Raw genomic sequence first — 56,911 nt, forward strand, 5'->3', positions numbered from 1 at the left:
TTTACGGGCCGTAAGTAACGAAGTTTGATGCAAATGTCAGATCGTATGCGCCTGTTAGGGCGCGGCTGGTAAGAAAGCCTTACAGGCGCATCAGAAAAACCTCCGGCTATGCCGGAGGATATTTATTCTGTTTTTTCCTGCATTTTGTTATCCATCTCTAAAAAATACTCTCTGTTGGATATATATCGCTGGTTAATCGTATGACATCACATTATTCGTCTGCAATATAGGGATAATGCGACCAGTTGACATAACTGGAGATATAACATGGAGTTTTTCAGGAAAACGGCATTAGCTGCTCTGGTAATGGGTTTCAGCGGCGCAGCGTTCGCTTTACCGAATATCACCATCTTAGCGACCGGCGGAACGATCGCTGGTGGCGGTGATTCAGCAACAAAATCAAATTATACGGCAGGTAAAGTTGGCGTCGAAAATCTGGTGGATGCCGTTCCTCAATTGAAGGACATTGCGGTAGTGAAAGGCGAGCAGGTCGTTAACATTGGCTCGCAGGATATGAACGATGAAGTCTGGCTCACGCTGGCGAAAAAAATCAATACCGAGTGCGACAGCACCGACGGTTTCGTGATCACCCACGGTACTGATACGATGGAAGAAACCGCTTATTTCCTCGATCTGACCGTGAAATGCAATAAACCGGTGGTACTGGTCGGCGCGATGCGTCCTTCCACGTCAATGAGCGCAGATGGCCCGTTCAATCTCTATAATGCGGTAGTAACAGCGGCTGATAAACAGTCTGCCAATCGCGGCGTGCTGGTGGTAATGAATGATACCGTCATGGACGGACGCGACGTCACTAAGACCAATACGACTGACGTGGCGACGTTTAAAGCGGTTAACTACGGCCCGCTGGGTTATATCCACAACGGTAAAATTGACTACCAGCGTACGCCAGAGCGTAAACATACCACCTCCACCCCGTTCGACGTGTCGAAGCTGACCGCGTTGCCGAAAGTCGGTATCGTTTATAACTATGCGAATGCGTCCGATCTGCCGGCAAAAGCGCTGGTAGACGCGGGTTATGACGGGATCGTGAGCGCAGGCGTGGGTAACGGCAACTTGTATAAAACGGTCTTTGATACCCTGGCGACCGCCGCGCACAACGGTACGGTAGTGGTGCGTTCTTCACGTGTGCCGACTGGCGCAACCACGCAGGATGCGGAAGTTGACGATGCAAAATACGGCTTTGTCGCTTCCGGCACGCTGAACCCGCAAAAAGCGCGTGTCTTACTGCAACTGGCGTTAACCCAGACTAAAGATCCAAAACAGATCCAGACGATGTTCAATCAGTATTAAAGCTAATGCCCCGGTCGGAAGGCCGGGGCCATCTTTGGAAGACCTCTCGCACAACCAACACTATTATCTTGCTAATTATCATCCTGGTTATGATAATCGTGGGTGTCATGTCTCTGGACGGGAGGTCCACAAGTGGTTCGACAATGGATTGCTGGCGCAGCGCTGTTTGCCCTGATTTCAGGCTATAGCTGGGCAGAGGTTGCTCAACCCTCCGATAACATCTTAAAAGAACAGTTTAGTAAGCAGTACCACGGCATACTTAAACTGGATTCCATTACCTTAAAAAATCTTGATTCGACGGGCAATCAGGCCACCTGGTCTGCCGAAGGGGATATTTCTTCCCGTGAAGATATGTATACCGGCGTTGGTATGGCGGCGGATTATTATTTTGTTGAAAAAACCTGGACCAAAGATCGTCCCGTTAAATTTTCTGCCATGTTAACCAGCAAAGGGACGCCAGCCTCTGGCTGGACGGTGAGCTATTACTCATTACAAATGGCAGCCAGCGATCAGGGCCGGGCTATTGACGACATTAAAACGAATGATAAATACCTGATCGTCAACAGTGATGACTTTAACTATCGGTTTGGCAACATTGAAGCCTCCTAGCGTGCGCAGAAAGCGTCGATCCCCGGTCTTGAAGAACAACTCTCTGCCCTGGATAAGAAAATAGCGGTAGCTAAAAAAGAAGCGGACGCGTATTGGGGAAAAGGCGCTGATGGGAAACCGTTGACCCGCGCCGAGGCGTTTAAAAAGACGTTAAAAGAGCGCGATGATTATGTAAAAGCCAACGATAGCAGCGTATATGCCGAGAAATACGAAAAAGAGGTCTATCAACCGGCATTAGACGCGTGTCGTAAGCAGAGTGAGCCGTGCAATGAAGCGGCTATTCAGCAGAAAAGAGATTTAGACATACACGAGCAACGGCGGCAGGTATTTTTGAAATCAGAAGAGCTGCGTCGAAAAGCGCAGAATGACTGGATAACGTTAGAGAAAGGACAATATCCGCTGAATATAGCGGTACAGAAACTTCAGATGCAACAGAGTGATATCCGTGTGAAAATTATGGATATTAATGACGGTTACGAGCGCTGGAAAAAAGATACCGACGATTTGCGTCGTAAAGGGGTTATTAAATAATGCGCTTGCCGGCGGCGCATTAACCGCCACAGGTCGGTAAGCGTCGCGCCATCAGGTATTTTACCCGCTGGCGCGACAGGCTTATTCCTTGTTATTCCGCGAGAAATAACTCAAGAAGAGAGTTTAAAAACAGTTTACCGTGCCGGGTAATCTGCCAGTATTGCTCGCATTCGGTCAGGTAGCCCTGGGCAATAGCCTCGTCGATTGGCTGACGAATAACCGCTTCCGTAAGCCCGGTATAGGCGACAAATTCGGCGCGAGGCGCGCGCTCCAGCAACCGAAAACGGTTCATAAAGAACTCAAAGGGTTTATCGTCATCACTCACGTCACGCTGGCTTTCCAGGTAACGTCCCTGCATATAACCGCGTGGGTGACGGGTTTTGGTGGTGCGCAGGATCCTGCCGCCCGGGAAGGTGACTTTACCGTGGGCGCCGCAGCCAATCCCCAGATAGTCGCCAAAGCGCCAGTAGTTCAGATTATGCTGGCACTGATAACCGGGTTTGGCATAGGCCGAAGTTTCGTATTGCTGATAGCCCGCGGCGGTTAATAACTGGTGGCCCTGCTCAAAGATATCCCACAGTGCGTCATCGTCCGGTAAAACCGGCGGACGCGAACCGAACAGAGTGTTGGGTTCAATCGTCAATTGATACCATGAGAGATGCGGCGGATTAAGCGCAATCGCCTGTCGCAAATCATTCAGCGCCTCTTCCAGCGTTTGATCCGGCAATCCATGCATCAAGTCGAGGTTAAAGCTGCGTAGTCCAAGCCCATTTGCCAGTCTTGCTGCCCGCATCGCCTCTTGTGGACCGTGAATACGGCCAAGACGTTTCAGCTTAGGCTCACTAAAGCTCTGCACGCCAATGGAGATCCGGTTTACGCCGGCGCGCTGATAGTCGATGAAGCGGTCGGCTTCGACCGTGCCGGGGTTCGCTTCCATAGTAATTTCCGCATCCGCCGCCAGGTTCAGGCGCGTGCGCACGCCGTCCAGCAGCGTTTGCATCGCCGGCCCGGAAAGCAGGCTTGGCGTACCGCCGCCAATAAAAATGGTCTTTACTTCACGCCCTTGCGCCCAGGCGACGTCGGCATCCAGATCGTTTAACAGATGCTGGACGTAGTCGTCATGCGGCACCTCGCCCTTCAACGCATGGGAATTGAAGTCACAATATGGACATTTTTGTACACACCAGGGAATATGAATATAAAGACTGAGCGGCGGTAGTTTAGCCATTGCGTAACGCATCCAGCAGCAGCTTGAGCGCTTGTCCACGGTGGGAAATCGCGCTTTTTTCTTCACGGGTCAGTTCTGCGGCGGTTTTGCCTTCAGACGGTACGAAGAAAATGGGATCATAGCCAAATCCGCCATTTCCGGCCGCCTGGCGAGTAATGACGCCAGGCCAGCTACCGTGACAGACTATCGGTGTGGGATCTTCGGCATGACGCAAATAAACCAGTACACAATGGAATCGCGCCTGGCGTTTGTCGTCCGGAACATCTCGTAGAGTATGCAGCAGTTTTTCCAGATTTTGCTGATCTGTCGCGTTTTCGCCAGAATAGCGCGCGGAATAGATACCCGGCGCGCCGCCTAAAACGTCAACGGCCAGACCGGAGTCATCGGCAATGGCGGGCAGGTCGGTCATTTTGGCGGCATGGCGCGCTTTGAGAATCGCGTTTTCAATAAACGTCAGGCCGGTTTCTTCCGCGGAATCGACGCCCAGTTCCGTTTGCGCTACCACATCAAGCCCAAAATCGCTTAACAGCGACGCGAGCTCGCGCACTTTACCGGCATTGCCGGTTGCGAGAACAACTTTTTGCATGGAATACCTACTCAGTTAACGCCGCAATTTCCGGCGGGATCTGTTGCGGGTGAATAATTTTTACCTGTTTGTGACGGCCCAGCTCGCCTTTTTCGATGACGATCTGACTTTTCGCCACGCGAAACTGTTTACCAAGAAACTTGGTCAGATGGCTGTTTGCCTGACCATCAACCGGCGGGGCGGTAATGGCGACTTTCACCTCGTCGCCATGTAAGCCCACAATACTGTCGCGGCTGGCTTTCGGCTGAATATAAAGCCGTAACACCAGACCGTCTTCGCAGCGAGTCACAGCACTCATAACGCCATCCACAGCCCCGGCAGCAACATGTTGCCTGTCGCTTGTAAGACTTCAGCGATCCCCATATTAACGACATACAGCAGCAGTACCAGAACCATCGGCGAGAAGTCGATGCCGCCCATCGCAGGCAGTATACGGCGAATCGGGCTGAGCAGCGGCTCTGCAAGCTGAATCAATACATATTCAATCGGGCTACGACCCTGGCTCACCCAGCTCATGATAGCCATGACCAGCAGCACCCAGAAGATCAGCAGGCCGATTGTTTTAAGCAAGATAAGCACTGCGGCAATCCAGATAATCGCCTGAAACGTAATGACCTTAAACAGCACTATCGCCTTAATAACGCTAAGAATAAACGCCACCAGCAGGGAAGCGCTGTCAATCGGCCCCATTGGCGGGATAATACGACGCAGCGGTCCGATGATGGGCTGCGTAATTTTCACCACGAACTGGGAGAAAGGGTTGTAAAAGTCACAGCGGGCCCACTGCATCCACACGCGCAATAATAGCACCATGGTATACAGCTCAATTACCGTTGAGAGCAGGAAGGTCAACGTATTCATGGCGTTCCTCAGTTTTCCTTAATTTTTTGTGTAATCACGAGCACCAAAGATAGCGGTGCCGATGCGCACCATTGTGCTACCTGCCGCAATCGCGGCTTCCATATCGTCGCTCATACCCAGAGATAAGGTATCAACGTCAGGGTAGCGCGCTTTCAGCCCGGCAAATGCTACAGCCATTTGACGTGCGACTTCAAACTGCCTTACATAATCTGACTCTGGCGCCGGGATCGCCATCAGTCCGCGAAGCCGCAGACGCGGCAGTGTAGCCACCGCAGCGGCCAGCTCATCCAGTTCCGCCAGCGGAATGCCTGATTTGCTGTTTTCATCGCTGATATTAATTTGGATCAGAACATTTAGCGCCGGCAGATTATCCGGACGCTGTTCGCTCAGCCGCGAGGCGATACGCAAGCGATCGATGGTATGACACCAGTCAAAATGCTCGGCCACCAGCCGACTTTTGTTGGACTGTAAAGGGCCAATAAAGTGCCAGTGCAGGCCTTCCACTTTCGCTTCCTGAAAGTGGCGGATTTTTTCCACCCCCTCTTGTACATAATTTTCACCAAATGCCCGCTGTCCGGCGGCAATGGCTTCTGCGATGTCGCTCGCAGGTTTGGTTTTACTCACTGCAAGCAACGTAACTTCTTCTGAAGAGCGGCCGCAACGCGTCGCCGCGGCGGAGATTTTGTCCCGGATGTGTGCCAGGTTATGCGCGATATCGTTCATTTTCCGAGGATGTTTATATGAATATGGAAGAAATTGTGACGCTTAGTGTAAAGCATAACGTCTCGGATCTACACCTGTGTAACGCCTGGCCTGCGCGATGGCGCAAACAAGGACGCATGGAGACAGCGCCTTTTACCGCGCCAGATGTCGACAGGCTTCTGCTTGATTGGCTTAATGATGCGCAACAATATCAGTGGCGAACGCACGGCCAGCTTGATTTCGCCGTCTCGCTGTCTGGCACGCGGCGCCTGCGCGCCAGTGCGTTCACACATCAACAGGGAACGTCGCTGGCGCTACGGCTATTGCCCGAGCGTTGTCCTGATCTGGCGGAAATCCAGACGCCGCCGATAGTACCCGCACTGCTTGCCAGCGAGAACGGACTGATTCTGGTCACTGGCGCTACTGGCTGCGGGAAATCCACTACGCTGGCGGCGATGGTGGGACATCTTAATCAACATGCCGATAAACACATCCTGACGCTGGAAGATCCTATTGAGTACCGTTACACCAGCAAGCGTTGCCTGATACAGCAGCGGGAAATCGGCCAGCATTGCGCCACTTTTGCCGCCGGGCTGCGCGCGGCGTTACGTGAAGATCCCGATGTCATTTTACTGGGAGAGCTGCGTGACAGCGAGACCATTCGCCTGGCGCTGACGGCGGCGGAAACGGGGCATCTGGTACTGGCAACCCTGCATACTCGCGGTGCGGCGCAGGCGGTGGAAAGATTAGTGGATAGTTTTCCGGCGCAGGAAAAAGAACCGGTACGCAGCCAACTGGCGGGTAGTCTGCGCGCCGTACTATCACAAAAACTGGAGGTCGACAGACAGGATGGGCGCGTGGCGTTGTTTGAATTACTGATTAATACGCCAGCCACAGGGAATTTGATCCGTGAAGGCAAACTCCATCAGTTGGCCCACGTGATACAAACCGGGCAGCAGCAGGGGATGATGACATTCGCCCAGAGCGCGCAATGGCGTCAGGTGCAGGGACGGCTGTAGCGAAGATGGCGGCGTAGGGGGGGGGAGGAAAGTGTTGACTGGCGCGGTGGATTGAACGGCATGCAGGCTTGTATCCTGGCGAACCGGCGTTAAAATCGCAGCTTTGTTAAAACCACAGCGAAGCCATTTAACGATGTCATCACAACCGAATCAAAGCCTGATAGATGGCATTCGCTGTCTGCAATATCTGGTTTCCAGCGACCGTGCTATCGGATGTCGCGAGCTTGCCCGGCTGATGGATATTAATACCACGCGCGTTAATCGCCTGTTAATGACGATGGCCTCTATTGGACTCACGATGCAGGATGAGCACCGACGCTATTTACCCGGGCCAGGCATTCATGCTTTGGCGGCGCAGGCGATTCGTGGTTCAGCGCTGTTCTCCCATGCGTTGCCTATCCTTGAACGCCATGCGCCCAAAGACATCGTGGTGGCATTAGGCGTGCTATGGGAAGACCAGATTATCTATATTTATCACTCTACGCCGGGTTCGCAGGGAAGTCAGGCGCTGGCGGGGTTTCGCATGTGCCCGGCCTGGCAGTCGGTAACAGGAGTGGCGTTACTGGCGGCAGAAAGCGATGAGGCGCTAATGCAGCGTTTTACTCCGGAGCAGTGGCGTAATCTGGCGCCGCATGTGGCGCAGCAGCGCCAGCGGGGATACGTGCTGTGGCATCACGCTGATGGTGAAGTTTCTATGGCGCAACCGCTAGACAAGCACGCCGCAGCGCTGGCCTTTGCGGGAATGTGGCGGATTGATGAGGCGGAGGCGGCTGCGCGTTTACAGGCGTTGAAGGCATTAAACCAGCTTATTGCCCAGTAAGCCTGGCAACCGTGACCGCGTTATCCGCCTGCTGACAAAAACGGCTTTAATACCCCTGTTCAAAATAGCTTTCGAGGATAATCACGGCGGAGGCCGAGTCCACTTTGCCTTTGTTCAGTGCGCGATACCCACCTCGTTCAAACAGACCGGAGCGTGCTTCAACGGTGCTGAGTCGTTCATCGTGCAGCGTGACAGTTACCCCGAAACGCCCATGAATACGGTTGGCGAATTTACGGGCGCGCGCCGTCAGCGGTTGTTCAGTGCCATCCATATTGAGCGGTAGCCCGACAATAATTTCGTCCGGCTGCCACTCTTTCAGCAAACGTTCAATGAGCATCCAGTCGGGCGTGCCGTCCTGTGCTTTGATTGCCGGAAGCGGACGGGCGGTGCCGGTAATGCGTTGTCCTATTGCAACGCCAATGCTTTTTGTGCCGAAGTCAAAGGCCAGTAAGGTGTCGCTCATCAGGCGTGCCCCGCAACGCCGGGCATGGTCAGAATATCAATGCCAATAAGTTTTGCCGCTTCGCGCCAGCGCTCGGCAATGGGCGTTTTGAACAAAATATTGAGATCGGCGGGCGCGGTAAGCCAGGCGTTATCAAGCAACTCTTGTTCAAGCTGGCCTTTATCCCAGGAGGCGTAGCCCAGCGCGACCAGCACATCGGAAGGCTGTTGTTGGGTACCTAACGTTTCCAGCACATCGCGGGAGGTGGTAATCACGGTATTGTCTGAGATACGAATGCTGGAGGCGAAACGTGACGGCGGAGTATGGAGAATAAATCCGCGATCTTCCGCCAGCGGGCCGCCGAGCATCACGGCTTTATCAAGACGAATTGCCGAATCGCGCGGTTCCGGCGTAATTTTTAGTTTTTCCAGAATCCCTTCAATTTGCAGATTTTCCAAAGGCTTATTAATAATAATCCCCATAGCGCCGTCCTGGTTGTGCTCGCAAATATACACTACGGAACGGCGGAAAATCGGGTCCTGGAGCGCAGGCATGGCAATAAGAAAGTGATGCTGTAAATTCATTGTCAGAGGTTCTGTTTCCTGGTTCAAAAAAACGACAGCGTTCAGTATGTGGGGAAAGCGGACGGTTGTCACTCATATAAGCCGTCTTTTGCCAAAGGACGGCTGCCTTATCGGGCAATAGACTGCCGGATGGCGATGCTGATGCGCCGCCTTATCCGACCGGGGCGGCGTGATTGCTCAGGCCCGGTAAGCGCACGCCACCGGGCAATAAACGTTTACTTCGCCAGACGCGCTTCGATGGCGTCCATCAACATCCCGGTGATAGAGATCGGGTATTCCGCTTCAATTTCACGCACGCAGGTTGGGCTGGTCACGTTAATTTCCGTTAAGCGGTCGCCGATAATATCCAGACCGACGAAAATAAGCCCTTTGGCTTTAAGCGTCGGCCCAACGCGGCGGGCGATTTCCCAGTCGCTTTCGCTCAACGGACGGGGTTCGCCGCGACCACCAGCCGCCAGGTTGCCGCGGGTTTCGCCGCCCTGCGGAATACGCGCCAGGCAGTAAGGCACCGGCTCGCCGTCGACGACCAGTACGCGCTTATCGCCATCTTTGATCGCGGGCAGATAGTTCTGCGCCATGCAGTAGCGGTTGCCCAGCTCGGTCAGCGTTTCGGCAATAACGCCTATGTTAGGATCGCCTTCCTTAACGCGGAAAATGGACGCGCCGCCCATACCGTCCAGCGGTTTCATAATGATATCGCCGTGCTTTTCCCAAAACGCTTTGAGCTGCGCTTTATTGCGCGTTACCAGCGTTTCCGGCGTCAGGTCGGCAAACCAGGCAGTATACAGTTTTTCATTACAGTCGCGCAGGCTTTGCGGTTTGTTGACGATCAGCGTCCCTTCCTCTTCAGCGCGTTCCAGAATATAGGTTGCATAAATAAACTCGGTATCAAACGGCGGATCTTTACGCATCAGGATAACGTCGAGGTCGGCGAGTTTAATCTCCTGCTCGCTGCCGAACTCGTACCATTTATCGTAATTTTGCTCCACGCTCAACGTTCGCGTGCGGGCGCGGGCTTCGCCGTTAATCAGATAAAGGTCGGCCATCTCCATATAATGAAGTTCATAACCACGACGTTGGGCTTCCAGCAGCATAGCGAAACTGGTGTCTTTCTTGATGTTGATGTGTGCGATGGGGTCCATCACGATGCCGAGCTTGATCATTATTTTCTCCGTTAACGCTTCATCCTAAGTCGCCAAAACGCACCTGTAGCGCGGTAATGGCGGTGAGCGCGGTTGTCTCAGTACGCAGAACGCGAGGTCCTAACAGAATATCAGTAAACTGATAGCGCGCGGTCATCGCGATTTCGTCCGCCGACAGCCCGCCTTCCGGGCCGATTAGCAGTCGGACGCGTTCAACCGGCAGCGGCAGAGTGTTAATGCTGGCATGGGCGCGCGGATGAAGATTGAGCTTCAGCCCGGAATCTTGCTCGGCGCACCAGGCTGCCAGCGCCATCGGCGGGCGAATTTCCGGCACCCGGTTACGCCCGCATTGTTCGCAGGCGGCGATGGCGATCTTTTGCCACTGCTGGCGCTTTTTGTTCAGACGTTCATTATCCAGTTTAACGCCGCAGCGCTCAGAGAACAGTGGCGTAATGAGGCTTACACCTAGTTCGATCGATTTCTGGATAGTAAATTCCATTTTTTCACCGCGCGACATCACCTGGCCCAGATGGATATGTAGCGGCGATTCACGATCGTCGATTTCGCCTTTCATCACTTGCACTTCAACGCTTTTCTTACTGGCGCTAATGATTTCAGCATCGAATACCTGATTACTGCCGTCAAACAGCTGTAACGCTTGTCCCGCTCCCATGCGCAGTACACGACCAATATGGTTGGCCGCATCTTCGCATAACGAAATCTGCGTACCGGACGTCAACAATTCAGGGTGATAAATGCGGGGAATACGCATAATAAAAAAATCCGCGTCATGGCCCCGGCGTTTGGCTATCCAGGGCATGGGTTAACAAGAATCCCGCTAGTGTAGGTTAGCTCTTTCGCGCCTGGCAAGCGCGTTGCACATAGGGATTATGATTACCCTGGACCTTCGCGATACGCGCATCGCGCTCGCACTCCCAGGCGGTAACGGGGTACTGCTTATCCCAGACGTTAAAAAGCTGCGTTTGTTGGCGGGAAAGTTTCAGTTGGTATTGGTCGCGCATATAAAAATAAGTGCGGGCGATTGCGCCACGGGCGCGGGCGGGCGGCTCGGCGAGCTTCGCTTTGAAATCCACTTTCATGGCGCACTGCCCGTACTGACCTTCGCCGCCGTTCCACTGGCTATACATAAAGTTGCCGCGATCGCCATTCACTTCGCCAATCGCGGGTTGCAGGTTATGCATATCGCTTTCCATTTTGCGGTAGACCGGGTCTTTAGCGCAGTTTTTTCGCCCGCCGTCCTGCCAGCACTGGCGCTGATGACCGAATTGCCAGGCGGGGACAACGTGCTCCCACTCAATGCGTCTGGCGCGATTCTCGTTTTTACGCACCTTATAGCCGCAGGACTCCAGGTCTACGACGCCTTTTTTACCCTGCCAGCGGATTTGGCACCCGCAGTAAAAGCTGCCGGGCGCGTCGGCATTGACTTTGACGCTCGCCGCTTTGGCCTGAGAAAAATTGTTAATGCCATCGGCCAGGGCCTGGCCTGAAAACGCTGCGGCCAGCAACACAGCGGCAAAAGAGAAATTACGGTACATTGCACACTCCATAGCAAAACGAGCCCGCAACGTAACGAAAGTTGTGTCTGTATGCAATCAGTCCGCTCAGGAAAGTTCCCGGACGTTTCGGGAAACTACCCGGCGACCAGTGGTTCGCCGCAGTGAACGCAACGATAAACCGCTTCGCCGCGTACTACGCGGTTATGACGGCGGACGGTGAGTTGATGTTGCTGGCATTGGCAATGGTAGGGAAAGGTATTGCGCCGTACGGATTGCAGCGCAAATTGATGAGTACGTCTGGCCGGAACGCCCAGCACGCTTTCCATCATCCACTTCCATTCCTTGCCATGCGGAGCCTTGCGTCCGAAGTGCTTCCACACCAACAGATGCGCCAGTTCATGCGGCACGACCTCTGCTATAAAGGTGTCGATGTTTTCCAGCAGTAACACCGGGTTGAGGCGGATTTCGTAGCTCTCCAGCCAGGCGGTGCCCGCCGAGGTGCCGCGTTGCGTATACACCAGTTTCGGCTCCGGATAATGTCTATCGAGCTTGAGGTTCGCCTGGGCGAGATTTTCCCGCAGACGGCGCATCACGGCCTGCTGGATAGCGATAGGGAGACGAGGGGTTTTCATAGCGGCAGAGAATAGTGCGACGGAAGAGGGGCTGCAAGAAAAACGCTTCCTCCTGTGGCAGGAGGAAGCGAGGAGGGATTAGTCGTGGGCGCCGATTTCGCGCAGTTTACGACCTTTCATCAGGTTACGTTCAATGTGTTCCAGCGAAACGTGTTTGGTTTCCGGCACCAGCCACAGGGTCAGCAGGATAAACAGTACGTTCAGGCCAGCGTAGACCCAGAAAGTGTTGGCGTTACCCAGATTGTTCAGCATGGTCAGGAACGTTGCGCCGACGATCATATTGGCGATCCAGTTGGTCGCGGTGGAGCAGGTGATGCCGAAATCGCGGCCTTTCAGCGGCTGGATTTCGGAGCACAGTACCCAAATCAGCGGACCAGCGCTCATCGCAAATCCAATGATGAACATCAGCAGCATAGCGATAGCGAAGTATTGCGCAGACGGCGAATGGATGCCGATGTGCATCATCGTACCCAGAATCCCCATACCAATCGCCATGACCAGGAAGCCCAGCGTCAGGGTCGGCTTGCGGCCCCAGCGGTCAACCAGGCCGATAGCGATGAAGGTTGCCAGCACGTTAGTCAGACCAACAATAACGGTGCCCCACATCTGCTCCGTGGTATTCGTGTACCCCGCCAGTTCGAAGATTTTCGGCGCGTAATACATAATGACGTTCATCCCGGTAAATTGCTGCATGACCTGCAACAAAATGCCAAGAAACACGGCGCGGCGGAAGTTGCTGTTCTCTTTGAACAGCGCCCAACCGCTCTGTTTAACCTGCAAACTTTCGCGAATTTCATCGAGCTCACGTTTTGCTTCCGCACTGGTGTCACGCAGGCGCAACAGGACGCGTTCAGCATCATGGAAGCGGCGTTTTGCCGCAAACCAGCGCGGGCTGTCCGGCAGGAAGAAGACGCCGATCAGCAGCAGAATGGCCGGGATGATGATCACGCCGAGCATCCAGCGCCATGCGCCGCTGTAGCTGAACGCGGTATCGGACAGATAAGCGCCCAGAATCCCGATGGTGATCATGAGTTGGTACATTGAGATCATACTGCCGCGAATTTTTTCCGGCGCGATCTCGGACAGGTACAACGGTGCAGTGTAGGAAGCGACGCCGACGGCCAGACCCAGCAGCACGCGAGAAATAATCAGGACTTCAACGTTAGGCGCCGCAGCGGAGAACAGCGAACCGGCGACGAACAGGATAGCGCCGATCATCAGGCTTTTTTTACGGCCCAGCTTAAAGGAGAGCCAGCCGCTGCCGACAGCGCCGACGGCCGCGCCAAACATCATGGAGCTGACCACCCATTCCTGAGTGTGTGCGGTAATCTGAAACTCGTCGGTAATGAAGGGTAAAGCACCGGCGATAACGCCGATATCCAGGCCAAAAAGTAATCCTGCCAGGGCTGCAAGAAAGCAGACAAAAAATGTCATGGCCTTGTTGGAACGCCCTTGTTTTTTATTGTCAGGCATTATGCCCTCCGGTTGGGTTAGCAATTTTATCGATGTTAAGAGTAGGTGAGTACGCCGTAAAAAGATGTGAGGCTAATCACAATGGTGTAATCGTTTACACTACTATTTATCTCGGTGATTATTTAATTATCTGAAAAATAATAGTTTTAATAATCTTATAACCATATCAATTGCCTGGTATTCAGACAAAGTTGAAAAATTATGTAATATTTTCATCGCAGAATTAGCATACCGATAGTGAGGCGGTCAGTTCTTAATGAAAATGAATGTAACCGCTTTCATGATGACTGAAACTGAATGATAAAAAGTGTAGTCGAAGAAACGAAAGGGGAGAGTGGATTGTGCTGCGCATCACAAAAAGGTCAGTATAAATTCACGCTGGAATATCTGATAACGTTGCGTGTATCAGCAATGATAAAGGCCAGCAGGGCGCTGGCCTTGATAAGTACGGTATGGTTTACCTGACTGAAAAACAGCGTCAGGCGCGGGCGATTATTTCAGACCGGCAGCATCGCGCAGCAGTTGCGCTTTGTCGGTTTTTTCCCATGGGAAGTTTTCGCGACCGAAGTGGCCGTAAGCCGCAGTTTCTTTGTAGATCGGGTGCAGCAGATCCAGCATCTGAATCAAGCCGTACGGGCGCAGGTCGAAGAATTCGCGCACCAGCAGAATCAACTGTTCAGCAGGCACTTTTTCAGTACCGAACGTTTCCACCATGATGGACGTCGGCTCCGCTACGCCGATAGCGTAGGAGACCTGGATTTCACAGCGATCCGCCAGACCTGCCGCCACGATGTTTTTCGCGACATAACGCGCAGCGTAAGCTGCAGAACGGTCAACTTTAGACGGATCTTTACCGGAGAAGGCGCCGCCGCCGTGACGCGCCATACCGCCGTAGGTATCAACAATGATCTTACGACCGGTCAGACCACAATCGCCCATCGGGCCGCCGATAACAAAACGACCGGTTGGGTTGATAAAAAACTTAGTGGACGTATTTAACCATTCAGACGGCAGAATGGGTTTGATGATCTCTTCCATCACCGCTTCTTGCAGCGATTTTTGGTCGATATCTTCTGCGTGCTGCGTAGAGAGAACCACGGCGTCGATACCGACGATTTTGCCGTCGTCATACTGGAAAGTGACCTGGCTTTTTGCATCCGGACGCAACCATGGCAGGGTGCCATTTTTACGCACTTCAGCCTGACGCTGTACCAGACGGTGCGCGTAGGTGATTGGCGCAGGCATCAGTACGTCGGTTTCATTTGTCGCGTAGCCAAACATCAGGCCCTGGTCGCCCGCGCCTTGTTCCAGCGGGTCTGCGCGGTCAACGCCCTGGTTGATATCCGGAGACTGTTTGCCAATTGCGCTCAGTACCGCGCAAGAGTTGGCGTCAAAGCCCATGTCGGAATGCACATAGCCAATTTCGCGCACCGTATTACGGGTAATCTCTTCGATATCGACCCAGGCGCTGGTGGTGATCTCACCGCCAACTAAAACCATGCCGGTTTTAACGTAGGTTTCACAGGCGACGCGTGCTTTCGGATCCTGTTGCAGGATAGCGTCCAACACGGCATCAGAGATTTGGTCTGCGATTTTGTCAGGATGCCCTTCTGATACGGACTCAGACGTAAAAAGGTGTTTTGCCATATTTAATTTCACCTAAGGAGAATTTAGTTAGCTCAAACTGTTGTGCGGAATAGTCATGACAGAAGATTCTACCATGAGTCTGAAGGTCGCTGACACTGGCAGTCTGAGTGTTAATCAGTATGGATGGATTAACATCTGGACGGCTATTTTAGGTCACTTCTTCGCCCAATTTCCAGCTTTTTTTGAAGGCCGTCGCAATGTCGGTCAAAATCAGGCGATAAACGTTTCTGATAATGCTGACATTATGCGCATTTATGCTTTGCTTTTTTTCTGCGTTCTGGGTATAAAACGCGACGCGCGGCTCATACAAAAGCACACGACGTTTTCTTCGTGTCGCCACTTCCAGCCGGGTTAAAACGTTGCTTTGGCTTGTGGGTTCGTCTTACGAGGCGGCCGTGGAGGTGATACGAGATAATGAACCGTTGTATTCTGCTGAATCTGTCGCATCGTTCTGGTGCGCGCATGTCCCCCGCAATCTGCATCTCTGCTTTGCATACCTGCCGATGTTATACCCATCTCGGCGCTTCTCAGGATTCCAGAGCCGGCAATGGCGCTGAAGACTGAACAAGGGCGCTCTTGTTAACGCAAGAGTTTTCTCGTGGTTTCGCCGAACCGTTATCTGTGAGTTCGGTTACGTGTTTACAATGATATGAAAAAGAAACCGGTCGCGCAGGCGGAGCATCAGCGCTATCTGCTGGAAAATCCGCTTGTCTATGGGTTGTTATCGCGTCTTCGGATTGCGATAGTAGTCAACTGTTTTACACTTGCTAATAAAAATTGAGGTTCGCTATGTCTGACGACATGTCTATGGGTTCGCCTTCGTCAGCAGGCGAACAGGGTGTACTACGCTCCATGCAGGAGGTTGCAATGAGCTCCCAGGAAGCCAGCAAGATGCTGCGCACTTACAATATTGCCTGGTGGGGCAATAACTACTACGACGTCAACGAGCTGGGCCATATTAGCGTATGCCCCGATCCCGACGTACCGGAAGCGCGTGTCGATCTTGCCAAACTGGTGAAAGCGCGCGAAGCGCAAGGCCAGCGTCTGCCGGCGCTGTTCTGCTTCCCGCAGATCCTGCAACACCGTTTGCGTTCAATTAACGCGGCGTTTAAGCGTGCGCGTGAATCTTACGGTTATAACGGCGACTACTTCCTCGTTTACCCTATTAAGGTCAATCAGCATCGCCGCGTGATCGAGTCCCTTATCCATTCCGGTGAACCGTTGGGGCTGGAAGCGGGGTCGAAAGCGGAATTGATGGCGGTGCTGGCGCATGCCGGCATGACCCGTAGCGTGATCGTCTGTAATGGTTATAAAGACCGTGAATACATTCGGCTGGCGTTGATTGGCGAGAAGATGGGCCATAAGGTTTATCTGGTCATCGAAAAGATGTCTGAAATCGCGATTGTGCTGGAAGAAGCTGAGCGCCTGAACGTGGTTCCTCGTCTGGGCGTGCGTGCGCGTCTGGCCTCTCAGGGGTCCGGTAAGTGGCAATCCTCCGGCGGCGAAAAATCAAAATTCGGCCTGGCGGCGACCCAGGTGCTGCAACTGGTGGAGACCCTGCGTGACGCCGGGCGTCTGGACAGCCTGCAACTGTTGCACTTCCACCTGGGATCGCAGATGGCGAACATTCGCGATATCGCGACCGGCGTGCGCGAATCCGCGCGTTTCTATGTTGAGCTGCATAAGCTGGGCGTTAATATCCAGTGCTTCGACGTGGGCGGCGGTCTGGGCGTGGATTATGAAGGTACCCGTTCGCAGTCCGACTGTTCGGTGAACTATGGCCTGAACGAATATGCCAATAACATCATCTGGGCGATTGGCGATGCCTGCGAAGAGCATGGTTTACCGCATCCGACGGTGATTACCGAGTCTGGCCGCGCCGTCACTGCGCACCATACGGTACTGGTCTCTAACATTATCGGCGTGGAGCGTAACGAATACACGGATCCGACTGCCCCTGCTGAAGATGCGCCGCGCGCGCTGCAAAATCTGTGGGAAACCTGGCAGGAGATGCATAAGCCCGGCACTCGCCGCTCGCTGCGTGAATGGCTGCATGATAGCCAAATGGATCTGCACGATATTCATATCGGCTACTCTTCCGGCGCGTTTAGTTTGCAGGAGCGCGCCTGGGCGGAACAACTTTATCTCAGCATGTGCCATGAAGTGCAGAAGCAACTGGACCCACAAAACCGTGCGCATCGCCCGATTATCGACGAACTGCAAGAGCGGATGGCGGACAAAATGTACGTCAACTTCTCGCTGTTCCAGTCGATGCCGGACGCGTGGGGAATCGATCAGCTCTTTCCGGTGCTGCCGCTGGAAGGGTTAGATCAGGTACCGGAACGTCGTGCCGTGCTGCTGGATATAACCTGTGATTCCGATGGCGCTATTGACCACTATATCGATGGCGACGGTATCGCCACGACGATGCCGATGCCGGAATACGATCCAGAGAATCCACCGATGCTCGGCTTCTTTATGGTCGGCGCCTATCAGGAGATCCTCGGTAACATGCACAACCTGTTTGGCGATACTGAAGCGGTTGACGTGTTTGTCTTCCCGGATGGTAGCGTCGAGGTTGAGCTGTCGGACGAAGGCGATACCGTTGCGGATATGCTGCAATATGTACAACTGGACCCGAAAACGCTGTTAACGCATTTCCGCGACCAGGTAAAACAGACGGATCTGGACGATGCGTTGCAGCAGCAGTTCCTTGAGGAATTTGAAGCGGGACTGTACGGTTATACTTATCTTGAAGATGAGTAATTAAGAGTATTCCGCTTGTGGGTCGATTTAATTATTTAAATCGACCCTTTTATATTTTATAAATTCTTAATTATCAGCGGTGCCGCTTCTCTATGTAATTTTATGGGCCTACAATCCCCCTAATAATTAAAAAGGGGGTTAAGTATGAGCAAATTTAAATTTAATGCCGTCATTGTTGGCTTGTTTTTGCTGTTAGGCGGTTGTTCCAGCGGAATGCAATCTAATAATGGCTCTTCATCCGACGTCGGCACCGCCTGGGGCGGCGACGTGCATTCATCGGTACAAAGCGTTTCGGTAGAACGTGCCGATCGAGAACCTGCCGAAATGGTGATAATAAATTACTCCACTCAATATCCGTCAGGTTACGATAAAGTTTATAGTATACGTATCAGCGATCTTGAATATGCTGTGCGCGACGCTAATTTTAATTCGATTCCAATTACTCGTCGCTACAACGCATCAATGGGACAATGGCAATATAGTATTCCTGCAAGATCAGGGATGAACTATCAGTTATATATTCGTAATTACAGTCATGATACCAATTACGAAATCGTCGCAACGGTTGATGGCCTGGACGTGTTGAACGGAAAAGCAGGCTCGCTGAATCATCATGGCTATATTGTTAACGCCGGCGATTCACTGGCGATTAAAGGGTTTCGCAAAGATAAACACACTGAGGCGGCATTCCAGTTCGCCGACGTAGCTGACGCTTATGCGGCCCACTCCGCGCAGGGCGACGTACGCAACATCGGCGTCATTGGCTTTGCCGCTTTTGCATTGCAGGGTAAAGCAACAAATACGCTACCGCCTTGTTCCTCGCAGGCTTTCCCGGCGGACAACAACGGGTATGCGCCGCCGCCCTGCCGCAAATAAACCCGGCATCAAACGTCAAATATGCGTTATGGGAATCAGCGCCTTTCCTGCCGAGTCTGGTGGGGAAGGACTGTGTGACGCGCATAGCCGTAGGTTGCGGGAAAGAAACGACCACTCTCTGGCAGGGAAATTGTTTACCATAAACATTAGGATTTGTTTACACTACCCTCAAGTGGAGCAATTGCTGTCTACATAGGTATGTGCATGGAACAAATTTTAACCAAGCGGCGCTATTTTGATATAGGGCTGCAAATAGAAGAACTACTCTATTCAGGGGTATTTAAAGCTGGCGAGCGACTTCCGGCGGAGAGAGAACTCAGCGAGCGTTTTCAAACCAGCCGCACGACGATTCGTGAGGCGATTATTATGCTTGAGCTGAAGGGAGTGGTAGAGGTTAAGCAAGGCGCAGGCACTTACTTTATTGATAGTCTGGAGAAAATCAATCAAAAAGCGCTCTTGCCTTACTCAGACATTGGCCCCTTTGAATTGCTACAGGCCCGGCAGGTCATCGAAAGCAACATCACCGGTTTTGCCGCTACGCAAATAAGATTTAATGAACTTAAGCAGCTTAAACGTATTATTGAGCAGCAGGAAAAGCAGATTGGCGGCGACAGCGACAAATTTGAAGAACTGGATCGCCAGTTCCACAATATCATCGCGGAATCCACGCAAAATCGTGTATTAATGAAACAATCTGCCGAGCTGTGGCGGGCTGTCAGGACCGAAAATCCGCGCTGGAAGCAGTTAAACTATAAGTATTTACATAAGAAAGAGTTAAGAATGAAATGGGTGGAAGATCACCGTAGTATCTTCCTTGCATTGCAAAAACGCGATGCTGAGCAGGCCAGACAGGCCTCGTGGACCCATCTTGAAAACAGTAAAAATGAGCTGGTAAAAATCTTCCAACAGGATGATTCGCTGGAAGATTTTGATGATTTTTTCTTCGCCACCTGACGGCTATTTTCAGGCGGATGACATTTTTGTCAGCGATTAACCGGGCCTGCCGCCAAAAACAAGCCCGGAGAGAGGGAATCAGGCTTCGTAAACGCTCAGCTTATCCCAGTCAAACTCTACGCCAATGCTGTAGGTGTCTGGTGCCACGGCGCGATAATTGTCGACCACCAGCGGATGTTTGGTATATTGATCGATCGGGAAACTGTGAACCTCCAGTCAGCCAGTCTCGAATGCGGAAACCAGTCTGACGTGTAATTCCTGCATACCGAGCGAGCATACCAAACGACCGCTATTCGTCGACAGACGCGCCGCCTTCAACCAGCCATTTTCCACAGCGGCAGTTTTTCACGTTTGCCTTTCAAATCCCAAAGGGCGATATCCACTGCAGACATCGCAAACGACGCGATGCCTCCGCAACCCATATAGTGGATATGCTATTCCATAAAGTCATAGATATCGTCAATCGCAGCGCCTCTTTCCCTGACAGTACCGGGGCAAGATCGTGGTCGATCATCGCTTTAATTGCATACCCTCCCTTTCCGCCGGTATAGGTATATCCGGTGCCAGTTGAACCGTCTTCCAGCGTAATCGTCGTGGTTACCAGTTCGAAATGGCTATTATGCCATGTTTCGCGTCAACTAAGACCTCGGTCAGAGGGGCTTTGAAAGCTTTGTTTCAACGTACCTAATCTGCGTCTTCATCAATTTTTTCCTTTTTTCAATCAATGGATTAATTTGCCAATTATGTCTAAAGGTGGCTCACTCCTCATCTCTTTAGCAGCGACCCGGATGATCAAAACCGTAACTGATGTTCTTAGGTTAACGTTGATGCTGATAATAAATTGAGCTCATTAATTCACTAGACAAATTATCAGGTTTGGTTTGCTGTATTTCGGGTGATTATTGAACCAATCATGCGTGACATATATGCTCGCAGCGGGCGTGTTATTCAATAAGATATTGTTTTTCATGGTGTTTAATGATTACTGGTTGTATGGGTGGTATGCCAATTCGTGGCCGATTTTTCTAATCAAAATCACGCTTTTGTGAATCGTAAAATTTATCCTGACAAGTGCATTTTATAACCAATTGATAAATAAATTATTTTTATTCATTGGCTATTAGTCAGCATACCAGGGTGAAGAATCCGGTGCCGTGAGTGTGATCATATTCACGGATTTTGGTATGCTGTTTAAGCAGAATTGGTAAACAAAACAGGAGTGGGAAAAATTCATGGACACCATAGCTCGCCAGTTAGACGCCGCAAGGCACCAATTCAAAACGACTTATTCACGTCAGGGAATGGAAGCCAACATCGTACATATTGGATTTGGCGCCTTTCACCGTGGTCACCAGGCTGTTTATAACGATCTCACGAATGAGATAACCGGCAACCGCTGGGGGATTTTTGAACTGAATCTGTTCGGCGATGCGGAGCTGGTGGATGCGCTAAATGCGCAAGAGGGGCTGTTTTCAGTGGTGGAAACGTCAGCCAGCGCCATCAATAGTCGCCTGGTTCGTACCGTCACCGGCGCGTTGCATACGCCGAAGTCAGGTATTCAGGCGGCGATCGAGAAGCTGACTGAGCCGCAGGTAAAAATTGTTTCGTTGACGATAACGGAAAAAGGTTACTGCACCGATCCGCGGTCCAGAACGCTCGATCTCAGCCATCCGCTCATCAAACACGATCTTGCCGATCCTGAACATCCCCGGTCAGCACTCGGACTAATCGTCGAAGCGCTACGGATACGCCGCCAGCAAGGGCTTCCCCCGTTTAGTGTACTGTCGTGCGATAACATTCCGGAAAACGGTCATTTGACCAAAACGGCGATCGTTACGTTTGCCGATAATCTCGATCCGCAACTGGCGGCCTGGATAGCGAAGCATGTCACCTTTCCTGGCACCATGGTCGATCGCATCGTGCCGGCAATGACGCCAGAGCAATTTGACATGATTAAAGACCAGATCGGTTTTGCCGATCCCTGCGGCATCGTATGCGAGGATTTCCGTCAGTGGGTTATCGAAGATAATTTCGTTGCCGGTCGTCCTGACTGGGATAAAGCAGGGGCGATGTTCGTCTCGGACGTGCTTCCCTATGAAGAAATGAAACTTCGTATGCTGAATGGCAGCCATTCGTTTCTCGCCTATAACGGCAGCCTGGCCGGATATGAGTTTATCTATCAGTGCATGGAAGACGACGCTTTTAAAACCGCCGTACATCATTTAATGACGGAAGAGCAGGCAAAATCGCTGCGCCCGAATTTGGCGGTAGATGTACATCAATATGCGCAGTTGCTCATTGATCGATTCAGCAACCCGAATATTAAACATAAGACCGGACAGATTGCGATGGACGGTTCTCAGAAGCTGCCTCAACGGGCCGTCGATCCTTATCTGACGCTCCAGGCGCGCGGCGTTAAGGGCAGGGCGTTGGCGACGCTGATTGCGGGCTGGCTCCATTACGTCATTAATACGCTCTCTCAGGGGCAGAGTGTGGCCGACCCGCTCAATGATACCTTCAATGCGGCTATTAAAAATAAAAACACGCGATGGGAACAAGCGCTGTCTTTGCTGCAGATAAATAGCATCTTTGGAACGCTGGCCGGCGACAACGCAGATTTTTTAAACGACATTCAGCAGGCCTTTAACCATATTGAATTACATGGCGTCACGGCCACCATTCACCGTTTATCTTCAAAGGGTTAAGTATGAAAACGCTTATCTGTAATAATCCGGGAAATATCGAATACATTGAAAGAGATATTCCTCATTTAAAAGACGATGAAGTACTGTTAAAAATTAAAGCGGTTGGTATTTGCGGCACCGATATCCATGCGTTTGCTGGCCGCCAGCCCTTTTTTGCCTATCCGCGCGTGCTGGGTCATGAAATTTGCGGCGTGGCGGAAATGTTGGGTAAATCGTGCAGCACGGCGAAGGTCGGCCAACGCTATAGCGTTATTCCCTGTATTCCTTGCGGCGCTTGCGCAGCCTGCCGGGAAGGAAAAACCAACTGCTGTGAGAACGTCTCGCTGTATGGCGTTCACTAGGACGGCGGCTTTAGCGAATATCTGGCCGTTCGTGAACAAAATCTGGTTGAACTGTCGGATAACCTCACCGACAGCGCGGGCGCGCTGGTTGAGTGTTTCGCCATCAGCGCCCACGCAGTACGCCGCGCTGACGTGAAGCCGCAGCAAAACATTGTGGTGGTCGGCGCCGGGCCGATTGGGCTGGCCGCCGCCGCGATAGCAAAAGCCAAAGGCTCTCGCGTCGCGGTAGCTGATATTGACGCCGAACGCCGTCGTCTGGTAGCCGAAAAGGTAGGCGTTGCAACGCTCGATCCGTCGTCAGACGACTATATTGATGCGCTGAAAGCCTGTTTCTCCGGTGAATTAGCCGGCACTGTGCTTGATGCCACCGGCAATAAATCCTCCATGAGCCGCGCTGTCGATCTGATTCGCCACGGCGGAAAAATCGTCTTCATCGGGCTGTATATCGGCGAGCTCGTCATTGACGATCCGACCTTCCATAAAAAAGAGACCACGCTATTGAGCAGCCGTAACGCGACGCGGGAAGACTTCGAATGTGTCATTGAGCTAATGGCTCAGGGCGCTATTAGCGAAACAATGATGAAAAACCAGGAATTCGATTTCTATACGTTCGGCAACCAGTACCAGAAGAACGTGGTAGAAAACAAAAAATTGGTTAAAGGCGTTATCAAATTTTAATAGCGGGATAGTTATGTCAACAATATTAGTCAAAGAAAATGAATTGAAAGCGCTGGCGTTTAATAAACTCACCCAGGCGGGTCTTGACGCGCAAACGGCGCAGCAGGTAGCCGACGTTTTGGTTCATGCCGATATCACCGGCGTTCACTCCCACGGCGTTATTCGCGTAGAGCACTATTGTACCCGCCTGAACGCAGGCGGGCTCAATCCAAAAGCAACATTCAGCATCGAACAGATTTCGCCTTCTGTCGCTATTCTGGACTCTGATGATGGAATGGGGCACTGCGCGCTGATAAAGGCGACAGACCACGCTATTAGTCTGGCGAGAGAGACGGGGCTGGGCTTCGTCAGCGTCAAAAATACGTCCCATTGCGGCGCGCTCTCGTGGTTCATTGAGCAGGCGACAAGCCAGGGAATGGTGGCTATCGCCATGACGCAAACGGATACCTGCGTTGCGCCGTATGGCGGCGCGGAGCGCTTTCTGGGGACTAACCCAATCGCCTTCGGCTTCCCCGTTAAAGACAGCCATCCGATGATCGTCGATATGGCGACCAGCGCCATTGCGTTTGGTAAAATTCTGCACGCCAAAGAAACCGGGAAACCAATAGGTCATGGTCTGGCGCTGGATAAAGAGGGACATATCACTACCGATCCGCATAAAATTGAAAATCTGCTGCCCTTTGGCGGACACAAAGGTTCTGGTATTGCCCTGGCGATTGATGCGCTCACGGGCGTCCTGATGGGGGCAAACTTTAGCAACCATATTGTTCGGATGTATGGCGACTATGACAAGATGCGCAAGTTAGCGAGTCTGGTTATCGTTATTGATCCGCAGATGTTGGGCAATCCGCTGTTTTCCTCAATAATGAGCACAATAGTCAATGAGCTAAGGGCTGTAAAACCGATGCCCGGTGTTGATAAAGTGCTGGCGCCAAACGATCCGCAAATCGCCTATAAAGAAAAATGTTTAAAAGAAGGTATTCCTGTGGCTGAAGGTATTTACCAGTACCTGATTGGCTGATAATTATAATCACGACCATTATTTAGGATAACTATAGTATGCTATATGGAAATATAGAGCAGCTTACTTTATTACCTTACGTTAACCACATTATTAAAAAACTTATCATCGAAGCGGTGAAGATAGCTGAAGATCAGCCTGCTGGTAGATATGAACTTTCTTTCCCGGAGTCATTTCTTATGATAAGCGAAGGAGAAACACACTCTTCGTTAAACCGCAAAGCTGAACTTCATAAAAAATATATCGATGTTCAGATTTTACTAAGCGGTTATGAGGAGATTGGCTATTCCAACAAAATTGATACCAGGATAAAGGAGCTTGAGCATCTTCCTGATGACATCATCTTTCCTGAATGTGTCGCTAATGAGCAGTTCGTTACATTAAATCCTGGCGATTTCGCGCTTTTTTATCCCAACCAGGTCCACCGTCCGCTTTGTACGCGTGGTAAACCTGCGCCGGTTAAAAAAGCGATTGTGAAAATTCCGGCCACGGCATTTAGCGAGTCAAGCTAGTCTTGTCAGGCGAAGGAATAAAGAAAGCGCTAAATGCAATTCAGGAAGAGACCTTCAAGTCATCCTGAATTACAGCCAGAATGAATAAGGTGGCACTTTTCTGACTTCAGAGCCTTTTCGCGTTGAGGCTAATCGCGGAAAGGCTTTTTACGTTCTGTAAAAAGAGGATGCGGGGTCTCCCCGGTAAATAAGTGAAAATGATACAAATCGATTTTGATGTTATTTTTGTTCAATCTGAATAATATGGTCTTTTACACGGAAAGTGATTGGCGAGGTGTTATGAATCATATTTTTAAATTAGCATTTATTTTTATTATCAATATTATATTTTTAATAAATGCTTCAGCAACAACGATGGACAAAGATAAATTTGTGGAAGCGAATGGTATCAAAATTCATTACGTTGAAGAGGGCGAGGGGCCTCCGCTGCTGTTGATTCACGGTGGTGGTCTGACGGCGAAAAGTTGGCAGGGATTAGCGAAAGAGGCATCTCGATATTTTCGCGTCATCATGCCGGACAGTCGTGGACATGGATTGACGAATAACCCGCAAGGAACGTTTAGCTATGATCTGATGGCGGAAGATATGGCGGCTTTTGTTAAAGCGCTGAAGCTGGAAAAACCGCTGGTGATGGGTTACAGCGATGGAGGCATGGTCGTTCTGAAGTTAACCAGCTGATACCCGGATCTAGCGCGCGCTGCTATCGTCGGCGGCGCAACGCATCGCTTTGCTACGACCCATTACATGCAGGGGATGGAAATTTTTTATGGTAAAGGAATGCCTCAGGGGCAATTGACGGATCGCGATCTGGATAAAATGGCTTCGGATGCGCCCGGGATGGTTAAATTTTATCAGAACATGCATCATCCAGAGCAAAAAGACTACTGGCGCACGTTCCTCAAAGGTGTCTGGCCAATGTGGACAACGCCCACATCGCTGGCGGAAGAAGAGGTGAAAAAAATCCACATTCCTGTGCTATTACTGGACGGCGACCGGGATGAATTTTTCACCGTTGAAGAAGTTACCGAGCTGTACCGGCTGCTGCCTCAGGCGGAGATGACCCTCATTCCCGGTAGCGGTCACGCCATTTTCCAGACGCCAGGAAAAACACCGCTGTTTTACGCATTAGTGCTTGAGTTTTTACAGCGGCAAATCCCTAAGGCCTCTTAACTGGCCGCGATGACGTATGAGCCTACTGATTTGCGCTGGATATATATTTTTTTCGGGCGTTGTCTACTGTACCTGGCTAAACTGACTTCAATAATGCGGTCTGTCAGAGTAAACTTTGAGCCGTAAACAAATTCAAACCCTTCCTCGTCGGGCCTAACGACGCGGGAGGGTTTTTTTATATTGACTAAGAAGAGGTTTTTGCCATGAGCACCTTAGGTCATCAGTACGATAACTCACTGGTTTCTAATGCGTTTGGTTTTTTACGTCTGCCAATGAACTTCCAGCCGTATGACAGCGATGCCGACTGGGTGATCACTGGCGTACCGTTTGATATGGCAACGTCCGGTCGCGCTGGCGGCCGTCATGGCCCGGCGGCGATCCGTCAGGTGTCGACCAACCTCGCCTGGGAACATCACCGTTTCCCGTGGAATTTTGACATGCGCGAGCGCCTGAACGTCGTGGACTGCGGCGATTTGGTGTATGCGTTTGGCGATGCCCGTGAGATGAGTGAAAAATTACAGGCGCACGCTGAAAAACTGCTGTCTGCAGGCAAGCGTATGCTCTCTTTCGGCGGCGACCACTTCGTCACGCTGCCGCTGCTGCGCGCCCACGCGAAACATTTTGGCAAAATGGCGCTGGTACATTTTGATGCGCATACCGATACCTACGCTAACGGCTGCGAATTCGATCACGGCACGATGTTTTACACCGCGCCGAAAGAAGGCCTGATCGATCCGCATCATTCGGTACAGATCGGTATTCGTACTGAGTTTGACAAAGACAATGGCTTTACCGTGCTGGATGCCTGCCAGGTCAACGATCGCGGCGTGGATGATATCCTCGCTCAGGTGAAACAGATCGTCGGCGATATGCCGGTCTATCTGACCTTTGATATCGACTGTCTGGACCCGGCGTTTGCGCCTGGCACCGGTACGCCGGTGATCGGCGGTTTGACCTCCGATCGCGCCATTAAACTGGTACGCGGTCTGAAAGATCTGAACATTGTCGGTATGGATGTAGTGGAAGTCGCGCCGGCTTACGATCAGTCGGAGATCACCGCTCTGGCGGCCGCGACGCTGGCATTAGAAATGCTCTATATCCAGGCGGCGAAGAAGGGCGAGTAAATTGTTTTGCCGGATGGCGCTGCGCTTATCCGGCCTACAGCTGATTGATGCTTGTAGGCCGGATAAGCGCTCACGCCGCCATCCGGCACTGTTCGGGGGTTATTTGATTCCGTCCGCGCTCATACGATCGCGCACATGCTGTGCGCGTGCGGCGGACGCCGGGTGATCGTCGAACATCGAGCTTTGACGACCCGCTTCCAGTTTTGCCAGTTTCTCAAAGCTGGTGGCGAGTCCTGCCGGACTGATACCGCGTTTGCGCAACAGATCGTAAGAATAATCATCCGCTTCGGACTCCTGACGCTGAGAGAACTGCGAGTTCACCAGTTTTTCGCCAAGATCGCCAAGCTGTGATTGCGACAGGCTGCCGACTACGCCTCCTGCCGATGCCGCCGCAACACGAACGGCGTTAGTGCCCAGCGCGACCTGCATCCCTTTCTTTACATGACCCAGCGCGACATGGCCCATTTCATGGCCGATCACGGCTTCAACTTCGTTGTCGGTCATCATATCCATCAGTCCGCTGTAGACGCGAATACAACCGTTCGCCATGGCAAACGCGTTGACGTCTTTCGTCTCGTAAACCTTATAGTTCACCGGCTGGCCGTTAATGTTATCCCCCAGCGCGGCGGCAATTTTTGTCAGTCGTTTAGTGTATTCGCTGCTCGCCGGCGCGATTTTCGCTTTGCTGTCGAGCTCTTGACAGGATTGATCGCTCAACGCTTTTACCTGCGCATCGCTTAACGTATAGGCCTGAAAAGCTTCAGCGCCCGAAGAAAGCAGTCCATTAGAGTCCATATTCTGGCAACCGGTCAGCACCGTCGCCATGCCCAAAGCAAGCAGTAAAGCGCGAATTTTCATTTTTCTCTTCCATACGAATTAATATTATTTTGAAATGCGCCCGTTGCAGATGAATTAGCGCCTGGGTTAAGTATAAAGAAAAGCGTGGCAGGCAAGTTAGCTAATTGCGCAACATGCGAGCACGATCCGGAGATTTCTGAAGCGGTAAAAGGATGTTCCATGTACATGACGCGCGGCTTGGGGTAAATTGTTGGCAAATTTTCCGGCGTAGCCCAAAACGCGCTGTCGTCAAGTCGTTACGGGCATGGCCTTTCAACATCCGATCTGGAGTCAAAATGTCCTCACGTAAAGAGCTTGCCAATGCTATTCGTGCGCTGAGCATGGACGCAGTACAGAAAGCCAAATCCGGTCACCCGGGTGCCCCGATGGGTATGGCTGACATTGCCGAAGTCCTGTGGCGTGATTTCCTGAACCACAACCCGACCAACCCGTCCTGGGCCGACCGCGACCGCTTTGTGCTGTCCAATGGCCACGGCTCAATGCTGATTTACAGCCTGCTGCACCTCACCGGCTATGACCTGCCGATGTCCGAACTGCAGAATTTCCGTCAGCTACATTCAAAAACCCCGGGTCACCCGGAAGTGGGCTACACCGCTGGCGTTGAAACCACTACTGGCCCGCTGGGGCAGGGTATTGCCAACGCCGTCGGGATGGCGATTGCCGAGAAAACTCTGGCGGCGCAGTTTAACCGTCCTGGCCACGACATCGTTGACCACTTCACCTACGTCTTTATGGGCGACGGCTGCATGATGGAAGGCATTTCTCACGAAGTGTGCTCTCTGGCTGGTACTCTGAAACTGGGCAAACTGATCGCGTTCTATGATGACAACGGTATCTCTATCGATGGTCACGTTGAAGGCTGGTTCACCGATGACACCGCGAAACGTTTTGAAGCCTACGGCTGGCACGTTATCCGTGGCATTGACGGTCACGATGCCGACGCCATTAAACGCGCCACGGAAGAAGCTCGCGCCGTGACTGACAAACCGTCCCTGCTGATGTGCAAAACCATCATCGGTTTCGGTTCGCCGAACAAACAGGGTACCCACGATTCCCACGGCGCGCCGCTGGGCGACGCGGAAATCGCGCTGACCCGCGAACAGTTGGGCTGGAAATACGCGCCGTTCGAAATCCCGTCTGAAATCTACGCCCAGTGGGATGCGAAAGAAGCCGGCCAGGCGAAAGAGTCTGCATGGAATGAGAAATTCGCGGCTTATGAGAAAGCCTTCCCGCAGGAAGCTGCTGAATTCACTCGTCGTATGAAAGGCGACATGCCGGCTGACTTCGATGCGAAAGCGAATGAGTTCATCGCTAAACTGCAGGCGAATCCATCCAAAATCGCCAGCCGTAAAGCGTCCCAGAATGCCATCGAAGCCTTCGGTCCGCTGTTGCCGGAATTCCTCGGCGGCTCCGCTGACCTGGCACCGTCTAACCTGACCCTGTGGTCCGGTTCTAAGGCTATCAACGAAGATGCGGCGGGTAACTATATTCACTACGGTGTGCGCGAATTCGGTATGACCGCTATCGCCAACGGTATCGCCCTGCACGGCGGTTTCCTGCCGTACACCTCCACCTTCCTGATGTTCGTCGAATATGCCCGTAACGCAGTGCGTATGGCAGCGTTGATGAAACAGCGTCAGGTGATGGTCTATACCCACGACTCCATCGGTCTGGGCGAAGATGGCCCGACGCACCAGCCGGTCGAGCAGGTGGCAAGCCTGCGCGTAACGCCGAACATGTCCACATGGCGTCCGTGCGACCAGGTGGAATCCGCGGTGGCGTGGAAATACGGCGTTGAGCGTCAGGATGGCCCAACCGCGCTGATTCTGTCCCGTCAGAACCTGGCGCAGCAGGAACGTACTGAAGAGCAACTGGCGAATATCGCCCGCGGTGGTTACGTACTGAAAGATTGTGCAGGCCAGCCGCAGATTATCTTCATTGCGACCGGTTCTGAGGTTGAGCTGGCGGTTGCCGCTTACGAAAAACTGACTGCCGAAGGCGTGAAGGCGCGCGTGGTTTCCATGCCGTCCACCGACGCGTTCGACAAGCAGGATGCGGCCTACCGTGAAGCTGTCCTGCCGAAAGCGGTCTCTGCGCGTGTGGCGATTGAAGCGGGTATCGCTGACTACTGGTTCAAATACGTCGGCCTGAACGGCGCTATTGTCGGGATGACCACCTTCGGTGAATCCGCCCCGGCAGAGCTGCTGTTTGAAGAGTTTGGCTTCACGGTAGACAACGTGATCGCCAAAGCGAAAGCGCTGCTGTAATCCTTAATACGGCATAAAACGGGTCGCTTCGGCGACCCGTTTTTATTTTTAGATACATTTATTTTTTAGTTAACAAGGTTTTATTTGTGATTTTTATCACAATTTTGATATTTTGTTATTTATTGAATTTGTAATACATATCACAAAATGAAACTTGCTTTTTATTTTTATAACTATAACAGGTTGTTTTATAGATAAATTATAATCATGTCATTTTAAGCGCTCGCTTTTTCGCCTGGATTGATTTCATTTTGCCGCCCGCGTATTTTATTTTTAACGACAGGTTGTACCCTAAAAATAAAATAAGGATAGTTTATGCGGTTAATAGATTATTTTCCTGAAGCATCTATTACAATAAGACCATTGGCACAAAATTGGCAGGAAGCTGTTGATTTTTCCATGTCATCCCTTTTGGCTAATCGTTATATAAATGAAAATTATATTCAGGCTATCAAAGATTCAACAATCAGTAATGGTCCTTACTATATTCTGGCACCTGGTGTCGCGATGCCTCATGCTCGCCCCGAATGCGGCGCGTTAAAAACCGGGATGTCATTAACATTGCTCAGGCAGGATGTGCAGTTTACCGACGAGGATGACGGCATAAAATTATTAATCGGCCTGTCAGCAGCAGATTCAGATTCACATATTGGCGCTATCCAGGCGTTAAGCGAACTATTATGTGAAGAGGATGTTTTAGCGGCGTTATTAGCTGCGAAATCAGAAAAAGAGCTGGCGGATATTATAGCTCGCGCATAATTATTCTCTCCTTTACAGGATATTAATATGGAACACAAGTCTGCTCGTGCAAAGGTCCAGGCCTTTGGGGGCTTTTTGACCGCGATGGTCATTCCCAATATCGGCGCTTTTATTGCCTGGGGTTTTATCACTGCATTATTTATTCCAACCGGGTGGATGCCAAATGAGCATTTCGCCAAAATTGTCGGCCCAATGATTACTTATTTACTGCCGGTAATGATTGGTTCTACCGGTGGACATCTGGTCGGTGGAAAGCGTGGTGCCGTGATGGGGGGAATTGGCACCATTGGCGTTATCATCGGCGCTGATATCCCCATGTTTCTTGGCTCAATGATTATGGGGCCTCTCGGCGGTCTGGTCATTAAATATATTGATCGATTGCTGGAAAAGCGGATTCCCGCCGGTTTTGAGATGGTGATTAATAACTTCTCGCTGGGTATCGCCGGGATGATTTTGTGCCTGCTGGGTTTTGAAGTGATTGGTCCGGCGGTACTTATTGCCAATAACTTTGTGAAGGAGTGTATTGAATCATTGGTACATGCGGGCTATCTGCCGCTGTTGTCTTTAATCAATGAACCGGCAAAAATCCTCTTTTTGAACAATGCCATCGATCAGGGCGTTTATTATCCGTTGGGAATGCAACAGGCGTCGGAAACCGGAAAGTCCATTTTCTTTATGGTGGCCTCTAACCCGGGGCCTGGCTTAGGTTTGCTGCTTGCCTTTACGCTATTCGGCAAAGGAATGGCAAAGAAATCTGCGCCTGGCGCCATGATTATCCATTTCCTCGGTGGGATTCATGAGCTCTATTTCCCCTATGTGCTGATGAAGCCATTAACACTCATCGCCATGATTGCCGGCGGGATGAGCGGAACATGGGTGTTTAACCTGCTGGATGGCGGCCTGGTTGCAGGGCCAAGCCCGGGTTCAATTTTCGCTTACCTGGCGCTGACGCCGAAAGGTTCTTTCCTTGCTACGATTGCTGGCGTAACGGCGGGAACGGCAGTGACCTTTATTATTACCGCTTTCATTTTGAAAATGGAAAAAAGTAGCGAAGCCGACAGCGAAGATACTTTTAGCGATTCCGCTAAAGCGGTGAAAGCCATGAAGCAAGAAGGCAAATTTTCATATCGCGACGTGAAACGCATCGCCTTTGTCTGCGATGCGGGGATGGGCTCCAGCGCAATGGGCGCCACAACGTTCCGCCGACGTCTGGAAAAGGCGGGCCTGACTATCGACGTTAAACATTATGCTATCGAAAATGTACCGGATGATGCCGATATTATCGTTACCCACGCCAGCCTTGAAGGACGGGTTAAGCGAGTCAGCGATAAACCCTTAATACTTATTAAAAACTATATTGGCGATCCGTGCCTTGATGATTTATTTAACCATTTGACATCGAATTAATATTTCAGGTTTCTGGAGTAAATATGAAAACGAAAGTAGCTGCTATATATGGCAAGCGGGATGTCCGTATCCGTGAGTTTGAATTACCCGACATTACGGAGAATGAACTGCTCGTAAGCGTAATTTCCGACAGCGTATGTCTCTCTACCTGGAAAGCCGCTTTATTAGGCAGTGAACATAAACGAGTGCCAGATGACCTGGAAAATCATCCAGTCATTACGGGTCATGAATGTGCTGGAATTATCGTCGAAGTAGGAAAAAATCTGACTGATAAATATAAAAAAGGACAGCGTTTTGTTTTACAACCGGCGATGGGCCTGCCGAGCGGTTATTCTGCTGGCTACAGTTACGAATATTTTGGCGGTAACGCCACGTACATGATAATCCCGGAAGTAGCGATTAATCTGGGCTGTGTTTTACCGTATCACGGCTCATATTTTGCCGCGGCATCGCTGGCGGAACCGATGTGCTGCATTATTGGCGCTTATAACGCCAATTACCATACAACACCTTATGTTTATGAACATCGGATGGGAGTCAAACCCGGCGGTAATATCGCGCTTTTGGCCTGTGCCGGACCGATGGGCATTGGCGCGATTGATTATGCCATTAACGGCGGGATCCAGCCGGCGCGAGTTGTGGTGGTAGATATCGATGAAGCCCGCCTGGCGCAGGCGAAAAAACTGCTGCCGGTCAAACAGGCCGCCGAGAAAGGCATTGAGCTTATCTATGTGAATACCGCGGGCATGGCTGATCCTGCTGCGCAACTTCGGACATTAACCGATGGCGCAGGATTTGATGATGTCTTTGTTTATGCCGCCGTTCCGTCCGTCGTTGAAATGGCTGACGATCTTCTCGCCGAAGACGGTTGTCTGAATTTCTTTGCCGGGCCGACAGATAGCCAGTTCAAGGTACCGTTTAATTTTTACAATGTGCATTACAACAGTACCCATGTCGTAGGGACATCCGGCGGCTCCACGGATGATATGAAAGAGGCTATTACGTTAAGCGCAACAGGACAGCTTCAACCTTCATTCATGGTGACGCATATTGGTGGGCTGGATGCAGTACCGGACACCGTACTCAACCTGCCGGATATTCCCGGCGGTAAAAAGCTTATCTATAACGGCGTCACCATGCCGCTGACGGCGATTACTGATTTCGCCGAAAAAGGAAAAACGGATCCGTTGTTCAGGGAGCTGGCGCGTCTGGTTGAAGAGACGCACGGCATCTGGAACGAAAAAGCGGAAAGATACCTGCTGGCGCAATTTGGCGTGGATATCGGGGAGGCGGCATGATGTCTCTGGCATGGCCGCTATTTCGCATTACGGAGCAGGCAGCACTGGCTGCCTGGCCGCAAACCGGATGCGGCGATAAGAACAGAATTGATGGGCTGGCTGTTACCGCGATGCGACAGGCATTGAATGATATCGCCATCCGTGGGCGGATCGTCATCGGCGAGGGGGAAATCGATCATGCGCCCATGCTGTGGATTGGCGAGGAGGTGGGTAACGGCGAGGGGCCGGAGGTGGATATCGCCGTCGATCCTATAGAAGGCACCCGAATGGTCGCCATGGGACAAAGTAATGCGCTGGCCGTCATGGCGTTTGCGCCCCGGGGCAGCTTGTTACATGCGCCCGATATGTATATGAAAAAGCTGGTTGTAAATCGGCAGGCGAAAGGCGTGATTAATCTGGCGTTATCGTTAACCGATAATCTGCGAAATGTCGCCAGGGCGCTAAATAAGCCGCTGGAGGATCTGCGTATGGTCACGTTAGATAAACCGCGGCTGAAACCGGCCATTACACAGGCGACGCAACTTGGGGTTAAGGTATTCGCTCTCCCCGATGGTGATGTGGCGGCCAGCGTCCTGACCTGTTTGCAGGATAACCCTTATGATCTGATGTATACCATTGGCGGCGCGCCTGAAGGCGTAATTTCCGCCTGTGCGGTAAAAGCGCTGGGCGGTGATATGCAGGCGGAACTGCTCGACTTTTGTGAAGCGAAAGGGGACAACGCTGACAACCGCCTGGTGGCGCAACAGGAGCGTCAACGCTGCGAAGAAATGGGCGTTGCGGTTAACCGCGTCTACTCCCTTGACGAGCTGGCTGCCGGTAATGACATTCTCTTTAGCGCGACGGGCGTTACGGGCGGCGATCTGGTTAACGGGATCCAACGGGTTGCGAACGGTGTGCGCACGCAAACTTTACTGATTGGTAGCGCAGATCGAACGTGTAATATTATAGACTCTCTGCATTCATTGTGACTTATCCCCGTCATTCTTCACGTTGCAAGTACGTTGGCGACGCGCGTTCACACCAGTTACTTACTCATGTAAGCTCCTGGTGGTTCTCTCTCTTGCCGCTTGTCTGCAACTCGAATTATTTAGGGTATATACTCTGGGCTTTTCAGGATAAAGGACGGTGGCAAGTCCACGCCCACCTGTAGCTTGAAAGACGATGAGTATATCGGGATACAAATGACGACGCTGACAGAAGACGATGTGCTTGAGCAACTGGATGCTCAAAATAATTTACTTTCGTTTATGACGACGGCACATAACATTTTGCTCCAGGGCATTAAGCGCTTTCTGCCGTCGCTATTTGTCGATAATGATGAAGAAATTGTGGAATATGCAGTGAAGCCGTTACTCGCCCAAAGCGGGCCGCTTGACGATATCGACGTTGCATTACGTCTGATTTATGCGCTGGGGAAAATGGATAAATGGCTCTACGCTGATATCACCCATTTTTCTCAGTTTTATCAGTACCTGCATGAACAAGACGCGATTCCCGGTTTTGCCGACGACATTACCTGGGACTTCATCAGTAACGTTAACTGTATTACCCGTAATGCGCCCTTATATGGCGCGCTGGAGTCGATGAAGTTTGCCGACTTCGCCGCGTGGTCTGAGGTGCGCTTTACCGGTATGGTCAAAACGGCGATGGCGCTGGCGGTAACGACAATTTTAAAGGAATTAACGCCGTGAAAATCGCATTAACGGTTAATGGGCTGCACGTTGAAGCACATTATCATGATGATGAAATAGAGAAGGTTCACAAGCCCTTACTGCAACAACTGGCTAAAATACATGCCGCTAAACCTGAGCGCCGTACCATCGTTTTTCTTAGCGCGCCGCCCGGCACAGGCAAATCCACGCTGACCACCTTCTGGGAATATCTCTCTCGTCAGGATGCTGGCCTGCCGGAAATTCAAACGCTTCCCATGGATGGCTTTCATTACTATAACCGCTGGCTGGAGGCGCATCATTTACGTGCCTGTAAAGGCGCGCCGGAAACCTTTGACGTTGATAAGCTGGCGGAAAATCTGCGTCTGGTGCGGGCTGGCGAAGCGACCTGGCCGCAGTACGACCGACAGCGGCACGACCCGGTGGAACACGCTGTTGTGGTCACGGCGCCGATCGTGATTGTGGAAGGAAACTGGCTCCTGCGTGATGACGACAGATGGCGCGCGTTAGCGGAGTTTTGCGATTTCTCATTATTTATTCGCGCCCCGGCGGAAACCTTACGCGCCCGGTTGATTGGACGTAAACTGGCGGGAGGATTATCACAGGCGGAGGCGGAAACCTTTTATGAACGCACCGACGGCCCAAATGTGCGCCGGGTGCTGGAAAGTAGCCTGCCAGCCGATCTCATGCTGGAAATGACCTCTACGGGCGAATATCGGATGGCGTGTCCTTAATGATGTTACGCGGCGTTATCGCGCCATTATGCAGCCGTACCCCCCGTGAAAAATGACGCCGGGTAAACGCAGCGTCATGGCTAATCGCCACGACGCTGGTTCCCCGTGCCCGGCATGTCGCCAGCCAGTGTTCAAATACGGTTAGCCAGTGGGCGTCAAAATCCCGGCTGGGTTCATCCAGCAATAACACAGGCGGCGCCATCGCCTCCAGACTGGCGACCGCCACCATCCGGCGCTGCGCGGCGTGCAGATCAAGCGGGTGCGCCTCGGCGACGTCCGTTAGCTGGCATAACCGCAGCGCGGCCTGCGTGCGCCGTGAAATTTCCTCTGCCGATAAGCGTTGTAGTTTCAGCCCAAAAGCGACTTCTTGCGCGACATTGCTGTGGAAAATCTGGTTTTCCGCTTCCTGAAAGAGTACGCCGATAGCGGCGGCGCGTTGACGATTTTTAAGCTGCGCAATCGGCTCTCCATTAAGCGTTACCGAGCCGGAAGTGGGGAAAAGCAGGCCGGCCATAATCCGTAACAGCGTTGATTTTCCCGCGCCGTTATCGCCGGTCAACGCCAGCCATTCGCCGTCATGAAGTTCAAGCGAGATGGCGTGCAGACAGTCGGCTGCGGCATCCGGCCAGCGATAAGCGACCTGATTTAACGTCAACATAATGGGGTTAGCGCTCCGTCGCGCAATTGCCATACCCGCTGGCATCGCGTCAGAAAGGGGAAATGATTACGCTCAAAAAGCACAATGAGAGAATGACGTTCCAGCGCCCACTGTTGTAACCGTTCCAGCAGTGTCCCGGTGGCCGCTGACGTCAGCCGACTGAAGGCTTCATCAAGAACTAATAATCTGGGCTGCATGGCAAGCGCGCTGGCAATCACTACCCGCTGCGTTTCGCCGCCGGAGAGCGTGCCGGGATGACGATGGCGTAACGACTGGCAGTTTGTCAGAGTCAGCGCCTCGTCAATGCGCCGTAGAATTTCCGCTTCATGGAGGCCGAGATTCTCCGGGCCAAACGCCACCTCTTCCTCTACGCTAAAGGTACAGCCGGAAAGCTGTAAATAAGGCGATTGCTGCACCAACTGGATGGTGGGCGACTGTTCTACCAGCGGGAGCTGCCCGATAGGGACGCCAAGCAGTAAGCCTGTGCCGTCAATATCACCGGGAAGATAATCCGGATACCAGCCAGCCATCAGTTGCGCCAGCGTACTTTTTCCGCTGCCGTTATCGCCGACTATCGCCACTATTCCGGGTGTTGAATAGTGGAAATCAAAACATGCCGGCGGGCGTGTCGCATCGGACGGAAGATAACGAAACTGCTCTAACGTAACCATATCCACACTCCCGCTTCCGCCAGTATTAGCAGTACCATGCCATACCGCGCAACCCGTTGTAACATGCTATCTTTTGGCGCCCACAGCGTGGTTCGGGCTCGATGCAGCCGAAACCCCCGCATATCCAACGCCGCGCCGCGTATTGTCAGATCGTTAAGCGCATTTTGCGTAAGCGGCACGATCAGCGCAGGCATTGCCCGTAGCCGCTGATACCAGCCTTCATCCAGCGGTACGCCACGCGCGCGCTGGGCTTCATGAACGATCGTCAGTTGTCGTTTGAGCTGTTCGACGACCAGCAGAGGGCCAGCGAACAGGTAAGCGATGCCGGGCGGCAGACGTGAAGCGAACAGGGCGCGAATAAACCGCTGAACCGGCACATACTGCATCCATAGCTGCGACGTCGACACGATCGCCAGCAGACGTAGCCATAGCGTAACGGCATATACCCAGCGCTGCGGATCGCGAGGCTGCCCGCTTATCCATTCCGTTAGCCAACCGCCATGTACCAGCCATAGCCCAAACCCTAAAGACAGCATCAGCCAGGCGACATACTTCGCCCGCCGCCGCGTTGATTTCAGCGCCAGCAGACAGAGGAAGGCCGCCGCGCTATAAACCGGGAGCACGGTCTGCGCAGGGAGTAGCAGCGTGGTGCAGGTCGCCAGCGCCCATAAGGTTAACGAGGTAAACGGATGCATTTAGCGTACAGCTGACATCGCAGGAAAATGCCGTGTCGTACGTAACGGTAGCTGACGCAACAGCACCCAAACGATGATCGCCGTCAGAATTTTATCGACCAGATTAGCGCCTATGACGGTAATCGCGACCGACTCCACCAGGTTTTGGCCCATTGAATGCATCCAGGCGACGAATAAATCAGCGCCGCTGCCGGTAACGCCGCCAAAAAGCGCGGTACGAAGCGGTACAGCGACCAGCGTCACCGCTAACGTAATGACGACGCCGCTGACGATCACTTTGGGCAGGGTACGAAACCAGCCTGCGCGCGCCAGCCACCCGGCGACCAGACCGATAACCATCGCTACCGGGGCAAACGCGGCAGCGATAGGGTCGGTAAGCAGCCCCCACAGCAAGTTGGTCAGAAGCCCAGTCAACATGCCGATGAACGGCCCTAACAGTACCGCGCTAATTAAGGTGCCGATCGAGTCGAGAAAAATAGGCAGCTTCAACATGCTAATAAGCTGTCCGCCAATCATATTGATGGCAATAGCGATGACAATCAGCACCAGAGACTGGCTGGAAAACGGGCGACGCGCCATAAAGTACCTCTTAAAGAGTCGTCAATTAACGGGAAGAAATATGCAGTTCGTCATAACCGGAAATGGCGCACGGTTGACGGCTGAACGTCAGCGCTGGCAGCTCGCCGATAACCAGTTCCAGCGTGGTACGCACGGTACACCCTGGCATCATATGGCCGCCGAGCATAACCCCGTAGGGATCCGATACCGCGAGATGCAGATGCTCGCCGGTCAATTCAAGCGTGCCGTTTAGCGAGATAACTTCAAACGTGCCGGTGAGCGATGTGGTCGCTTCTTGCCCGGCATAACGCAGCGCAACGTCGGTCAGACTGCCGGTACACCCTGCAATCCAGGCGGCATGTAATTGGTTCTGTTGCACAAAGGCGTGTAATTGGGAAAACACTTCCTGGCCGGGAAGCAGACGAAGCGCGTAAAAGCGCGCTGTAGAGGCATTGTGGTGAGATACAGTCATCGTTACAGGACTCCGAGACTCGGACGTGGCGCTGATAATATAGACGCTGGCGACAGAGCTTTCTGATATAAATCAGTATTTGTGACGCGACGATGAAAAGATCTGACGGATGTACTGGTGATTCTTAAATATGGAATAAATTGCAGCGTAAGCGGCCATGAAATGTGATGCAGGTCAGATAACTGTCTTCTTCGACTGGACAAACATTCCTTTTATTCCCCGTTTCGCTTATTCTAGCTGAAGCGTTTCAGTTAATTAAATGTTCGACAATTAACCAATCAGTCGCAGTTTGCGACAGGTGAGGTTTTACTCGACGATGAGCTGCATTACTCTGTCAGCCTCATCTGAATCGGGATAGCCTTGCAGGAGACCTATGACCGTACGCATAGCGATTAATGGCTTTGGTCGCATCGGGCGTAACGTGGTTCGTGCTTTGTATGAATCCGGACGTCGGGCGGAAATTACCGTGGTGGCCATCAACGAGCTGGCGGATGCCGCAGGCATGGCGCATTTGTTGAAATACGATACCAGCCACGGGCGTTTTGCATGGGAGGTTCGCCACGAGCGCGAGCAGCTTTTTGTCGGCGACGATGTCATTCGTATTCTGCATGAACGAACGCTGGCGGATCTGCCGTGGCGCGAACTGGGCGTGGATGTCGTGTTGGATTGTACGGGCGTATATGGCAACCGGGAGCATGGCGAGGCGCATATTGCCGCTGGCGCGAAGAAAGTGCTCTTTTCTCATCCGGGCAGCAACGATCTTGACGCCACCGTCGTTTTTGGCGTGAACCAGAACCAACTGCGTGCGGAACATCGTATTGTCTCAAACGCGTCCTGTACCACGAATTGCATAATTCCCGTCATTAAATTGTTGGATGATGCTTACGGCATCGAGTCTGGTACCGTCACGACGATCCACTCCGCGATGAACGATCAGCAGGTGATCGACGCGTATCACTCCGATCTGCGGCGCACGCGCGCGGCCAGCCAGTCGATTATCCCGGTAGATACAAAACTGGCGGCAGGCATTACGCGTATATTCCCGCAGTTTAACGACCGTTTTGAGGCGATTGCGGTGCGCGTTCCAACCATTAATGTGACGGCGATCGATTTAAGCGTGACGGTGAAAAAACCAGTAAAAGCCAGTGAAGTCAACCAGTTGCTGCAAAAAGCAGCACAAGGTGCATTTCATGGTATAGTTGACTATACGGAATCACCGTTGGTCTCGATAGATTTTAACCACGACCCGCACAGCGCCATTGTTGATGGCACGCAAACCCGGGTTAGTGGCGCCCACCTGATCAAGACGCTGGTCTGGTGCGATAATGAATGGGGCTTTGCTAACCGGATGCTCGACACCACGTTAGCGATGGCCGCAGTTGGTTTCAGGCTCGACGCGTCAGCGTCGACAAAACTTTAAGCATCATTGAGAGGATTCACCATGTCTGTAATTAAGATGACCGATCTGGATCTGGCCGGGAAACGCGTTTTTATCCGTGCGGATCTGAACGTACCTGTTAAAGAAGGGAAAGTGACCAGCGACGCGCGTATCCGCGCCTCTCTGCCGACCATCGAACTGGCTCTGAAACAGGGCGCGAAAGTGATGGTAACTTCCCACCTGGGTCGTCCTACCGAAGGCGAGTACAACGAAGAATTCTCTCTGCTGCCGGTTGTTAACTACCTGAAAGACAAACTGTCTAACCCGGTTCGCCTGGTCAAAGATTACCTGGACGGCGTTGACGTGGCCGAAGGTGAGCTGGTGGTTCTGGAAAACGTTCGCTTTAACAAAGGCGAAAAGAAAGACGACGAAGCGCTGTCTAAAAAATATGCCGCCCTGTGTGACGTATTCGTGATGGACGCCTTTGGTACTGCGCACCGCGCGCAGGCTTCCACCCACGGTATCGGCAAATTTGCTGATGTTGCGTGCGCAGGCCCGCTGCTGGCCGCTGAACTGGATGCTCTGGGTAAAGCGCTGAAAGAACCGGCTCGTCCGATGGTGGCTATCGTTGGTGGTTCTAAAGTATCTACCAAACTGACCGTTCTGGATTCCCTGTCTAAAATCGCTGACCAGCTGATTGTCGGCGGAGGTATCGCCAACACCTTCGTTGCCGCTCAGGGCCACAGCGTCGGTAAATCCCTGTACGAAGCTGACCTGGTTGACGAAGCAAAACGTCTGCTGACCACTTGCGATATCCCGGTTCCGACCGATGTTCGCGTTGCCACCGAGTTCTCCGAAACCGCACTGGCGACTCTGAAATCCGTTAACGACGTGAAAGAAGACGAGCAGATCCTGGATATCGGCGATGCTTCCGCTCAGCAGCTGGCTGAAATCCTCAAGAATGCCAAAACCATTCTGTGGAACGGCCCGGTTGGCGTGTTTGAGTTCCCGAACTTCCGTAAAGGGACTGAAATCGTGGCGAATGCCATCGCTGATAGCGAAGCGTTTTCCATCGCTGGCGGCGGCGACACCCTGGCGGCAATCGACCTGTTCGGCATTGCTGACAAAATTTCCTACATTTCTACTGGCGGCGGCGCATTCCTCGAATTCGTGGAAGGTAAAGTTCTGCCAGCCGTAGCGATGCTCGAAGAGCGCGCTAAGAAGTAATCGTTACGGGCAGGGATTCCTGCCCGTTGATTTATCGCCGATCTGACATTCAGGGCGGCCCGTGTTTTTTCCCAAAGCCCGACGATACAGGACAACGAAACATGTCTAAAATTTTTGATTTCGTAAAACCAGGCGTGATCACTGGTGATGACGTACAGAAAGTGTTCCAGGTAGCAAAAGAAAACAATTTTGCTCTGCCGGCAGTTAACTGCGTGGGCACTGATTCCATCAACGCTGTTCTGGAAACCGCTGCAAAAGTTAAAGCGCCGGTCATCGTTCAGTTCTCCAACGGCGGCGCGTCCTTCATCGCGGGTAAAGGCGTGAAAACTGACGTACCTCAGGGCGCGGCAATCCTGGGCGCTATCTCTGGCGCGCATCACGTTCATCAGATGGCTGAGCACTACGGCGTGCCGGTTATCCTGCACACTGACCACTGCGCGAAGAAACTGCTGCCGTGGATCGACGGTCTGCTGGACGCGGGTGAAAAACACTTCGCGGCTACCGGTAAACCGCTGTTCTCTTCTCACATGATTGACCTGTCTGAAGAGTCTCTGCACGAAAACATCGAAATCTGCTCCAAATACCTGGCGCGCATGTCCAAAATTGGCATGACTCTGGAAATCGAACTGGGTTGCACCGGTGGCGAAGAAGACGGCGTGGACAACAGCCACATGGACGCTTCTGCCCTGTACACCCAGCCGGAAGATGTTGATTACGCGTACACTGAGCTGAGCAAAATCAGCCCGCGTTTCACCATTGCCGCTTCCTTCGGTAACGTACACGGCGTTTACAAGCCGGGTAACGTGGTTCTGACCCCGACCATTCTGCGTGATTCTCAGGACTATGTTTCTAAGAAACACAACCTGCCGCACAACAGCCTGAACTTCGTTTTCCACGGCGGTTCCGGTTCTACTGCTCAGGAAATCAAAGACTCCGTAAGCTACGGCGTAGTGAAAATGAACATCGATACCGATACCCAATGGGCAACCTGGGAAGGTGTTCTGAACTACTACAAAGAAAACGAAGCGTATCTGCAAGGTCAGCTGGGCAACCCGAAAGGCGAAGATCAGCCGAATAAGAAATACTATGACCCGCGCGTATGGCTGCGTGCTGGCCAGACTTCGATGATCGCTCGTCTGGAAAAAGCATTTAAAGAACTGAACGCGATTGACGTTCTGTAATATAATCTGCTGATTGAAATGGCTTCCCTCGGGAAGCCATTTTTTTATCGTTATTTCCGGAGAGCGGCGTTAGTTAGCGCTTTCATCCGGCCAACTCACAATGTACCTGCCTTTTTTGGTTTTGGGATGATGCCGAAAAATGGCATATTCCTCTGTTTTTGTTTACCTTTAAAAAGTTCTTTTCGTGAGAATGATCTCATTTGCTTATTTTGCTATGACCAAGGAATATTGAATGGAAGATTTGAATGTTGTCGACAGCATAAATGGTGCGGGCACCTGGCTGGTACGCAACCAGGCGTTATTGCTCAGCTATGCTGTGAATATTGTTGCGGCTATCGCTATTATCATCATCGGCTTGATTGTAGCGCGCGTGATCTCCAATACGGTAAATCGTCTGATGCGTGCGCGTCATATTGATGCGACAGTGGCCGACTTTCTTTCTGCGCTGGTGCGCTATGGGGTTATCGCTTTTACGCTGATTGCGGCTCTGGGTCGCGTGGGGGTTCAAACCGCCTCGGTTATTGCCGTACTGGGCGCCGCTGGTTTAGCCGTTGGCCTGGCATTACAGGGATCGCTTTCTAACCTTGCGGCTGGGGTATTGCTGGTTATGTTCCGTCCGTTCCGCGCCGGTGAGTATGTCGATTTAGGCGGCGTTGCCGGTACGGTACTTAACGTGCAAATCTTTTCCACGACAATGCGCGCGGTAGACGGCAAAATTATTGTGATTCCGAATGGCAAAATTATCGCGGGAAATATCATCAACTATTCTCGTGAGCCGGTTCGCCGTAACGAATTCATTATTGGGGTGGCCTACGATTCGGATATCGATCAGGTGAAACAGCTGCTAACGACGATTATCGAGTCCGACGATCGTATTTTAAAAGATCGCGAAATGACGGTGCGTTTGAATGAGCTGGGCGCCTCATCAATTAATTTTGTGGTGCGTGTCTGGAGTAAAAGCAGCGACCTGCAAAATGTCTACTGGGACGTGCTGGAACGTATTAAACGTGAATTCGACGCCGCTGGTATTAGCTTCCCGTACCCGCAGATGGACGTCAATTTTAAACGCGTGAAAGATAACGCCGCGGAGTAATTTTCTCCCGCGCTGCCTGCCGGCGCTGCGCTTATCCGCCTCCAGTATTCTCTGGTTATTGAGCGGATAAGCGTAGCCGCTATCCGTTATTCAGTCTCTTTATTAGCTTTTCTTATTAGTGATTAAAATTATCAATTTCCGCTAATAATATTCCCGCGCTATAGTCTGCCTTTAAGAAAAACAGCTCAGGGTAGTTAACGTGATATCTTATTATTTTCAAGGGTTTGCCCTTGGCGCCGCCATGATCCTTCCGCTTGGCCCGCAAAATGCGTTTGTGATGAATCAGGGAATTCGTCGCCAGTACCACCTCATGATAGCGCTGCTTTGCGCGTTAAGTGATTTAGTCCTGATTAGCGCCGGTATTTTTGGCGGTAGCGCGTTGCTGATGCAGTCGCCGTGGCTGCTGGCGCTGGTCACATGGGGCGGGGTCGCGTTCTTGTTATGGTACGGTTTTGGCGCGCTGAAAACGGCAATGAGCAGTAATCTGGAGCTGGCAAGCGCCGAGGTTATGAAGCAGGGGCGCTGGAAAATTATTGCTACGATGCTGGCGGTAACGTGGCTGAATCCGCACGTTTATCTGGATACGTTTGTCGTGTTGGGCAGTCTCGGCGGACAACTGGCTATGGAGCCAAAGCGCTGGTTCGCCCTCGGCACGATTAGCGCGTCGTTCTTATGGTTTTTTGGGTTAGCGCTACTGGCGGCCTGGCTTGCGCCTCGACTGCGTACGGCGAAAGCTCAACGCATTATCAACATTCTGGTTGGGGTGGTGATGTGGCTTATCGCCTTCCAACTGGCGCGGGAAGGCGTCGCGCATATGCACGCGCTTTTCAACTAAGCGTTGTCTGATGGACAACAGGCCGATATCCGCTAAGCTTGCCTGCATGCGCCCTGTATATCAGGGCAATGACTGCAATATGGAGGAGAGACTGTGAAGTTCAAAGTGATGGCCCTGGCGGCATTAGTGGGTTTAAGTGCAATGTCGGCGCAGGCAAGCGAATTGCCGGAAGGCCCGCACATCGTGACTTCCGGTACGGCAAGCGTCGATGCTGTGCCTGATATCGCCACCTTAGCGATTGAAGTGAACGTCGCGGCGAAGGACGCGGCGACGGCGAAGAAGCAGGCCGATGAGCGCGTGGCGCAATATCTTTCCTTCCTTGAGCAAAATCAGATTGCGAAAAAAGACATTAGCGCGGCGAATCTGCGCACGCAGCCGGATTATGATTACCAAAACGGTAAAAGCATTCTGAAAGGGTATCGTGCGGTGCGAACCGTTGAGGTGACGCTGCGTCAGTTAGATAAACTTAATTCTCTGCTGGACGGCGCGCTGAAGGCGGGTCTGAACGAGATTCGTTCGGTATCGCTGGGCGTGGCGCAACCGGACGCCTATAAAGACAAGGCCCGCAAAGCCGCCATTGATGACGCGATTCATCAGGCGCAAGCGCTGGCAGCCGGTTTTAACAGCAAATTGGGGCCGGTTTACAGCGTTCGTTACCATGTCTCTAATTATCAGCCGAGTCCGGTGGTGCGAATGATGAAAGCCGCAGATGCTGCGCCGGTATCTGCGCAGGAAACTTACGAGCAGCCGACCATTCAGTTCGACGATCAGGTCGATGTGGTATTCCAGCTTGAACCTGGAACAGGGCAGACGTCGACAACGGCCGCCAGCACGCAGTAATCTCACCCGGCCTGGGCGCTTCCAGGCCGCGTTTTCTCCCGGTGTTCTCGTTTTTTGCTCCGTATTACGCATTGAAATGAAGATTTGCTAATACGGTGAGCGTTTTGAATCGCCTTGTCGCCAGCAAAAAATAGCCAATGGCGCGTCGTTTTTTGCCGCCTGAACGCAATGATTTTGTGATGAACTTCAAAGAAGTGACGAGGGAATAATGGGTCATGCAGGCCGGATAAGACGTTCACGCCGCCATCCGGCATTCATAGAGAGGCTAATCCTGACGCAGCACCTTGTGCCCGTACTCCAGCAGCGCGTCGGTCACTTTGCGCATCATCCGGCTTTCCGGGGCAAAGCGGTGCCAGTAAAGCATCCGGCGCTGCAGCAAACCAGGCGTTAAGTTGATCAACTCGCCGCTTTCCAGCTCTTTCTCAATCTGCAGGTGAGGGATCATGCAGCAGGTCGTGCCCTGACGCGCAAGCTGTACAAATGCTTCGGATGAATTAACGATATGGCACGGCACGCTGCCGGGCGGTAGATCGAAATTCTGTTGCAAAAAGGCCTGATGCATATCATCCAGATGGTCGAACGCGACGGCGGGCGCTTTTAGCAGCGACGACCGGGTAACGCCATTGGGGAAATAGCGCTCGGCAAACGGCTTTGACGCGACAAACAGATAGTCGAGTGCGCCCAGTTTGTCCACCAGGCAACTGGGTAGCGCCTGATGCTGAATACTCACCGCGCCCACCACCTCGCCGCGCCGCAGACGTTCTTGCGTGCGCGTTTCATCTTCCACCTGTAAATTGAGACGGATAGGGGAGTCCGCCAGTACCGGCGCCAGCGCCGGAAGCAGCCAGGTCGCCAGACTGTCGGCGTTAACCGCCAGCGACAGCAGCAGCGGCGTAGAGCCGGTTTGTTCATCGCCCAGCCACTCTTCTTCCAGCAGTTCAACCTGACGCAGCAGAGCCAGTAATTTTTGCCCTTGCTCCGTGGGGCGAGGAGGAACGGTACGCACCAATAAAGGTTGTCCGAACATATTCTCAAGCTGTTTTATGCGCTGTGAGACGGCGGATTGCGTGATGCACAGCTTCTGGGCGGCGCGCTCGAATCCTCGTTCACGTATAACGGCATCCAGCGCCTGTAGTGTTCTGTAGTCCGGACGTTTCATTGTTGTGTCATGCTCCTGTTATTTTTTTCCGCACTATGACATAAATTTGCCGTCGGTACAGATGAAATCCGTAGCCTGTGTACGGACACGGAGATTTTTCCCGACAATGTTCTATAATGCGGCTGTATTTTCACACCACAGGCGAAACGATCTATGACGCAGGATGAACTGAAAAAAGCGGTAGGATGGGCGGCACTTCAGTATGTACAGCCCGGCACCATTGTGGGCGTTGGTACAGGCTCAACGGCCGCACACTTTATTGATGCGCTGGGCACAATGAAAGGCCAGATTGAAGGCGCGGTCTCCAGCTCGGACGCCTCGACTGAAAAACTCAAAGGCCTCGGTATTCATGTGTTTGATCTCAACGAAGTGGATAGCCTGGGCATCTATGTCGACGGCGCGGACGAAATCAACGGTCATATGCAGATGATCAAAGGCGGCGGCGCGGCATTAACCCGTGAGAAAATTATTGCTTCCGTGGCAGAGAAATTTATCTGTATTGCGGATGCCTCTAAACAGGTGGATATTCTTGGCAAATTCCCGTTGCCGGTCGAAGTGATTCCGATGGCGCGCAGCGCGGTCGCTCGTCAACTGGTGAAGCTGGGCGGGCGTCCGGAGTACCGTCAGAACGTGGTCACGGATAACGGCAACGTGATTCTGGATGTTTATGGTATGGAAATCCTTGATCCCATCGCGCTGGAAAACGCCATTAACGCGATTCCGGGCGTCGTGACCGTAGGGTTGTTCGCCAACCGTGGCGCCGATGTCGCACTGATCGGCACGCCGGACGGGGTGAAAACCATCGTAAAATGATCCCGCCAGGCGTATTTCCTGCCGCGTAAAAAATTCGGTCAGGGCAAATTTGGTGACATGTATCACGTTTAATCGTTTGCCCTGCCGATCCCTCCAAAGAAAAAGTTATTCCCGGTATTTTCATCTGCTATTTCCCGCTGTATGCGATTCCTTCACGACGCTGGCGCAAACGTTCATATTGCCGTGATAATTTTTTTTGATATGTTGAAGGACGGATGCAAATCCACACACAACATCAGATGGCAAAAAAAGACAGGATCGGGGAAATGGCAAAGGTATCGCTGGAGAAAGATAAAATTAAATTTCTGCTGGTTGAAGGGGTGCATCAAAAGGCGCTGGAAAGCCTTCGTGCGGCAGGTTACACCAACATTGAATATCACAAGGGCGCGCTGGACGCTGAACAGTTGAAAGCGTCCATCCGCGATGCCCACTTCATCGGTCTGCGATCCCGTACTCATCTGACAGAAGAAGTGATTAACGCCGCAGAGAAGCTAGTGGCGATTGGCTGTTTTTGCATCGGCACCAACCAGGTGGATTTAAATGCGGCGGCAAAACGCGGTATTCCGGTCTTTAACGCGCCATTCTCGAATACCCGTTCCGTGGCGGAGCTAGTGATTGGCGAGCTGTTGCTGCTGCTGCGCGGCGTGCCGGAAGCGAACGCCAAAGCGCACCGCGGCGTATGGAATAAACTGGCGGCGGGATCGTTCGAAGCGCGCGGTAAAAAGCTTGGCATTATCGGTTACGGCCATATCGGAACGCAGTTGGGCATTCTGGCGGAATCGCTGGGGATGCATGTCTATTTCTATGATATTGAAAATAAACTGCCGCTTGGTAACGCAACTCAGGTGCAGCACCTGTCTGAATTGCTGAATATGAGCGATGTGGTCAGTCTGCACGTACCTGAAAACGCCTCCACCAAAAACATGATGGGCGCAAAAGAGATTGCCCTGATGAAGCCGGGTTCGCTGCTGATTAACGCCGCGCGCGGTACGGTGGTGGATATCCCAGCTTTGTGCGACGCGCTGGCGACGAAACATCTGGCGGGGGCGGCTATCGACGTCTTCCCGACGGAACCGGCCACTAATAGCGATCCGTTTACCTCTCCGCTGTGCGAATTCGATAATGTGATCCTGACGCCGCATATCGGCGGCTCGACGCAGGAGGCGCAAGAAAACATCGGTCTGGAAGTCGCAGGAAAACTGATTAAGTACTCGGATAACGGCTCGACGCTTTCCGCCGTGAACTTCCCGGAAGTGTCGCTGCCGCTGCACGGCGGTCGTCGCCTGATGCACATCCACGAAAACCGCCCGGGCGTATTGACCGCGCTTAACCAGATCTTTGCCGAGCAGGGCGTTAACATTGCCGCGCAGTATCTGCAAACCTCCGCCCGAATGGGGTATGTGGTGATTGATATAGAAGCCGATGGCGATGTGGCGGAGAAAGCGCTGCTGGCGATGAAGGCGATTCCGGGCACCATTCGCGCCCGTCTGCTGTACTAATTTCCTCTAAATGGGCAGGAGATGACCTGCCCATCCTTTCTCTGGTTTCCCTGCCTCAACATCTCTTTGTGTAACGCATACATTCTGTTTTCGAGCCTTGCCGCAATTGGTAATTAAAGGCAGCGTTGCGTGTTGTACAGCAATAAAAGGAATTTACGATAAGGGCTCAGCATAGCGCTGAAACGGGAAAGCCCCTACCGAGGCAGGGGCTCTAAAAAGGAAAGGGACGATGATGAGATACGTCATCATGCTGCTGATCCTGTTAATCATCGCTACGCCAGCATATTAACAGAGAGTACGCAGGAGGGAGGTTCGCCTCCCTCACCCTTCACCGAGAAATTTAGGTCAAAAAAGCGACGCTGTCAATCGGCAAAACACGGCTACCACTCCCAAATTTTGGATGGCGTTACCACCGCAGGCAGCGGGATATCCCACTCTTTAACCGGCAACTTTTCCACTAACTGGCAATCATGCGCGTAGCCCACAGGTAGGATCTTATGCTGCTGCCAGTTTTGCAACGTACGGTCATAAAATCCGCCGCCCATCCCCAGGCGCTGCCCGTCTTCGTCAAACGCGACTAACGGCGTTACCAGCACATCCAGCTTTGCCAGCGGCAATACGTCGCGGACATCAAGCCGTGGCTCCTGAATCTTTAAGCGGTTGGTCACCAGCACACTCTGCGGATAATAGTGCAGGAACAGGAGGTTGCCAGGGCTGAAGGGATGAAGAACCGGAAGGTAGACGCGCTTGCCCGCTCGCCATAGCTGTTCAATCAGCGGCTGGGTGTCGAGTTCGCCATCAAAGGAGAGAAACACGGCGACAGTGTGCGCCATCACGACGGGAGGAAAGCTGAGCATTCGGGCGGCGGCCTGTTGACCAAAACGGCGTTGCTGCTCTGGCGTTAGCGCACGGCGACGTTGCCGAATCATCCGGCGGATTTCTTGTCGTGATAAAGAGAGTTCGGGAAGTTGCGTCATGGCTGTCGCCAGTCAGAAGGGGAATCTCCGAGATGCCGCCGCAGGCTGTAACCCTTGAACCCTTGGTTCAAGGTGAATGTGTCGTCACAGTTTTAAGGCTTCTCGGACGAACCGAGCATGCTCACCAACCGCGGAGCGCCACATTCTTGTGGTATGAAATATCGGCTCAGGGGACTGGCCCGCTTGCAAACATCTCAGAGAAATTCTGTTTTCACAATCACTTTACCATAGTAAAGCGAAAAGTGTTATTCAAAGTTTTGGCCCGTTTTTTCGGTTATGCGACCTTGATCAAGCAACGCCTGTTCGATGGTCTGTTGTAGCATCCGAATACGTTGTTCCATGCTCGCCGCGTAATCGCGGGTCTTCGCTTTTTCCTGAGTTAACTCATAGCTGATATTCAATGCGGCAATGAAAACCAACTGCTCAGTATTTGTGACTCTAGTGCGAACTTTCAGATCTTGCAACCGCTGATTCAGATCGTCCGCAGCCTGATTCAACGCATCCCTTTGGTCAGGCGGGCAATTCACTCGCAGTGAACGGCCAAATATTTGGATATCGACGGGTTGTGCAGACATGCCACCTTCCTGCTGATTGACTGCGCTGCCTTCGTCTCCAGACCCAGGGTCCGCGAAGGGGCGACACTATAGCTACCCTGGTGTGAAGATACAAGCCCTTTTCTGGTTCACCAGGGTCCAAAGTGGTAGCATATCATGAATATCCTCCCTTTGATGACGAATGCTTATGTCTATACAGAACGAAATGCCTGGTTACAACGAAATGAACCGGTTTTTGAATCAACAAGGGGCCGGTCTGACCCCGGCTGAAATGCATGGTTTAATCAGCGGGATGATTTGCGGCGGCAACAACGACAGCTCATGGCAGCCGCTGTTGCACGACCTGACGAACGAAGGTCTGGCCTTCGGGCATGAGCTTGCTCAGGCGCTGCGCAAAATGCACGCGGCGACCAGCGACGCGCTGGAAGACGACGGCTTTCTTTTTCAGCTTTATCTGCCTGAAGGCGACGATGTCAGCGTATTCGATCGCGCAGATGCATTAGCCGGGTGGGTTAACCACTTTTTGCTTGGCCTCGGCGTAACGCAGCCTAAACTTGATAAAGTCACCGGCGAAACGGGTGAAGCGATTGACGACCTGCGTAATATTGCGCAGCTTGGTTATGATGAGAGCGAAGATCAGGAAGAGCTGGAGATGTCGCTCGAAGAGATCATCGAATATGTCCGTGTTGCGGCGCTGTTATGTCATGACACTTTCACGCGCCAACAGCCGACCGCGCCGGAAGTGCGTAAACCGACGCTACACTAAGAAAAAACGAAATGGAGGCCATGTCATGACTCAGCAGGAATACCAACGCCGTCGCCAGGCATTACTGGCGCAAATGCAGCCCGGCAGCGCCGCGCTGATCTTTGCCGCGCCAGAGGCGACGCGCAGCGCAGACAGTGAATATCCGTATCGCCAGAGTAGCGACTTCTGGTATTTCACCGGTTTTAACGAACCGGAAGCCGTGCTGGTACTGATTAAGAGTGATGACACCCACAACCACAGCGTTTTGTTCAACCGCGTTCGCGACCTGACGGCGGAAATCTGGTTTGGTCGCCGTTTAGGACAGGATGCCGCGCCGGAAAAACTGGGCGTTGACCGGGCGCTGGCGTTTAGCGAAATCAACCAGCAACTCTTTCAGTTGCTTAATGGTCTGGATGTGGTGTACCACGCGCAGGGCGAATATGCGTATGCCGACGAGATTGTTCTGGCTGCGCTGGAGAAGCTGCGTAAAGGCTCCCGCCAGAATCTGACCGCGCCGGCCACCATGACTGACTGGCGACCGATCGTCCATGAGATGCGCCTGTTCAAATCGCCGGAAGAGATTGCTGTCCTGCGCCGCGCCGGGGAAATTAGCGCGCTGGCGCATATCCGCGCGATGGAAAAATGCCGTCCGGGGATGTTTGAGTATCAGCTGGAGGGGGAAATTCACCACGAATTTAATCGCCACGGCGCGCGCTATCCCTCCTATAACACCATTGTCGGCAGCGGCGAAAATGGCTGTATCCTGCATTACACTGAAAACGAAAGTGAAATGCGCGACGGCGATTTAGTGCTTATCGACGCGGGCTGTGAATATAAAGGTTACGCGGGCGACATCACGCGTACTTTCCCGGTGAACGGGAAATTTACGCCAGCTCAGCGTGAAATTTATGACATCGTTCTGGAATCGCTGGAGACCAGCCTGCGACTGTTCCGTCCTGGTACCTCTATTCAGGAGGTGACCGGCGAAGTCGTGCGCATCATGATAACCGGGCTGGTGAAGCTGGGGATTTTGCAAGGAGAGGTTGATCAACTGATTGCCGAAAATGCGCATCGTCCTTTCTTTATGCATGGCTTGAGCCACTGGCTGGGGCTGGATGTTCATGATGTCGGCGTTTATGGGCCGGATCGCTCCCGTACCCTAGAGCCGGGCATGGTGCTGACCGTAGAGCCAGGCCTCTATATCGCGCCGGATGCCGACGTGCCGGAAGCGTATCGCGGCATTGGCGTTCGAATTGAAGATGACATTGTCATTACCGAAACCGGTAATGAAAACCTGACCGCTGGCGTTGTGAAGAAGGCGGATGACATTGAAGCATTAATGGCGGCGGCGCGGCAGCAATGAGCGTCATTATCGTTGGCGGCGGCATGGCAGGCGCAACGCTGGCGCTAGCCATCTCTCAGTTCAGTCATGGGACGTTGCCGGTACACCTGATTGAAGCGAAAGCGCCTGAAGCCGACGGTCATCCCGGCTTTGACGCCAGAGCGATTGCGCTGGCGGCGGGCACTTGTCAGCAACTGGCGCGAATTGGCGTCTGGCAGGCGATTTCCGATTGCGCAACGGCAATCAACACCGTACACGTCAGCGATCGCGGTCATGCCGGATTTGTGACTCTCGACGCGCAGGATTACAGCCTGGCAGCGTTGGGTCACGTTGCGGAGCTGCATGATATCGGGCTGCGTCTGTTTGCGCTCTTGCGTAAAGCGCCAGGCGTTACGCTGCACTGCCCGGAGCGCGTAGCCAGCGTGTCGCGTACCCAACAGCAGGTTAACGTCACTCTGGAAAACGGCAATGTGATAGCTGGCAGCGTGCTGGTGGCGGCTAACGGTACCCACTCCGCGCTGGCGTCAGCCTGCGGCGTTGACTGGCGTCAGGAGCCTTACGAACAGTTAGCGGTAATAGCGAATGTCGCGACCGCTATCCCGCACCAGGGACGCGCCTTTGAACGTTTTACCCCCAATGGCCCGCTGGCGATGTTGCCGATGTCGCATGGCCGATGTTCGCTGGTTTGGTGTCACCCGCTCGACCAGCGCGATGAGGTGCTGAGCTGGTCCGATGCGCAGTTTTGTCATGCGTTGCAGGCCGCGTTCGGCTGGCGGCTGGGGCGAATTACTCAGGCGGGTAAGCGCAGCGCGTATCCGCTTGCTCTGACTACGGCGGCGAAAGTGTTTACTCACCGGACTGTCGTGGTCGGCAATGCGGCGCAGACGTTGCATCCTATCGCCGGACAAGGGTTTAATCTCGGTCTGCGCGATGTCATGAGCCTGGCGGAAACGCTGGTCGCGGCACAGGACGCGGGCGAGGATATTGGCGCCTGGCACGTATTATCGCGCTATCAGCAGCGTCGTCAGGTTGACCGGGATACGACGATTGGCGTAACGAACGGTCTGGTCCATGTGTTTGCAAATCGTTGGGTGCCGCTGGTTATTGGGCGCAATATCGGTTTAATGGCGATGGAGTTATTACCGCCTGCGCGCGATGCGCTGGCACAGCGGACCTTAGGTTGGGTTGCGCGTTAAGCCGATCTGTAGGCCGGATAAGGCATTTATGCCGCCATCCGGCATCGTGTTCGTAAAAATACCGGATGGCAGCTTCGCCTTATCCGGCCTACGGTTTGATTGTTCCGGTTTCCAGGAGTAAATAGTGCAAAGTGTTGATGTAGCAATAGTTGGCGGAGGCATGGTGGGACTGGCTGTCGCCTGCGGCTTGCAGGGGAGCGGTTTGCGCGTTGCGGTACTGGATCACGTTGTCCCCCAGCCGTTGGCGAACGATGCGCCGCCTCAGCTTCGGGTGTCGGCGATTAATGCCGCCAGCGAAAAACTGCTTACCCGTCTTGGCGTATGGTCAAACATTGTGGCGCGACGGGCAAGTTGCTACCACGGTATGGAAGTCTGGGATAAAGACAGCTTTGGCCGTATTACGTTTGATGACGCAAGCATGGGATATAGCCATCTGGGGCATATTGTTGAAAACAGCGTCATTCACTACGCATTGTGGCAAAAAGCGCAGCAAGCGGCGGATATCACCTTAATGGCGCCAGCGGAGTTACAGCAGGTTGCCTGGGGAGAGAACGACGCCTTCCTGACTTTAAAAGACGGCGCGATGTTAACCGCGCGTCTGGTGATTGCCGCGGATGGCGCCAACTCCTGGCTGCGTAACAAAGCGGATATTCCCTTAACTTTCTGGGACTACCGTCACCATGCGCTGGTAGCGACTATCCGCACCGAAGAGCCGCACGGCGCGGTTGCTCGCCAGGTGTTTCATGGTGAAGGTATTCTGGCGTTTTTGCCGTTAAGCGATCCGCATCTGTGTTCCATTGTCTGGTCGCTTTCTCCGCAGGATGCGGAGCGTATGCAACAGAGCGGCGACGAGGCGTTTAACCAGGCGTTGACTATCGCCTTCGATAATCGGCTGGGCTTATGCCGCCTGGAAAGCGAACGGCAGGTTTTTCCGCTGACGGGCCGCTATGCTCGCCAGTTTGCCGCGCATCGTCTGGCGTTAGTCGGCGATGCCGCGCACACCATCCATCCGCTGGCAGGGCAAGGCGTCAACCTCGGCTTTATGGACGCGGCCGAACTGGTGGACGATCTGCGTCGGCTTCAGCGCCAGGGCAAAGACATTGGCCAACATCTTTATCTCCGTCGTTATGAGCGTAGCCGTAAACATAGTGCGGCGATGATGCTTGCCGGGATGCAAGGTTTTCGTGACCTGTTTGCCGGCGAAAATCCGGCAAAAAAATTGCTGCGCGACATCGGACTGAAACTGGCGGATACGCTCCCCGGCGTCAAACCCCAACTGCTTCGCCAGGCAATGGGGCTAAACGACCTTCCGCAATGGCTTCGTTAAGCGTCTGACTGCACGCCAGCAAGAGTTTGAAACCCGTCACACTTTGCTTTCCCGGCTATCGCGCCGGGGGGCTTTCCTCGTTTGAAATAATCTAATTTCACCGCTTATTTCGCATTATATTTTCTAATGCCACTATTTTTTGCGAACGAGATTTTCGACATTTTTTCCACATTTAATATTAATTTATGTTGTGATAAATCGTATCAGCTTCATTTTTATGGAGGTTATTTAGCGTAATAGTGGTTTTTTGTGCTGATGGGGTTTTGGCGTTTTTTAGTCATAAGCTAATGTGATGGTAAATTCAGCCTTATGGTTTAGCGCCTGGTTCGGTGGTAAGTTCAGGAGCAAGAGAACGTTTGCGTCGGCGCAGGAAAAAGGGCGTCGATGCCAGGTTTCGTGGCGAAGATTTCCCATGAAAATGGTTGTTAGCCCCCGCTAATTCAACGAGGAAAAGATGGCCCAACAGACGCCTTTGTACGAACAACACACGCTATGCGGCGCCCGCATGGTCGATTTTCATGGCTGGATGATGCCCCTGCATTACGGCTCTCAGCTTGATGAACACCACGCTGTGCGCACCGATGCCGGGATGTTTGATGTATCGCATATGACCATTGTCGATCTTCATGGCAGCCGCACACGAGAGTTTCTACGTTATCTGCTGGCAAACGACGTCGCGAAGCTAACGAAGACGGGTAAAGCCCTCTACTCCGGTATGCTTAACGCATCGGGCGGCGTGATTGATGACCTTATCGTCTACTACTTCACTGAAGATTTCTTCCGTCTCGTTGTTAACTCCGCCACCCGCGAAAAAGACCTCTCCTGGATTACCCAACACGCTGAACCTTATGCCATCGACATTACCGTTCGTGACGACCTGTCGCTGATTGCGGTACAGGGGCCGAATGCGCAGGAAAAAGCGGCGACTCTGTTTACTGACCAACAGCGCCATGCAGTAGAAGGTATGAAGCCGTTCTTCGGCGTTCAGGCGGGCGATCTGTTTATCGCCACCACCGGTTATACCGGCGAAGCGGGCTATGAAATCGCCATGCCGAATGAAAAAGCGGCGGATTTCTGGCGTGCGCTGGTGGAGGCGGGCGTGAAGCCGTGCGGTCTTGGCGCGCGCGACACGCTGCGTCTGGAAGCTGGCATGAACCTGTACGGTCAGGAGATGGATGAAGGTATCTCTCCGCTGGCGGCTAATATGGGATGGACTATCGCCTGGGAACCTGCTGACCGCGACTTTATTGGCCGTGAGGCGCTGGAGATGCAGCGTGAAAAAGGCCATGAGCAGCTTGTCGGTCTGGTGATGACCGAGAAAGGCGTATTGCGTAATGAACTGCCGGTGCGTTTTACCGATGCGCAGGGCAATCAGCAAGAAGGCATTATCACCAGCGGGACGTTTTCCCCAACGTTGGGCTACAGCATTGCGCTGGCGCGTGTT

Annotated in this window: 56 protein-coding genes, 1 other RNA gene and 3 pseudogenes (1 of these 60 cut by a window edge); 36 read left to right on the forward strand and 24 right to left on the reverse strand. The window is 52.6% G+C overall.

Annotation, left to right across the window (positions count from 1 at the left end; genetic code table 11):
- The first annotated feature begins 267 nt into the window (after positions 1–267).
- Entirely contained in the window at positions 268–1,314 is a 1,047-nt protein-coding gene (ansB, locus tag J4728_RS19095) for an L-asparaginase 2 (RefSeq protein ID WP_000394189.1), read from the forward strand.
- 132 nt (positions 1,315–1,446) lie between these two features.
- Positions 1,447–2,454 (forward strand): annotated as a pseudogene (locus tag J4728_RS19100) (DUF1202 domain-containing protein).
- A gap of 91 nt (positions 2,455–2,545) precedes the next feature.
- On the opposite strand, the gene hemW reads toward J4728_RS19100, so the two are convergent.
- Genes hemW through J4728_RS19125 form a run of 5 tightly spaced genes read right to left on the reverse strand, consistent with a single transcriptional unit; the run spans position 2,546 to position 5,852 of the window.
- Positions 2,546–3,682, reverse strand: a complete 1,137-nt coding sequence (hemW, locus tag J4728_RS19105; RefSeq protein WP_079798516.1) for a radical SAM family heme chaperone HemW — start codon at positions 3,680–3,682, stop codon at positions 2,546–2,548.
- Positions 3,675–4,268 (reverse strand): XTP/dITP diphosphatase, encoded by a 594-nt coding sequence (locus J4728_RS19110; RefSeq protein ID WP_038393777.1) that lies wholly within the window; start codon positions 4,266–4,268, stop codon positions 3,675–3,677. Before J4728_RS19110 ends, hemW begins: the two co-directional genes overlap by 8 nt.
- A gap of 7 nt (positions 4,269–4,275) precedes the next feature.
- Positions 4,276–4,566 (reverse strand): DUF167 family protein YggU, encoded by a 291-nt coding sequence (gene yggU, locus J4728_RS19115; protein ID WP_001277205.1) that lies wholly within the window; start codon positions 4,564–4,566, stop codon positions 4,276–4,278.
- Positions 4,563–5,129 carry a YggT family protein gene (locus tag J4728_RS19120; protein WP_001094848.1) on the reverse strand — a complete coding sequence of 189 codons (567 nt, stop codon included), beginning with the start codon at positions 5,127–5,129 and terminating at the stop codon, positions 4,563–4,565. Before J4728_RS19120 ends, yggU begins: the two co-directional genes overlap by 4 nt.
- A gap of 18 nt (positions 5,130–5,147) precedes the next feature.
- Positions 5,148–5,852 (reverse strand): YggS family pyridoxal phosphate-dependent enzyme, encoded by a 705-nt coding sequence (locus tag J4728_RS19125; RefSeq protein WP_000997790.1) that lies wholly within the window; start codon positions 5,850–5,852, stop codon positions 5,148–5,150.
- A gap of 17 nt (positions 5,853–5,869) precedes the next feature.
- Between J4728_RS19125 and J4728_RS19130 the strand changes: the two genes are divergently transcribed.
- Both J4728_RS19130 and J4728_RS19135 read left to right on the forward strand, forming a co-directional pair.
- Positions 5,870–6,850 (forward strand): type IV pilus twitching motility protein PilT, encoded by a 981-nt coding sequence (locus J4728_RS19130; RefSeq protein ID WP_001055659.1) that lies wholly within the window; start codon positions 5,870–5,872, stop codon positions 6,848–6,850.
- A gap of 133 nt (positions 6,851–6,983) precedes the next feature.
- Positions 6,984–7,670: an IclR family transcriptional regulator gene (locus J4728_RS19135; protein WP_000098324.1), complete on the forward strand. Its 687-nt coding sequence runs from the start codon at positions 6,984–6,986 to the stop codon at positions 7,668–7,670.
- Positions 7,671–7,716: 46 nt separating this feature from the next.
- On the opposite strand, the gene ruvX is transcribed toward J4728_RS19135, so the two are convergent.
- The 8 genes from ruvX to metK form a co-directional block, all read right to left on the reverse strand.
- Complete coding sequence (gene ruvX / locus J4728_RS19140; protein ID WP_001285490.1) at positions 7,717–8,133, reverse strand: Holliday junction resolvase RuvX; 417 nt, start codon at positions 8,131–8,133, stop codon at positions 7,717–7,719.
- A complete protein-coding gene (locus J4728_RS19145; RefSeq protein ID WP_001053167.1) occupies positions 8,133–8,696 on the reverse strand; it encodes a YqgE/AlgH family protein in 564 nt (187 codons plus the stop codon). The genes ruvX and J4728_RS19145 overlap by 1 nt, the downstream gene beginning before the upstream one ends.
- A 215-nt stretch (positions 8,697–8,911) precedes the next feature.
- On the reverse strand, positions 8,912–9,859 hold the full coding sequence (gene gshB, locus J4728_RS19150) for a glutathione synthase (RefSeq protein WP_000593248.1): 948 nt from the start codon (positions 9,857–9,859) through the stop codon (positions 8,912–8,914).
- A 19-nt stretch (positions 9,860–9,878) separates the two neighbouring features.
- Positions 9,879–10,610 carry a 16S rRNA (uracil(1498)-N(3))-methyltransferase gene (rsmE, locus tag J4728_RS19155; protein ID WP_208212246.1) on the reverse strand — a complete coding sequence of 244 codons (732 nt, stop codon included), beginning with the start codon at positions 10,608–10,610 and terminating at the stop codon, positions 9,879–9,881.
- 76 nt (positions 10,611–10,686) lie between these two features.
- Entirely contained in the window at positions 10,687–11,394 is a 708-nt protein-coding gene (gene endA / locus J4728_RS19160) for a deoxyribonuclease I (protein WP_000286133.1), read from the reverse strand.
- Between the two features lie 95 nt (positions 11,395–11,489).
- Positions 11,490–11,987, reverse strand: a complete 498-nt coding sequence (locus J4728_RS19165; RefSeq protein WP_000856775.1) for a SprT family zinc-dependent metalloprotease — start codon at positions 11,985–11,987, stop codon at positions 11,490–11,492.
- Positions 11,988–12,065: 78 nt separating this feature from the next.
- Entirely contained in the window at positions 12,066–13,460 is a 1,395-nt protein-coding gene (gene galP, locus J4728_RS19170; protein ID WP_001113171.1) for a galactose/proton symporter, read from the reverse strand.
- Between the two features lie 492 nt (positions 13,461–13,952).
- Positions 13,953–15,107, reverse strand: coding sequence for a methionine adenosyltransferase (metK, locus tag J4728_RS19175; RefSeq protein WP_001062140.1), 1,155 nt, complete (start codon positions 15,105–15,107; stop codon positions 13,953–13,955).
- A gap of 55 nt (positions 15,108–15,162) precedes the next feature.
- Here metK and J4728_RS19180 point away from each other — a divergent pair, with 55 nt between their 5' ends.
- The 6 genes from J4728_RS19180 (at position 15,163) to J4728_RS19205 (ending at position 19,703) form a co-directional block, all read left to right on the forward strand.
- Positions 15,163–15,462, forward strand: coding sequence for a hypothetical protein (locus J4728_RS19180; protein WP_001576358.1), 300 nt, complete (start codon positions 15,163–15,165; stop codon positions 15,460–15,462).
- 59 nt (positions 15,463–15,521) lie between these two features.
- Positions 15,522–15,671, forward strand: coding sequence for a hypothetical protein (locus J4728_RS24115; protein WP_001751809.1), 150 nt, complete (start codon positions 15,522–15,524; stop codon positions 15,669–15,671).
- A gap of 85 nt (positions 15,672–15,756) precedes the next feature.
- Complete coding sequence (gene yqgB / locus J4728_RS19190) at positions 15,757–15,888, forward strand: acid stress response protein YqgB (protein ID WP_000729109.1); 132 nt, start codon at positions 15,757–15,759, stop codon at positions 15,886–15,888.
- 8 nt (positions 15,889–15,896) lie between these two features.
- On the forward strand, positions 15,897–17,873 hold the full coding sequence (speA, locus tag J4728_RS19195; RefSeq protein ID WP_001278580.1) for a biosynthetic arginine decarboxylase: 1,977 nt from the start codon (positions 15,897–15,899) through the stop codon (positions 17,871–17,873).
- A gap of 144 nt (positions 17,874–18,017) precedes the next feature.
- On the forward strand, positions 18,018–18,749 hold the full coding sequence (locus J4728_RS19200; protein ID WP_000032793.1) for a hypothetical protein: 732 nt from the start codon (positions 18,018–18,020) through the stop codon (positions 18,747–18,749).
- Positions 18,750–18,902: 153 nt separating this feature from the next.
- A complete protein-coding gene (locus J4728_RS19205) occupies positions 18,903–19,703 on the forward strand; it encodes a FadR/GntR family transcriptional regulator (RefSeq protein ID WP_001576357.1) in 801 nt (266 codons plus the stop codon).
- Positions 19,704–20,017: 314 nt separating this feature from the next.
- Here J4728_RS19205 and J4728_RS24185 read toward each other — a convergent pair whose 3' ends face one another.
- Entirely contained in the window at positions 20,018–20,125 is a 108-nt protein-coding gene (locus tag J4728_RS24185; protein ID WP_001667677.1) for a racemase, read from the reverse strand.
- Between the two features lie 810 nt (positions 20,126–20,935).
- Between J4728_RS24185 and J4728_RS19215 the strand changes: the two genes are divergently transcribed.
- The 6 genes and pseudogenes from J4728_RS19215 to speB all read left to right on the forward strand — a co-directional run bounded on the left by J4728_RS19215 (position 20,936) and on the right by speB (position 27,254).
- Positions 20,936–22,408, forward strand: a complete 1,473-nt coding sequence (locus tag J4728_RS19215; protein ID WP_023242890.1) for a mannitol dehydrogenase family protein — start codon at positions 20,936–20,938, stop codon at positions 22,406–22,408.
- A 2-nt stretch (positions 22,409–22,410) separates the two neighbouring features.
- Positions 22,411–23,427: pseudogene (locus J4728_RS19220) on the forward strand (zinc-binding alcohol dehydrogenase family protein).
- Positions 23,428–23,440: 13 nt separating this feature from the next.
- A complete protein-coding gene (locus tag J4728_RS19225) occupies positions 23,441–24,448 on the forward strand; it encodes an Ldh family oxidoreductase (RefSeq protein ID WP_208212247.1) in 1,008 nt (335 codons plus the stop codon).
- 38 nt (positions 24,449–24,486) lie between these two features.
- Positions 24,487–24,960, forward strand: coding sequence for a YhcH/YjgK/YiaL family protein (locus tag J4728_RS19230; RefSeq protein ID WP_000965538.1), 474 nt, complete (start codon positions 24,487–24,489; stop codon positions 24,958–24,960).
- Positions 24,961–25,173: 213 nt separating this feature from the next.
- Positions 25,174–26,130, forward strand: a pseudogene (locus J4728_RS19235) (alpha/beta fold hydrolase).
- A 203-nt stretch (positions 26,131–26,333) separates the two neighbouring features.
- Positions 26,334–27,254: an agmatinase gene (gene speB / locus J4728_RS19240; RefSeq protein ID WP_000105550.1), complete on the forward strand. Its 921-nt coding sequence runs from the start codon at positions 26,334–26,336 to the stop codon at positions 27,252–27,254.
- A 99-nt stretch (positions 27,255–27,353) separates the two neighbouring features.
- On the opposite strand, the gene J4728_RS19245 is transcribed toward speB, so the two are convergent.
- On the reverse strand, positions 27,354–28,112 hold the full coding sequence (locus J4728_RS19245) for a M48 family metallopeptidase (protein WP_000701834.1): 759 nt from the start codon (positions 28,110–28,112) through the stop codon (positions 27,354–27,356).
- Between the two features lie 275 nt (positions 28,113–28,387).
- On the opposite strand from J4728_RS19245, the gene tkt reads away from it, so the two are divergent.
- The 7 genes from tkt (at position 28,388) to J4728_RS19280 (ending at position 36,247) form a co-directional block, all read left to right on the forward strand.
- The gene (gene tkt / locus J4728_RS19250) at positions 28,388–30,379 is read left to right on the forward strand and encodes a transketolase (protein WP_000098650.1); all 1,992 of its coding nucleotides are present in this window, start codon (positions 28,388–28,390) and stop codon (positions 30,377–30,379) included.
- A gap of 315 nt (positions 30,380–30,694) precedes the next feature.
- The gene (cmtB, locus tag J4728_RS19255; protein ID WP_001518319.1) at positions 30,695–31,138 is read left to right on the forward strand and encodes a PTS mannitol transporter subunit IIA; all 444 of its coding nucleotides are present in this window, start codon (positions 30,695–30,697) and stop codon (positions 31,136–31,138) included.
- Between the two features lie 27 nt (positions 31,139–31,165).
- Positions 31,166–32,545 carry a PTS mannitol transporter subunit IICB gene (locus J4728_RS19260; protein WP_000400411.1) on the forward strand — a complete coding sequence of 460 codons (1,380 nt, stop codon included), beginning with the start codon at positions 31,166–31,168 and terminating at the stop codon, positions 32,543–32,545.
- Positions 32,546–32,568: 23 nt separating this feature from the next.
- A complete protein-coding gene (locus tag J4728_RS19265; RefSeq protein ID WP_000853169.1) occupies positions 32,569–33,843 on the forward strand; it encodes a zinc-binding dehydrogenase in 1,275 nt (424 codons plus the stop codon).
- Positions 33,840–34,811 (forward strand): class II fructose-bisphosphatase, encoded by a 972-nt coding sequence (gene glpX, locus J4728_RS19270; RefSeq protein WP_080110691.1) that lies wholly within the window; start codon positions 33,840–33,842, stop codon positions 34,809–34,811. Before J4728_RS19265 ends, glpX begins: the two co-directional genes overlap by 4 nt.
- A 213-nt stretch (positions 34,812–35,024) precedes the next feature.
- Positions 35,025–35,534 (forward strand): MltR family transcriptional regulator, encoded by a 510-nt coding sequence (locus J4728_RS19275; protein WP_000209974.1) that lies wholly within the window; start codon positions 35,025–35,027, stop codon positions 35,532–35,534.
- A complete protein-coding gene (locus tag J4728_RS19280; RefSeq protein ID WP_000684838.1) occupies positions 35,531–36,247 on the forward strand; it encodes a nucleoside/nucleotide kinase family protein in 717 nt (238 codons plus the stop codon). Before J4728_RS19275 ends, J4728_RS19280 begins: the two co-directional genes overlap by 4 nt.
- Here the strand turns inward: J4728_RS19280 and J4728_RS19285 are convergent.
- The 5 genes from J4728_RS19285 to J4728_RS19305 are packed head-to-tail and all read right to left on the reverse strand — an operon-like array spanning position 36,216 to position 39,301.
- Complete coding sequence (locus J4728_RS19285; RefSeq protein WP_208212249.1) at positions 36,216–36,905, reverse strand: energy-coupling factor ABC transporter ATP-binding protein; 690 nt, start codon at positions 36,903–36,905, stop codon at positions 36,216–36,218. The two genes, J4728_RS19280 and J4728_RS19285, sit on opposite strands and share 32 nt — an antisense overlap.
- The gene (locus J4728_RS19290) at positions 36,899–37,576 is read right to left on the reverse strand and encodes an ABC transporter ATP-binding protein (RefSeq protein WP_001534176.1); all 678 of its coding nucleotides are present in this window, start codon (positions 37,574–37,576) and stop codon (positions 36,899–36,901) included. Before J4728_RS19290 ends, J4728_RS19285 begins: the two co-directional genes overlap by 7 nt.
- Positions 37,564–38,271 (reverse strand): energy-coupling factor transporter transmembrane component T, encoded by a 708-nt coding sequence (locus tag J4728_RS19295; protein ID WP_000553284.1) that lies wholly within the window; start codon positions 38,269–38,271, stop codon positions 37,564–37,566. The genes J4728_RS19290 and J4728_RS19295 overlap by 13 nt, the downstream gene beginning before the upstream one ends.
- A complete protein-coding gene (locus J4728_RS19300) occupies positions 38,272–38,850 on the reverse strand; it encodes an ECF transporter S component (RefSeq protein WP_000124001.1) in 579 nt (192 codons plus the stop codon).
- Between the two features lie 25 nt (positions 38,851–38,875).
- Positions 38,876–39,301: a PPC domain-containing DNA-binding protein gene (locus J4728_RS19305; protein WP_000218567.1), complete on the reverse strand. Its 426-nt coding sequence runs from the start codon at positions 39,299–39,301 to the stop codon at positions 38,876–38,878.
- A 373-nt stretch (positions 39,302–39,674) separates the two neighbouring features.
- Between J4728_RS19305 and epd the strand changes: the two genes are divergently transcribed.
- The 6 genes from epd to J4728_RS19335 all read left to right on the forward strand — a co-directional run bounded on the left by epd (position 39,675) and on the right by J4728_RS19335 (position 45,855).
- Complete coding sequence (gene epd, locus J4728_RS19310) at positions 39,675–40,721, forward strand: erythrose-4-phosphate dehydrogenase (RefSeq protein WP_000218338.1); 1,047 nt, start codon at positions 39,675–39,677, stop codon at positions 40,719–40,721.
- A 21-nt stretch (positions 40,722–40,742) separates the two neighbouring features.
- A complete protein-coding gene (gene pgk, locus J4728_RS19315) occupies positions 40,743–41,906 on the forward strand; it encodes a phosphoglycerate kinase (RefSeq protein WP_208212251.1) in 1,164 nt (387 codons plus the stop codon).
- A 101-nt stretch (positions 41,907–42,007) separates the two neighbouring features.
- Complete coding sequence (gene fbaA, locus J4728_RS19320; protein ID WP_000034386.1) at positions 42,008–43,087, forward strand: class II fructose-bisphosphate aldolase; 1,080 nt, start codon at positions 42,008–42,010, stop codon at positions 43,085–43,087.
- A gap of 232 nt (positions 43,088–43,319) precedes the next feature.
- The gene (locus J4728_RS19325; RefSeq protein ID WP_000389833.1) at positions 43,320–44,180 is read left to right on the forward strand and encodes a small-conductance mechanosensitive channel MscS; all 861 of its coding nucleotides are present in this window, start codon (positions 43,320–43,322) and stop codon (positions 44,178–44,180) included.
- Positions 44,181–44,379: 199 nt separating this feature from the next.
- Entirely contained in the window at positions 44,380–45,015 is a 636-nt protein-coding gene (argO, locus tag J4728_RS19330) for an arginine exporter ArgO (RefSeq protein ID WP_000626863.1), read from the forward strand.
- A 93-nt stretch (positions 45,016–45,108) separates the two neighbouring features.
- Positions 45,109–45,855 (forward strand): oxidative stress defense protein, encoded by a 747-nt coding sequence (locus J4728_RS19335; protein ID WP_000669854.1) that lies wholly within the window; start codon positions 45,109–45,111, stop codon positions 45,853–45,855.
- Between the two features lie 265 nt (positions 45,856–46,120).
- Here J4728_RS19335 and argP read toward each other — a convergent pair whose 3' ends face one another.
- Positions 46,121–47,014 carry a DNA-binding transcriptional regulator ArgP gene (gene argP / locus J4728_RS19340; RefSeq protein ID WP_000828345.1) on the reverse strand — a complete coding sequence of 298 codons (894 nt, stop codon included), beginning with the start codon at positions 47,012–47,014 and terminating at the stop codon, positions 46,121–46,123.
- 153 nt (positions 47,015–47,167) lie between these two features.
- Between argP and rpiA the strand changes: the two genes are divergently transcribed.
- Entirely contained in the window at positions 47,168–47,827 is a 660-nt protein-coding gene (gene rpiA, locus J4728_RS19345) for a ribose-5-phosphate isomerase RpiA (protein WP_000189741.1), read from the forward strand.
- A gap of 266 nt (positions 47,828–48,093) precedes the next feature.
- Positions 48,094–49,326 carry a phosphoglycerate dehydrogenase gene (gene serA / locus J4728_RS19350; protein WP_001151627.1) on the forward strand — a complete coding sequence of 411 codons (1,233 nt, stop codon included), beginning with the start codon at positions 48,094–48,096 and terminating at the stop codon, positions 49,324–49,326.
- 380 nt (positions 49,327–49,706) lie between these two features.
- Here serA and J4728_RS19355 read toward each other — a convergent pair whose 3' ends face one another.
- The 3 genes from J4728_RS19355 to zapA form a co-directional block, all read right to left on the reverse strand.
- On the reverse strand, positions 49,707–50,303 hold the full coding sequence (locus J4728_RS19355; RefSeq protein ID WP_001520956.1) for a 5-formyltetrahydrofolate cyclo-ligase: 597 nt from the start codon (positions 50,301–50,303) through the stop codon (positions 49,707–49,709).
- 20 nt (positions 50,304–50,323) lie between these two features.
- Positions 50,324–50,507, reverse strand: a non-coding RNA gene (gene ssrS, locus J4728_RS19360) — 6S RNA.
- Positions 50,508–50,548: 41 nt separating this feature from the next.
- Positions 50,549–50,878: a cell division protein ZapA gene (zapA, locus tag J4728_RS19365; RefSeq protein ID WP_001276011.1), complete on the reverse strand. Its 330-nt coding sequence runs from the start codon at positions 50,876–50,878 to the stop codon at positions 50,549–50,551.
- Between the two features lie 166 nt (positions 50,879–51,044).
- Here zapA and J4728_RS19370 point away from each other — a divergent pair, with 166 nt between their 5' ends.
- From J4728_RS19370 to gcvT, 5 genes are all read left to right on the forward strand, one after another.
- Complete coding sequence (locus J4728_RS19370; RefSeq protein WP_000027236.1) at positions 51,045–51,623, forward strand: YecA family protein; 579 nt, start codon at positions 51,045–51,047, stop codon at positions 51,621–51,623.
- A 25-nt stretch (positions 51,624–51,648) separates the two neighbouring features.
- Positions 51,649–52,965, forward strand: coding sequence for a Xaa-Pro aminopeptidase (gene pepP, locus J4728_RS19375; RefSeq protein WP_000193682.1), 1,317 nt, complete (start codon positions 51,649–51,651; stop codon positions 52,963–52,965).
- Positions 52,962–54,140 (forward strand): 2-octaprenyl-6-methoxyphenyl hydroxylase, encoded by a 1,179-nt coding sequence (gene ubiH / locus J4728_RS19380; protein WP_000111144.1) that lies wholly within the window; start codon positions 52,962–52,964, stop codon positions 54,138–54,140. Before pepP ends, ubiH begins: the two co-directional genes overlap by 4 nt.
- A gap of 124 nt (positions 54,141–54,264) precedes the next feature.
- The gene (gene ubiI / locus J4728_RS19385) at positions 54,265–55,467 is read left to right on the forward strand and encodes an FAD-dependent 2-octaprenylphenol hydroxylase (RefSeq protein ID WP_001192144.1); all 1,203 of its coding nucleotides are present in this window, start codon (positions 54,265–54,267) and stop codon (positions 55,465–55,467) included.
- Positions 55,468–55,921: 454 nt separating this feature from the next.
- Positions 55,922–56,911 carry the 5' portion of a glycine cleavage system aminomethyltransferase GcvT gene (gene gcvT, locus J4728_RS19390; protein WP_000068738.1) on the forward strand. The gene runs 105 nt beyond the window's last position, so only the first 990 of its 1,095 coding nucleotides appear in the window; the start codon lies at positions 55,922–55,924; its stop codon lies beyond the right edge, outside the window.

Source organism: Salmonella sp. 32070601201500089SM, assembly GCF_017573605.1.
GTDB classification, from domain to species: domain Bacteria; phylum Pseudomonadota; class Gammaproteobacteria; order Enterobacterales; family Enterobacteriaceae; genus Salmonella; species Salmonella enterica.

What these genes read in the sequence shown, in the direction of transcription:
- speA (WP_001278580.1), top strand. Translation starts at nt 15,897, where the DNA reads ATGTCTGACGACATGTCTATGGGTTCGCCTTCGTCAGCAGGCGAACAG.
- galP (WP_001113171.1), bottom strand. Translation starts at nt 13,460, where the DNA reads ATGCCTGACAATAAAAAACAAGGGCGTTCCAACAAGGCCATGACATTT.
- metK (WP_001062140.1), bottom strand. Translation starts at nt 15,107, where the DNA reads ATGGCAAAACACCTTTTTACGTCTGAGTCCGTATCAGAAGGGCATCCT.
- J4728_RS19200 (WP_000032793.1), top strand. Translation starts at nt 18,018, where the DNA reads ATGAGCAAATTTAAATTTAATGCCGTCATTGTTGGCTTGTTTTTGCTG.
- serA (WP_001151627.1), top strand. Translation starts at nt 48,094, where the DNA reads ATGGCAAAGGTATCGCTGGAGAAAGATAAAATTAAATTTCTGCTGGTT.
- speB (WP_000105550.1), top strand. Translation starts at nt 26,334, where the DNA reads ATGAGCACCTTAGGTCATCAGTACGATAACTCACTGGTTTCTAATGCG.
- J4728_RS19305 (WP_000218567.1), bottom strand. Translation starts at nt 39,301, where the DNA reads ATGACTGTATCTCACCACAATGCCTCTACAGCGCGCTTTTACGCGCTT.
- fbaA (WP_000034386.1), top strand. Translation starts at nt 42,008, where the DNA reads ATGTCTAAAATTTTTGATTTCGTAAAACCAGGCGTGATCACTGGTGAT.
- endA (WP_000286133.1), bottom strand. Translation starts at nt 11,394, where the DNA reads ATGTACCGTAATTTCTCTTTTGCCGCTGTGTTGCTGGCCGCAGCGTTT.
- J4728_RS19145 (WP_001053167.1), bottom strand. Translation starts at nt 8,696, where the DNA reads ATGAATTTACAGCATCACTTTCTTATTGCCATGCCTGCGCTCCAGGAC.
- zapA (WP_001276011.1), bottom strand. Translation starts at nt 50,878, where the DNA reads ATGTCTGCACAACCCGTCGATATCCAAATATTTGGCCGTTCACTGCGA.
- J4728_RS19290 (WP_001534176.1), bottom strand. Translation starts at nt 37,576, where the DNA reads ATGGTTACGTTAGAGCAGTTTCGTTATCTTCCGTCCGATGCGACACGC.
- ansB (WP_000394189.1), top strand. Translation starts at nt 268, where the DNA reads ATGGAGTTTTTCAGGAAAACGGCATTAGCTGCTCTGGTAATGGGTTTC.
- J4728_RS19125 (WP_000997790.1), bottom strand. Translation starts at nt 5,852, where the DNA reads ATGAACGATATCGCGCATAACCTGGCACACATCCGGGACAAAATCTCC.
- hemW (WP_079798516.1), bottom strand. Translation starts at nt 3,682, where the DNA reads ATGGCTAAACTACCGCCGCTCAGTCTTTATATTCATATTCCCTGGTGT.
- J4728_RS19135 (WP_000098324.1), top strand. Translation starts at nt 6,984, where the DNA reads ATGTCATCACAACCGAATCAAAGCCTGATAGATGGCATTCGCTGTCTG.
- J4728_RS24115 (WP_001751809.1), top strand. Translation starts at nt 15,522, where the DNA reads ATGAACCGTTGTATTCTGCTGAATCTGTCGCATCGTTCTGGTGCGCGC.
- cmtB (WP_001518319.1), top strand. Translation starts at nt 30,695, where the DNA reads ATGCGGTTAATAGATTATTTTCCTGAAGCATCTATTACAATAAGACCA.
- J4728_RS24185 (WP_001667677.1), bottom strand. Translation starts at nt 20,125, where the DNA reads ATGGGTTGCGGAGGCATCGCGTCGTTTGCGATGTCTGCAGTGGATATC.
- rpiA (WP_000189741.1), top strand. Translation starts at nt 47,168, where the DNA reads ATGACGCAGGATGAACTGAAAAAAGCGGTAGGATGGGCGGCACTTCAG.
- epd (WP_000218338.1), top strand. Translation starts at nt 39,675, where the DNA reads ATGACCGTACGCATAGCGATTAATGGCTTTGGTCGCATCGGGCGTAAC.
- J4728_RS19230 (WP_000965538.1), top strand. Translation starts at nt 24,487, where the DNA reads ATGCTATATGGAAATATAGAGCAGCTTACTTTATTACCTTACGTTAAC.
- yggU (WP_001277205.1), bottom strand. Translation starts at nt 4,566, where the DNA reads ATGAGTGCTGTGACTCGCTGCGAAGACGGTCTGGTGTTACGGCTTTAT.
- glpX (WP_080110691.1), top strand. Translation starts at nt 33,840, where the DNA reads ATGATGTCTCTGGCATGGCCGCTATTTCGCATTACGGAGCAGGCAGCA.
- J4728_RS19165 (WP_000856775.1), bottom strand. Translation starts at nt 11,987, where the DNA reads ATGAAAACCCCTCGTCTCCCTATCGCTATCCAGCAGGCCGTGATGCGC.
- pepP (WP_000193682.1), top strand. Translation starts at nt 51,649, where the DNA reads ATGACTCAGCAGGAATACCAACGCCGTCGCCAGGCATTACTGGCGCAA.
- J4728_RS19120 (WP_001094848.1), bottom strand. Translation starts at nt 5,129, where the DNA reads ATGAATACGTTGACCTTCCTGCTCTCAACGGTAATTGAGCTGTATACC.
- J4728_RS19260 (WP_000400411.1), top strand. Translation starts at nt 31,166, where the DNA reads ATGGAACACAAGTCTGCTCGTGCAAAGGTCCAGGCCTTTGGGGGCTTT.
- J4728_RS19355 (WP_001520956.1), bottom strand. Translation starts at nt 50,303, where the DNA reads ATGACGCAACTTCCCGAACTCTCTTTATCACGACAAGAAATCCGCCGG.
- rsmE (WP_208212246.1), bottom strand. Translation starts at nt 10,610, where the DNA reads ATGCGTATTCCCCGCATTTATCACCCTGAATTGTTGACGTCCGGTACG.
- J4728_RS19265 (WP_000853169.1), top strand. Translation starts at nt 32,569, where the DNA reads ATGAAAACGAAAGTAGCTGCTATATATGGCAAGCGGGATGTCCGTATC.
- J4728_RS19325 (WP_000389833.1), top strand. Translation starts at nt 43,320, where the DNA reads ATGGAAGATTTGAATGTTGTCGACAGCATAAATGGTGCGGGCACCTGG.
- J4728_RS19300 (WP_000124001.1), bottom strand. Translation starts at nt 38,850, where the DNA reads ATGGCGCGTCGCCCGTTTTCCAGCCAGTCTCTGGTGCTGATTGTCATC.
- tkt (WP_000098650.1), top strand. Translation starts at nt 28,388, where the DNA reads ATGTCCTCACGTAAAGAGCTTGCCAATGCTATTCGTGCGCTGAGCATG.
- pgk (WP_208212251.1), top strand. Translation starts at nt 40,743, where the DNA reads ATGTCTGTAATTAAGATGACCGATCTGGATCTGGCCGGGAAACGCGTT.
- J4728_RS19110 (WP_038393777.1), bottom strand. Translation starts at nt 4,268, where the DNA reads ATGCAAAAAGTTGTTCTCGCAACCGGCAATGCCGGTAAAGTGCGCGAG.
- J4728_RS19245 (WP_000701834.1), bottom strand. Translation starts at nt 28,112, where the DNA reads ATGAAAATTCGCGCTTTACTGCTTGCTTTGGGCATGGCGACGGTGCTG.
- ubiH (WP_000111144.1), top strand. Translation starts at nt 52,962, where the DNA reads ATGAGCGTCATTATCGTTGGCGGCGGCATGGCAGGCGCAACGCTGGCG.
- J4728_RS19130 (WP_001055659.1), top strand. Translation starts at nt 5,870, where the DNA reads ATGAATATGGAAGAAATTGTGACGCTTAGTGTAAAGCATAACGTCTCG.
- J4728_RS19215 (WP_023242890.1), top strand. Translation starts at nt 20,936, where the DNA reads ATGGACACCATAGCTCGCCAGTTAGACGCCGCAAGGCACCAATTCAAA.
- yqgB (WP_000729109.1), top strand. Translation starts at nt 15,757, where the DNA reads ATGAAAAAGAAACCGGTCGCGCAGGCGGAGCATCAGCGCTATCTGCTG.
- J4728_RS19275 (WP_000209974.1), top strand. Translation starts at nt 35,025, where the DNA reads ATGACGACGCTGACAGAAGACGATGTGCTTGAGCAACTGGATGCTCAA.
- J4728_RS19285 (WP_208212249.1), bottom strand. Translation starts at nt 36,905, where the DNA reads ATGTTGACGTTAAATCAGGTCGCTTATCGCTGGCCGGATGCCGCAGCC.
- J4728_RS19295 (WP_000553284.1), bottom strand. Translation starts at nt 38,271, where the DNA reads ATGCATCCGTTTACCTCGTTAACCTTATGGGCGCTGGCGACCTGCACC.
- ruvX (WP_001285490.1), bottom strand. Translation starts at nt 8,133, where the DNA reads ATGAGCGACACCTTACTGGCCTTTGACTTCGGCACAAAAAGCATTGGC.
- J4728_RS19180 (WP_001576358.1), top strand. Translation starts at nt 15,163, where the DNA reads ATGACAGAAGATTCTACCATGAGTCTGAAGGTCGCTGACACTGGCAGT.
- argP (WP_000828345.1), bottom strand. Translation starts at nt 47,014, where the DNA reads ATGAAACGTCCGGACTACAGAACACTACAGGCGCTGGATGCCGTTATA.
- gshB (WP_000593248.1), bottom strand. Translation starts at nt 9,859, where the DNA reads ATGATCAAGCTCGGCATCGTGATGGACCCCATCGCACACATCAACATC.
- J4728_RS19225 (WP_208212247.1), top strand. Translation starts at nt 23,441, where the DNA reads ATGTCAACAATATTAGTCAAAGAAAATGAATTGAAAGCGCTGGCGTTT.
- J4728_RS19370 (WP_000027236.1), top strand. Translation starts at nt 51,045, where the DNA reads ATGTCTATACAGAACGAAATGCCTGGTTACAACGAAATGAACCGGTTT.